Source organism: Streptomyces sp. NPDC005878 (genome assembly GCF_040629815.1).
Taxonomy (GTDB): domain Bacteria; phylum Actinomycetota; class Actinomycetes; order Streptomycetales; family Streptomycetaceae; genus Streptomyces.
Map to the genome: position 1 here is coordinate 57551 of NZ_JBEXWK010000016.1, position 53604 is coordinate 111154.

Sequence of the window (53604 nt, forward strand, 5' to 3'; positions counted from 1 at the left end):
CGTGCGAACGGGTGGGTCCTACTCCTCGAAGTAGGCGTTCAGGACTTCTTCGAGCTGCTCGGACCACTGCTCCAGGCTCGCCCGGTCCTCGGCCTGGACGTCGTTGCGGAACCAGCGCGGCCGGGGCAGGTGCACGGTGATCGTGAACCGGCGGGTCCAGCGGGAGGTCGCGTACTCGACGGCGCTCAGCTCGTCCCATCCGAACGCGGCCTCTTCACCGTCCAGGCACAGCCGGATCCCCGCACGGTCGGCGGTGATGCTGCCCCGCCGGTCGGAGACGGAGAAGACGGGCCCGTCATCGGCCGCTTCGGAGGCGGGGAGTTCGGCGGCGGGAGCGTCGGTCCCGGCGTCCGGCCCCGCTGCGGGGACGGCTCCGACGGCCGCGTCCTCGGCGGCGTCATCCGTCACCGTGTCATCCGTCGCCGCATCGTCCGTCACCCTCCCTTCGGTCACCGTGCCTTCGGGCTCCGCCCCCGGCCCGGTCCCGTCCTGCGGGTCCGCCTGAGCCTCGGACGTTGGGGCGGGCGCGGGCATCAGCCCGGGGACGTGCGCCGGGTTCAGCGCGGCCGCGTTGAGGGCGGCGGTCAGGGCGGTGTGCTGGTCATCTGTTCGCTGGTCCACGGCGCGAAGTATGGCGAACAGAGCTGTGTGAGAGCCATAAGGGGGTCGTCATTGCTCCGGTTCGCGGTATCTGATCATGTCCGGGAGTCGCCGTTCCCGCGTGCTCGCCGAGCTGTCCGGTGGCGTACCCGGAGCAGGGCCGGGCCGGTGACGCGGCGTCACCGGTCGTGCCCCCTCGGGGGCCGCCGCCCGGGTCACACCCTCGGCGCGTAGTCGAATTGTTCGAAAGGCCAGGCCGAGGAGAGCCACGCGGCCACCGCGTCGTGGACCGGCCGGTCCAGCTCGGCGCGGTCGGCCCGTACCCAGGAACGCACCTGGGCCACTCCGCTGTCGGTGCGCGACGGATAGATGTACACGCAGCCGATCACCTCGCCCCCGTCGTCGAGGACGGAGTAGGTGAAGCCCGTGCGGCGGGCGAAGTCCTCCGCGTGCTGGTCCAGGTCGCGGAGGTTCTCCCGCAAGCTCATCCCGGCGGGCGGCGGCCAGTCGCGGTCCTGGAAGCCGGGGGTGGCCCGGATGTGCTCGATGCTCGTCGTCCAGGCCGCGTGATCGGCCTCGTTGTGCCGCCCGTTCAGGGGCTCCAGACGGAACCCCGTACCCGACAGGCTCTCGGGAACGACGAAGTCGGGCGGGACGAAAGGGCTGGTCGACATGGTGCGAGCCTATCGGGCGGCCGTTGACGGGCAGATGGCGGTTCCATCCCGCCGGGGGCCACGCCCCCAGGGGCGAACCCGCCACCGCCCGGCGCGCGCCACCACCGATGAGTTTCCGCGCTCCCGGCCGTCTTCATGGAGCAGACCGCGACGGCGGCCCTTCTGGAAGGAACATCATGAGGAAGATCACGGCTGGCCTCTTCATCTCGCTCGACGGGGTCGTCGAGGCGCCCGACCAGTGGCACTTCCCTTACTTCGACGACGAGATGGGGGCGGCGGTCGGCGCGATGCTGGGCACGGCCGACACCGTCCTGTTCGGCCGCAGGACCTACGACAGCTTCGCCGGGGCGTGGCCGGAGCGGGAGGCGGCCGGCGGCGAGGACGCGGGCTTCGCGAAGACGCTCGGCGACGCCCGCAAGATCGTCGTCTCACGCGGCGAGCTGGACTTCACCTGGCGCAACTCCGAGCAGCTCCGGGGCGACCTCGTCGAGGCCGTCACCGCCCTGAAGAACGGACCCGGTGGTGACATCGCCCTCAGCGGATCGATCTCGGTCGTCCGCCAGCTCCTGGCGTCCGGCCTCCTGGACGAGCTGCACCTGCTGGTGCACCCCCTGGCCGTACGCAAGGGCATGCGCCTGTTCGACGAGGGCGAGCCCACGATCCCGCTGAGGCTGCTCTCGTCCGAGGCGTTCGGGACGGGTGTGCTGCACCTGGTGTACGCACCCGCCGGGTCCACGGGCGAGGGAACGTACGACGAGGCAAGGACGCATCTGCCCCGGAGCGAGCAGGAGTGAGAGGAGTGAGAGGTGACTTCAGCTCTCCGGCCGGGCGCCCGGGCGCGGGACGCTGACGGCCAGGACCGCGGTGTCGTCGTCCACTCCCGTGCCGAGCGTGGTGAGCAGGTCGCGGACGGCGGCCACGGTCCCCGGGGCCGTCGTCGGGCCCAGGGCCTCCGCGAAGGCGAGGAGCGCCTCGTCGCCGTAGCGGTCCCCGCGGCGGTCGGCGGCTCCCGTGCGGGCCTCGGTGAGGCCGTCCGTGTGGAGCAGCAGGGTGTCGCCGGGGGCCAGGTCGACGGTCGTGGTGGCGATGTGGGGGTGGGGCAGGACACCGATGAGCTGCCCGCCCGGCGTGTGTACGTACTCGGCGCCGCCCTCCGCGCCGATCAGCAGCGCCGGAGGGTGGCCGCCACTGGCCAGCGTGAGACGGAACCCGTCGCCCTCCGAGGAGGTGAGCAGCCCGAAGACGACCGTGCAGAACCGGGGGTCGGTGCCGTGGTACTCGTGGTTGAGGACCGTGTTGAGGTTGGTGAGCACGGCGGCCGGGTCGGGGTCGTAGACGGCGGCCGCGCGCAGGGTGTAGCGGGCCAATGAGGTGATGACCGCCGCGTTGGCGCCTTTGCCGCAGACATCGCCCAGGAACAGCCCCCACGTACCCGCGGCGAGGGGGAACAGGTCGTAGAAGTCGCCGCCGACCCGGTCCTCGGACGCGATGTGGTAGTGCGCGGCCACCTCCAGGCCGGGCACCCGCGCCAGGGCGGACGGCAGCAGGGTCTGCTGGAGGGTGGTGTTGAGGCGCTTGAGCTCCTCGCGCTCGCGCTCCGCCTCCCGGCGGGCGCGCAGCAGCTCCTCCTCGTACGCGCGGCGGTCGCGGGCGTCGAAGACGGTGGTGCGGATGAGCAGCGGCTGCCCGTCGCCGCCCGTCTTGACCGTGGAGGTCACCAGCACCGGCAGCCGGCTGCCGTCGGCCGCCCTGAGCTCCAGGGCGATCCCGCTGATCTCACCCTGCATCCGCAGCAGGGGAGCGAAATGCGTCTCGTGGTAGAGCCTGCCGCCGACCGTGAGCAGGTCGGAGAACGACCGTCGGCCCACCAGCTCGCCCCGCCGGTATCCCAGCCACTCCAGCAGCGTGGTGTTGACCTTCGCGATGGTGCCGTCCAGCAGAGTGGACAGGTACCCGCACGGCGCGTGCTCGTACAGGTCCTCCGCGCTGTCCTCCAGCAGGGCCGCGAACGCCGCTTGGCCGTCGGCGGGCCGCTCCCGGCGGGCCGGCTCCTCGCCGTCGCCGACCGCGCACATCAATGGTCCGCCCCGGCGAACGCGGCGATCGCTGCGGCCGTCTCCTCGGGTGCGGCCAGCTGGGGGCAGTGCCCGGTCGCGTTCAGGGTGATCAGCCGGCTGCCGGGGATCCGCGCCTGGACGAAGGCACCCACCTCGGGAGGCGCGATGGCGTCGCTGGAGCACTGGGCGACCAGGGTCGGCACGGTGACCTTGGCGAGGTCCTCGCGGTTGTCGGAGAGGAACGTCACCCGGGCGAAGACACGGGCGATGTCCGGATCGGTGCGGCAGAAGCTGTTGGTCAGCTCCTCGCCCAGCTCCGGACGCTCGGGATTCCCCATGATCACCGGAGCCATCGCACCCGACCAGCCCAGGTAGTTCGCGTCCAGCGACTCCAGCAGCTCGTGGATGTCCTCGGCGCTGAAGCCGCCCCGGTAGCCCTGCTCGGGATCGTCGATGAAGGACGGCGACGGGGCGAGCAGGACCAGACGGGCGAAGGCCTCCGGCTCCCGGGCCGCGGCCAGCACGCCCATCATCGCGCTCACCGAGTGCCCCACGAACGTCACCGGCCCGAGGTCCAGCTCGTGGCAGATCTCGACGATGTCCCGGGCGTAGCCGTCGAGGGAGGAGTACCGCTCCCGGCTCCAGGCCGACAGGTCGGACCGCCCCGCCCCCACGTGGTCGAAGAGCACCACGGTGAAACGTTCCTCCAGTAGGGGGACGACCAGCCGCCACATGTTCTGGTCACATCCGAAGCCGTGCGCCAGCATCACCACCGGCCCCCCGGCCCGGCCGGTCACCGTCACATGATTCCTGCCCAGTGCCGTCATACGGACCATCCTCGCAGATCACCCCACACCTGCCCGGAGTGGATGGTTCCGACGGGGTGCCGCGAGGTCGGAGTTCAGTTGTTGACGAAGGTGAGGCTGGTCGCGTCGTAGCGGGTGCCGGCGACCTGCTCCGGCGGGGCCGCCGCCTCGATGGCCGCGAGGTCCTGCGGGGACAGCTCGACGGCCAGGGCCGCGAGGTTCTCCTCCAGGTACGTCCGGCGCCGGGTGCCGGGGATCGGCACCACGTCCTGGCCCCGGTGCTGGACCCAGGCGAGGGCGAGCTGCCCGGCGGTGATCCCCTTCGCCCCGGCCAGCTCGTTCAGCTTCGCCACGATCGCCAGGTTGCGCTCCAGGTTGCCGTCGGCGAAGCGCGGCTGGGTGCGCCGCACGTCGGAGGCCTCCAGCCCGTTCACCGAGCTGAACCGGCCGGTGAGGAAGCCGCGGCCGAGGGGTGAGAAGGGGACGATGCCGATGCCGAGCTCGCGGCAGACCGGGGCGATCTCCGCCTCCAGGTCGCGGGTCCACAGCGACCACTCGCTCTGGAGCGCCGCGATCGGGTGCACCGCGTGCGCCCGCCGGATGGTGTGCGCGCCCGCCTCGGAGAGCCCGAGGTGGCGCACCTTGCCCTCCCGTACCAGCTCGGCCATGGCGCCGACGGTCTCCTCGATCGGTACGGCCGGGTCGACCCGGTGCTGGTAGTAGAGGTCGATGTGGTCGACCCCGAGCCGGCGCAGCGATGCCTCGCAGGCCTGCCGTACGTAGGCGGCGTCGCCGCGGATGCGGGTGGGCTCGCCCAGAGGGTTGGCGAAACCGAACTTCGTGGCCAGCACCACCTCGTCCCGGGGCCGCCCGGCGATCGCCCGCCCGATCAGCTCCTCGTTGTGCCCGAAGCCGTAGAAGTCGGAGGTGTCCAGCAGGGTCACCCCGAGATCGAGGGCGTGGTGCAGGGTCGCGATGGACTGGGTGTCGTCCGCGGCGCCGTAGCCGTGGCTCATGCCCATGCACCCCAGGCCCTGTGCGGCGACGGCCAGGCTGCCCAGGTGCCGGGTGGGGAGAGCGGGGACGGTGGTCATGGTGCTGCCTCCTGAACTCGGAAACGATCTGTTCAGGACGCTAGGTGCTGGAGTGCGCTCGAAGTCAACCGCCGATCCCGCGCGCCCCTCCCGGGGCCTCGTCCCGTGGAGCGAGTTCGCACACCGTCCGACGATCCGACCTAGCCCGCTCCTCGTGTCGCGCGGCGGCGGGCGTCGTTGTCCGGGTGGGCGAGGCAATCCCGCCTCGCCGTTTGTCGTGCACCGTGTTCACCAGGGGATCCATCATGCGTCTCATCCGTCCGCTCACCGTCTCGCTCGTCGGGCTTGGCATGGCCCTCACCCTCTCCGCGGGGACGGCGGTCGCCTCCAAGGGCCCGTTCACCTTCCAGAGCGGGGGCCAGGTGTTCTTCGTGCAGGACGTGCCGGACGGCAAGTGCTTCACCATGTCCCGCGGATCCTTCGCACCGCACAACGGGACGCGTTCCCCGGCCACGGTGTTCTCCGGCAAGGAGTGCAAGGGCAAGGCGACCCTGGTCGCTCCCGGCCGGCAGGCTCCGAAGGGTCTGCGCTTCTCCAGCGTCCGGTTCGGCCGCTAGCGACGGGGTGTGAGCGGCGTGGACGGGCTCAGCGGCACAGCGCCGTCTCCCGCCGCATGTGCGACAGCTTCGCCGGGTTGCGTACCGAGTAGAGCCCGCTGATGAGGCCGTCGTCGATGCGCACGGCGACGACCGTGTCGACCTCGCCGCCCGGCCGCCGGACGAGCGCCGGGTAGCCGTTGACGTGTGCCGGGCGCAGTGACGGCGCGGAGAACCTGCCGAGCCGGGCCAGCAGACCGGCCACGTCGCGGGCCCCGGTGACGGGGTGCGCGATCGCCTGCCGGACTCCGCCGCCGTCGCCCATGAAGACGACGTCCGGCGCGAGGATGTCGAGCAGGCCCCGCAGATCGCCCGTGGCGGCGGCCCGCTGGAACGCGTGGAGCGCGTCGCGCGTCTCGGCCGGGGAGACCGGCCCGCGGGGCCGGCGGGCCGCGACGTGGGCGCGGGCCCGGCGGGTGATCTGACGGACCGCGGCGGGGCTCTTGTCGACGGCTTCGGCGATCTCCTCGTACGGGAGGTCGAACACCTCGCGCAGCACGAACACCGCCCGCTCGGTCGGTGCGAGCGTCTCCAGCACCAGCATCATCGCCATCGAGACGCTGTCGGCCAGTTCGACGTCCTCGGCCACGTCGGGCGCGGTGAGCAGCGGCTCGGGCAGCCAGGTGCCGACGTAGGACTCCTTGCGGCGGCCGAGCGTACGCAGCCGGATCAGCGCCTGGCGGGTGGTGATCCGTACCAGATAGGCGCGGGGGTCGCGCACCGCGGCGAGCTCGACGCCCGCCCACCGCAGCCAGGTCTCCTGGAGGACGTCCTCCGCGTCGGCGGCCGAGCCGAGCATCTCGTAGGCGACGGTGAACAGCAGGTTGCGGTGGGCGACGAACGCCTCGGTGGCGTGGTCCGCCTGCGTGCCCGGGGCGGGCGCGCCCGCCGTGTCCCCGCTCAGCCCGTACTCGGTCCCCATCGGCTGCTCCCGCCCGTTCGTCCTCGCTGCCATGCGCACAAGACACCGGCCGCCGCGGTTCTGTGACAGTCCCCGGCGGTGGCCCTCGTCACACCGCCGCCGCGTCACAGGGACCGGGCCGCCGGCATCTCTTGGTCGTCAGTACGACACCACACGTGAGGACGACGTCATGGAACCCCGTTTCCACCTGTTCGAGAACGAGTTCGGCGCCAAGTTCGCCAAGCGGTTCGCCAACACCGGCATGCTGCTCCAGAAGTCGGCGCTGCCCGCCGCCACACAGGAGCTGGTGGCGCTGCGCACCAGTCAGATCAACGGCTGCGGCTGGTGCATCGACGTGCACACCAAGGAGGCGGCGGCCGCCGGTGAGAGCGCGGCCCGGCTCCACCTGGTCGCGGCCTGGCGCGAGACCACCGTGTTCACCGAGGCGGAGCGGGCCGCGCTGGCCTTCGCCGAGGAGGGTACCCGGCTCGCCGACGCCCACCGGGGCGTGTCGGACGAGACCTGGGCGCGGGTGCGCGAGCACTACGACGACGACCAGATCGCCGCGCTGGTGGCGTTGACCGCCCTGATCAACGCCGCCAACCGGCTCGCCGTGACGGTCCACCAGAAGGGCGGCTCCTACGAGGTCGGCATGCTCGCGGCCGCGTTCAGCTGACCGGGATCCGTAACCGGCCCGGCCCGGGATCGTCCGATCCGGGCCGGGCCCACGGGCGGGTGCGGGCGGCCGGTCAGGCTCCGCAGCAGGTCCGGGTCGGCCAGCGTGGTGTGGAGGGCGTCACCGGTCAGGTCCGGGCCGGGGGACGGGGCGACGGCGACCACGTACAGGCCCGCCGCGCGGGCGGAGCGCACCCCGACCGCCGAGTCCTCCACCGCCACCGCCCCGCGGGGCTCCACGCCGAGCCGGGCGCAGGCGGTGCGGTAGAGGTCCGGGGCCGGTTTGGGGTGCTCGACGTCGTCGCTGCCCAGGACGAGCGCGAACGCGTCGGCCAGACCGACGTGGTGGAGGTGCTGGAGGACGGTGTGGCGCGGCGAGTTGGAGACCACCGCCAGGGGGCGGCTGGTGGCCAGCCGCGTCACGAACGCGACCGCGCCCGGCATGGCGCCGACGCCCTCCGCCAGAGCGGCCTCCACGCGCTCGCGGACCTGGCGGGCCAGCTCCTCGTGGGCGGCCGGCCTGCCGAGCAGCCGGGCCAGCGCCCGGCCCAGCTCCGGCAGGTGCAGACCGATCAGGGCGAGCCGGTCCGTATCGTCCAGCACGACCCCGTGCCGGGCGCAGACGGCCGCGCAGGCCCGGTCCCAGTGCGCCTGGGTGTCGACGAGGGTGCCGTCGCAGTCCAGGACCACGGCGTCGGTGGGCGGTACACGGGGGGCACGGGGTGCACGGGTGCGGCGCATCGTCAGGCACCCGCTCCCATCGAGCCCGTACGGCGGCCCCGCCGGGCCATCAGACGGAACATCCAGGTCGCCGCGGTGAGCCAGCCGGCGCCGAGCAGCACCGCCCAGCCGGCCGGGAGCAGGACATCAGCGGTCCCCGCACCGGCGACGACGGAGCGGACCGCCTTGAGCGTCTGGGTGAGGGGGATCGCCTGCGCGGCCGCCCGCACCCAGTCGGGCCAGTACGAGGTCGGCACCTGGACACCGCAGACCGCCATCATCAGCAGATAGGTGGCGTTGGAGATGATGTTGCGGGCGCCGTCGGCGTTGAAGGCCACCGCCGCGACGAACAGGCCGAAGCAGTAGGTGCTCGCCGCGGTCAGGACGACCAGGGCCGTCACCGGCGCGATCTGACCCGCCTGCCAGTGCACCCCGAACGCCGGTCCCAGGGCGAAGAGCGCCGCCAGCGAGGTGGCCGTGCCGCTGACCGGCCACTGGAGGCTCCGCCCGATGAACACCCACGAGAGCGGGGCCGGGGCCGCGCTCAGCAGACTGAGCGTGCCGACCCGGCGCTCCCAGGTGGTGGAGACGATGACCATCATCGACTCGATGACGCAGGTCATCACGGCGTTGCCGACGAGGAGGTAGCGGGTCTGCTCGGCGGAGCCGATGACGTGGCCGAAGAAGGCGAAGAAGGTGACCTGGGCCAGCATCCGGCCCAGCCAGCCGAAGGTCCAGGTCTTCCATGTGTACATGGCGCGCATGTCGGCCAGCGCGTTGGCCGCGCTGTAGCGGATGATGCGCGCGGGCTCGGTGATCGATGTCGTCAGGCTCATGAGTGGGACAGCGTTCCTAGTCGGCGGACCCGGCGCAGCACGCGGTGCAGCAGCGCCGTTCCGATCAGATAGCTCGCGGCGCCCAGCGCCAGGACGGCGGCCAGCCGGGCGGCCACGTCGTGCGGCGCCGGGGCGGCCAGACTGTCGCGCAGCAGGTCGCCGCTCCAGGACAGGAAGATCGCGTGGGAGGCCGGCCGGAGCCAGAACGGCAGCATCGCCACCGGGATGAGGACGCCGCTGAGCAGGTAGAACGGGTAGGTGAGGGTGTTCTGGACCGTCCGCGCCGAGGGCATCAGGATGAACAGCGGGGAGAAGATCGTCGCGGTCGCGGCCATCGCCAGGGCGGTCACCACCAGGCACACGGCGAACACCAGCGGGTGACGCACCGTCAGCCACCGGTCGAAGACCAGCCCCGCCACCAGCCACGCCTCCGCGAACGAGAGCAGACCCAGGGTGGTCACCGCGCAGATCCGCCCGATCACCAGCGTGGACAGCCGTGCCGGTACGGCGATCAGCGCCTCCAGGGTGCCGGACCTGCGCTCGTCGCCGATCAGCTCCCCGGCGATGAACAGGGCCAGCGTCCACAGGGACATGAGCGTGGGCGACACGATGGCGAACGGGGCGAGGTCGGGGCGTCCCGCGTGCTCGGAGATCGCCATGAAGACCAGCGTGAACAGCGGCGCGGTGACACAGATCTGGAGGGTGTCGGGGGCGCGCAGGGCGACGCGGAGCTGGAACCGGAAGCCGGTGAGGAAGATCCGCATCAGCCGACCGCCATGCCCCGGTCGCCGATGAGGTGGAGGTAGGCGTCCTCCAGGTTGGGGCGCTGGGTGGCCAGTTCGGACACCCCGGCCTCCACCAGGAGCCGCAGGACGGTACGGGTCACCGACGAGTCGGCCGTCTCCACCCGCAGCCGGCCGGACGGCTCGGCCTCGACCGCGAGGACGCCCTCCAGGTCGGCGAGCGCCTGCCGCGTCCCGGCCGGAACACCGCCGGCGACCACCCGCTCGTACCGGGGCACCACGCGGCCGATCTCGGCGGGGGTCTCGGTGAGCAGGACGCGCCCCCGGTCGATCATCGTCACCAGGTCGCAGACCGCCTCGGCCTCGGCCATGTCGTGGGTGGTCATCAGCACGGTCCTGCGCTCCGCGCGCATCTCCCCGACGAGACCGCGGAAGTCGCGTGCGGCCACCGGGTCCATGCCCACGGTGGGCTCGTCCAGGAGCAGCACCTTCGGGTCGCCGACCAGCCCACGGGCCAGGTGCAGGCGCTGCTTCATACCGCGCGAGAAGGTGTCGACGCGGTCGCCCGCGCGGTCGGCGAGACCGAGGCGCTCCAGCAGCTCGTCGACGCGCAGGCGCAGCGCGAGGCCGTGCAGCCCGTACATGGCGGCCCAGAAACGCAGGTTCTGCCGGGCGCTGAGCCGGCCGTACAGCCCGCGGTCGCCGCCGAAGACGATCCCGATGTCACGGCGGACGGCCGCCGCTTCCGTCGAGACGTCGTGCCCCAGCACGGTCGCGGTGCCGGAGGTCGCCTCCAGGACGGTCGAGAGGATCTTGCACAGGGTGGTCTTGCCGGCGCCGTTGGGGCCGACCAGACCGTGCACCTCACCGACCTCGACGATCAGGTCCACCTCGGTGAGGGCGTGGGCGCGCCGGCCACCGGCCCGGCCCTCGCCGTAGTCGCGGCACAGCGCACGTGTCTCGATCGCACTCATCGGGGTCCTTCGGGCAGGTGGGGGAGGGCAGCGAGGGCCGCCTCGTAGCGGTCCGGCGCGACCAGCTCGGACTCGACGAGCAGATAGTCGCCGACCGGGGTCAGCATCAGGGTGTCGCCGCCCGCGTGGTGCTCCACGGCGCGCCGCCAGTCGGGGCGGTGGGCCCGGCGCAGTTCCATGCCGTAGCGGACCCGGGCGGGCGGCGCGGCGGTCGCCGCCAAGCGCCGCTCGCGCTCCTGCTCGGCGGCGGGCTCCAGCCGCCGGCGCAGCTCCTCGAAGGGGCCGAGAGGTGCGCACCGCCCGGCGTGGGCGAGGAGTTCCGTTACCTCCGGGGCCAGCCGGAACTCCCGGACCGTCGCCTCGGCCGCCGCGACCGACTCCGGGCCGACCCGGGACAGGACGATCACGTCGAGGGCGTCCACGGCGTGGAAGGCGCGCTGGAACCGCTCCTCCGCTATCGCCAGGAGAGCGGTGAGCACCTCGTCGGCCGGCGGCCGGGAGCGGACGGGCAGGAGCGCGCCGTCCCCGAAGTAGGCGGCGGTGCCCACGTCGACCTTGGCGTCGCGGTCGAGCAGGGGATCCAGCGGCGCCCAGGAGAGGGTGGCCATCATGTGCCGCCGTTCGCCGTCGACCACGGAGTAGTCGAGGTTGTCGACGCTCTGGTGGTCGAGCACCACCCGGACCACGGCCCAGAGTTCGCGTTCGTCCGCCACGACCAGATCGAGGTCGCCGGTCGGCCGCAGGACGCCCTCGGGGTAGTGCTGGGAGATCGCCGGGCCCTTGAGCACGTGGACGGGGTGCGCGGCGCGGATCGCGGTGTGCAGGCGCCGGTAGCCCTCCGCGCGGGCGCGGGCCCGGCGCAGTTCGTCGGCGGAGCCGGTGCCGAGGCGGTGCCCGGACCGCTCCGCGACGGAGAACACCAGCTGGACGAGGGCTTCCCGGGTGGCCCGGGCACGGCGGACCAGGACCCGCAGGTCCTCGTCGGGGGAGAGGTCGAACAGCCGGTACAGCAGCGGCAGATCGATCGAGTCGGTGCGGACGGTGGTGCTCATACGGGGGTCTCCTGGTCGGGGCGGGGGCGGCGCCAGAAGCGGTGGTCCAGGCGCCAGCCGCGCTCCTGGAGGGAGGCCACGATCCGGGCCCCGCTGTCGGGACCGGTGCTGTCGTGCACGACGTTGCCGAACAGCGGGCGGCCCCGCTCGGCGGCGAGAGCGGCACACGCGGCGACCAGCGCAGCGGTGCCGGGCCGTACGGCGTCGGCGTCGTCGACCAGCAGGTCGAAGAGGTCGGTGAACTCGGCGCCGGTGACCTCGTCCAGGGCGCCGGTCAGCACGGACGCGTGACCGATCGGGCGGCCGTCGCGGGTCAGCAGGAAGGAGACCCGGTCGGGGGCCTCCAGCACCTCCCGCGCCGCGCTGTCGATCAGTCCGGCTCGTCCGGTGTCACCGGCGGCCGGGCCGTAGCCGTCGGCGATCGCGCGGGCCAGCCAGCCCGCGACCAGAGGGTCGTGCTCCGGCCCGGCGGGCACCACGGCGAGCCCGGCGGGCTGCTGGGCGGCTTCCGGTACGGCGCCGGTGTAGCGCACGTAACTGACCGACGGGCGCCAGGGCGCGGGCAGCGTGGTGTCGCCGGGCGCCCGCAGCAGCAGGGCGTCGGCGTCCGGGTGGGCCGCGGTGAGCCGCCGCTCCAGCTCCGCCAGGGCGGCGGGCGTCGCGAGCAGCTCCGGCGCCGCGTACTCCACCAGACAGCGCCGTTCCCGGGTGACGGGGTCGGTCTGCGCCCCCGCCACGTAGGTGTGGGCGCCGATCCCGGCCCGGGTGCCCTGCTCGTGGGCCCAGGCCAGGTAGGCGGGGCTGGGGAGGGCGGGGGTGCTCATGACGCCTCCGGTCGTACGGCGACGGTCAGGCCGTCCAGCACCTCGGCCGCCGCGGCGCGGACCTGCTCGGCGTCCACGGCGTCCAAGGCGGCCAGCTCCGCCGCCAGCGACCACTCGGCGGTGCCGGCGCGGCTGCGCTGGGCGACCATCCGCAGCTGGTCCAGCGGTGACTCGCTGTCCAGGATCATCCGCATCCGGGCCTGTCGGCGGGCGGCCGCCAGGTCCTCCGGGTCGGGGCCCGCGGACGCCAGCTCGGCCAGGAGCCCGCGCACGATCCCGACGACGGTCCCGCCGTTGCCGGGCTCGACACCGACCAGCACCCGCCATGCCCCGGCCTCCTGGTAGCCGCGGTCCCAGCACGCGAACGAGTAGGCCAGCCCTGCCTCGTTGCGGAGCCTGCGGTAGAGCGGGGAGGAGGGGCTGTCGCCGAGGAGCTGGGCCAGGAGCGCGAAGCGGCGGCGCCCGGGGTCGTCGGCCGCGCCGGAGCGGGCGCCGACGCAGACCCAGCCGTACTCGTCGGGCCAGACGACGGCCGGGTCCGGGGCGAGCGGGGGCAGGGCCCGGGCGGGAGCCGGGGCGGCGGCCGGCGCCACGGTCCGGCCGAGCCCGTCGAGGCGCGGCAGCCGGGGCCCGACCATCACCAGCGTCATGGCGCTGGTGAGGAACCGGGTGCGGTGTCCCTCCCGTACGTCGGCGAGGGTGATCCGGCGGATCTGCTCGACGTCGCCGCCGACCGGCCGGCCCAGCGGGTGGCCCGGGAAGAGCTGGGCCAGGAAGGCGTCCTGCACGACGTCGCCCGGGTCGGCCTGGGCCGCGGCGAGTTCCTGGAGGACCGCGTCGCGTTCGGTGTCCAGTACCGTGTCCGTCAACTCCGGCCGCAGCACGGCCTGGTGCAGCAGCGCCGCCACCGCGTCGGCGTCGTCGGCGTGCACCTGGGCGTAGAAGAGCATGATGTCGAGGCCGGTCTCGGCGTTGGCGTTGCCGCCGAGGCGCTCCACCTGCTCGCAGAACGAGGGCCGCCCGTCCAGCGGGGCCGACATCAACGTGTGCTCCAGCAGATGGGCGAGGCCGCCGTGCTCCGCCGGGTCGTCGCGGGAGCCGTAGCGGACGGCGAGGCAGACGCTGGTCGTGCGCAGCCGCTCGTCCAGCAGCGCGATCGTCGGCAGTGCGGAGGGTACGACGACGGGGGGCGAGGGCGGCATCTCGGCCTTTCCTTGGTTTCTCGGACGGGTGCGAGGAGAGACAAAGCAGGGCGGAGCAAGTGCTCCGCCCTGCTTTTATGAGCGGCAATTACCGCTGCTTCGTCGACGTCTTGTCCAGACGCGGACGGAGCGAGACCTTGTGAGCGCGCATTTTCGTTTCCTCCCTTCTCGTTTCTCGTTCGGTCGGGGGTGCCCCAGAAACATAGGCCGATGAAAAACGCCGGGTCAACCCCGGATCGAGCGGCGGACATCGTTTTCTTCGCTTATAGATAATTCGTTGATGAGGCGTATATGCGAGGCCGTCGTGACGTAGATCAGCGGTATATGGACGCCAGCCATGCTGGGCTGCTCACCAGCAGACGAGAGGGGTTCGGCCAGCCATGACCGACCAGTTGCCGATGGCAGGCAAAAGCGCCCTGATAACCGGTGCGGGTTCCGGGATCGGCCGATCGATAGCCTGGGGTCTGGCCCGGTCGGGTGCCCGTGTGGTCCTCAACGACCGGGACTGGAGCAGCACGGCCGGTCTTCGCCGGGAAAAGGAGACCCGGGAATACCTGGACGCGCTCGGCGCCGACTACCGCCTTATCGAGGCGGACGTGTCGTCGGAAGGCGCGGTGAAGGACATGTTCCAGCTCGCACTGAGCGGAACGGGCTCCCTCGACTTTCTGGTCAACAATGCCGGTGAACAGTTGCCATCGGCGGCTCATCTCCATTCTCTGGCGGATTTCTCGCGGGTCCTCGACACCAATCTCGTCGGCGCGTTCCTGTGTGCCAGGACGGCGCTGGAGCACTTCGTGGGCGCCGGCGTCCGCGGCGCGGTCCTGAACATCACCAGCGTCCACGAGACGGTGCCCAAGCCCGGGTTCGCCAGCTACGCGGCGAGCAAGGCGGCGCTGCGGATGCTCACCGCGACCCTGGCCCTGGAGTACGCGGCGCACGGCATCCGGGTCAACGCCATCGCCCCCGGTGCCATCGACACGGAGATGAACCGGGACTGGGTGTCCGACCGGGACAGGAAGGCCCGCGCCGAGGCCCGCATCCCGCTGGGCCGGATCGGGGAGCCCGACGAGGTGGCCGGTCTCGCCCTGTTCCTGCTCTCGGACGCCGCGCGCTACATCACCGGGCAGTCCGTGCTCATCGACGGCGGGCTGAGCCTGCACACCGACTTCCAGCGGGACTGGACCTCGTGAGCGGCCACCGGCCCTCCGCGGGTCCCCACAGCCCGGTCCGGCCCCGGGTCATCGCCCTCGACGGCGCCGACAACGCGGGCAAGACCACCCAGCTCAGGCTGCTGCGCAGCGCGATCGGCGACGAGGTGTGCGTCGGCGGCGGAGTCCACCACTACCTGCCGCAGTGGCCGAAGCTGTCCGGCGACGAACTCGCCCACTGGTGGTTCACGGAGTCACGCAGCGAGGAACTGGTCGGCCTGCTCCTGAAGGGCTACGGCCGGCGGCTGGACGCGCTCACCGGCCGGCACCCCTGGGTGATCCTGGACCGGGGCCTGGCCACCGTCGAGGCGAGCTGCGTCGCCTCGGTGATGCTCAAGGACGGCCGGTCGGCGCCGGACGCGGAGGCCCTGGTCGCGGGCGTGCGCGCCGAGGTGCTGGGCGACTGGGCCCCCGAGGCGTACAGCGTGCTGCTGTCCCTGGGCCCGGTGGCCGACGGCGCCGCGCTGAGCGTCGGCCGCGAGCGCGCCGCGGACGAGCGGTACACGCGCTACCAGCACCTGCTGCACGCCGCGCTGGAAACCCGCCGCTCCCGCCACGACGCGGTCATCGCGGCGGACCGCGCCTCCATCGTCGACGTACAGAACCAGCTCCGCGTCCACCTCGCCGAAGTCGGCCTCCCCACCGAGCCGTTGCTGGCGGACGTCCGCCGGGTCATCGGTCTCGGGGGCCTGTCGGAGAGCGGCAAGAGCAGCGCCGGGGAGTACCTCCGCCGCCGGTTCGGGACCACCCGTCTGAAGCTGGGGTACCTCGTCGACCTGGCCGCCGCCCGGCACGGCCTCGCCCTTCCGTACGAGGAGGAGCCAAGGCGGCTGGCCGAGCTGGTCGTCGAGGAACTGGACCGGTACGCCCGCGCCCACTACTACCTGCGCGACTACACCATCGAGAGCCTGCACCGGCCGGGGCTCACCCGGGAGCTGAAGCGGCTGCTGGGCGAGCGGCTCAGCGTGGTGTACCTGGACGCCCCGGGGCCCGTCCGGGCCCGGCGCTCGCTCGTCGACCCCGGCTCCCTGGCCCGCAACGACGAGGTGAAGCTGTCCCGGGGAGCCGACGCGATCGCGGCGGAGTGCGACCTGCTCATCGACAACACCGGCCCCCGCCCCGGCCTGGAGCTCGCGCTGGACCGGCTGATGACCGGCGCCACCGCGTCCCCGGCCTCCACGTCCCTGCGGATGGCCGACCCCCTGGACCTGCCGGCTCCGACGGCACTGCGCCGGGCCGCGGCCACCACCCTGACGGGGCTGCGGTCCGCGCTGGGCGAGCGGCTGCTGCTGTTCGTCGTGGCGGGCAGCGTCGGGTTCGGCACCGCCGACCGCGACCTGAGCGACCTCGACGTCCTGGTGGGCGTCGAGCCGGGCACCACCGCCGACCTCGCCGGGGAACTGGCGCGGCTGCGCGCCGAGTTGGACGTCAAGCTCGGCGTCACCGTGCTCACCCGCCATGAACTGCTGCTCCGGCGCTGCGATTCGCGCACCTTCAGCACCCTGCACTCGCTCGGACAGGGCGGGATCGCCTGCCAGTACGTCAGCGACGACCTGGAGCTGCCGGACTTCGGCGCGGCCCAGCGCCACCAGCAGACCATCCAGTACCTGGCGCGGACCCTGCACGAACTCCGGCGCCCCCTGCTGGGCGTCGAGACGAGCCCGTACGCCCTGTACAAGACGGTGCTGAACGCCGCCAAGATGCTGCTGCGGCTCGCCGGGGCCGAGGAGACCGACCCCGGCGCCATCTCCGCCCTCTTCGACCGGATGTTCCCGGCCCCGGAACGGGCCAGGATCCCGAGCCGGCCGGAGTACCGGGAGATGGGACGCGAGGAGATCGCCGCGGTCGCCGCGTCCGTCCTGGACTGGTTCGAGCGGTACCTGGCCACCGCCCCCGCGCCGGTCGCCTGACCCGCCCCCGTCCGACCCCCCCGGTGACACCGCACGACCCGTAGGAGTACCGCACTGTGAAGATCGACGACGACGTTCCCGGCCCCGCCGAGGTCATCCGGCCCTACCCCCGGCTGGCGCCGGTGCGCAACATCGGCGCGGCCGCCGCCGAGGCGGTGGTTCCGGGGCGGCTCATCGCGCTGGAGGGACCCGACGGGGCGGGCAAGACCACGCAGATCGAGCTGCTGAAGGCGGCGCTGACCGAGGACGGGTGGTCCGTCCGGGTCTGCGCGTTCATCAGGAACCCGCTGATCTGGCACGCCAAGGCGCGCGGCAAGTACGACAACTGGGACCCGTACACGATGGCGCTCCTGTACGCCGCCTCGCTCACCGACCTCGTCAACCGGGAGGTGCTGCCCCACCTCGCCTCGGGCGGCGTGGTCATCATGGACCGCTACCTCTACTCCGTCATGGGCCGCTCCGAGGCCCGCGGCTGCGACCGGCGCTGGCTGAGCGGCCTGCTCGCCCCGGCCACCCTGCCGCACCGCACCCTGCATCTGCGCACCCCCGTCGCGGAGTGCTTCGACCGCAAGGCCGCCCTCGCGCCGACCTTCTCGTACTGGGAGTGCGGGGTGGACCTGCACGGCGACGACGCCCTGCGCTTCGCCGGGCCCAAGGAGGCCTACCGCGACAGCTTCCTGCTCTACCAGCAGCGCGTCCAGGACATCGTCGAGGACCTGCTGAAGGACGCCGACGCGCTGGGCCTGCCGGGAGCCGGGCGGGAGACGACGGCGGCCCGGGCGGCGGCCTGGGTCCGCGCGGGCCTGGCCGGGTCCCCGTGACCGCCCCCGCGCCCGCGCTCTCCCTCCGGGAGTCGCTCGCCGAGCGGGCCGAGGCGCGGGACTGGGCGGGCGTCGAGGCGCTCGGCGGCGTCGAGGTGCTGCCCCCGCCGCCGGGCCTCCCCGGCCCGCGCACCCCGCTCTGGCGGCACGCGCTGACGTCCCGGGGCTATCTGGTCACCGGCGTGAGCGAGCTGAAGAACTCGACCTGCGGCTTCGCCCAGCGGGACGGCCGGCCGCACTTCTTCAAGTACGTCGGGGCCCAGAACGCCATCGCCGAACTGGCCGGTTACCTGGAGTTCGGCGCCGCGGGCAACCGGGTGCCCGCCCTGTTGTCCCTGCTGCGCACCGACGCGGGGACGGTCATGGTGTACGAGTACCTGCCCTCGATGGGGGTGGGGCGCGGCACCCTGTTCGACCTGCTGTGCCGCGCGGAACGGGCCGGGACACTGCTGCCCGAGCACGAGGTCGGCCCGCTGCTCGACCGTATCCGCGCGAACTGCGCCCGGCGTACGCTGCGTTCGTCCTCACCCATCGACGCCTTCTTCGCCCACCGCGTCACCGAACGGCTGATCCCCTGGTACGTCGAGCGCCGCCGCCCGTGGCTGGACCAGCCGGTGGTGGTCGGCTCGGTGCCGCAGCCGACGACGCTACGGGAGTGCCTGGAGGGCACCGCCGCCTACTTCGACGGCCTCGGCGCGCGCGAATGCGTGCTGTCCCAGGGCGATTTCAGCGAGACCAACGTGGGCCGGGGCGCGGTCTTCGTCGACCTGAGCAACGCCGGCCACAACGACGTGCGCGGCGAGCTCGCGACCGCCTTCTGGTCGCTCTTCCTCGGCGGGGGATACCTGTTCCCCAAGTACCACCCGGCCGCCTACCGGTGGCGGGAGGCACCCTTCGACGGTGCGGCCCCGCGGTGCGCCGCACGCCTGGACCCGCGCACCGCGACGTTCCACATCGACCTCGACCACCGGCTCTCGCCCGCCCGGGCGGACCTGCTCCACCGGCTGCTCGACGTGTTCACCGAGGCGTTCGGCCCCGAGCTCCTGGACCGCCGGCTCGCCCCCTACCTGGTGATGCGGGCGGTCGGCGTCCTCGACCTCGACACCCTCGACCCCGCCGACCGGGCCGTGTGCACCGCGCTGGCCCTGCGCTGGTGGAACGAGCGCGACGATCTCGGTACCGTCCTGCGCACACTGATCGATCATGGGAGACCCCGATGAAGTCCCGGGCCGTGGCCATCGTCCGGCAGGACGACTCCGTCCTGCTCATCCACCGCCGCAAGGACGGGGTGGAGTACTACACCCTGCCGGGCGGGGGCGTCGAGGAGGGGGAGACGCCCGAGCAGGCGTGCGTACGCGAACTGGCCGAGGAGACAGGCCTTTCGGCGGCCGTGGAGTCCCCGCTGCTCACCCTCGACAACGCGGGCCGCACCGAGCACTACTTCGTGATGGGCCCGGCCACCGGAACCCCGCGCCTCGGCGGTCCGGAGAGCGAGCGGGACGGCGAGGACAACCAGTACCGGCTCGTGTGGGTGCCGCTGGCCGAGGCGGCGGACGTCGGCCTGAAACCGGCCGCCATCGCGCCCCACCTGGTCGAAATCGCCGGCAACGTAAGATGACCCTCCGTTTACCGGTTCGCGCCAGACCTCTGGAGACCAGCAGCCGGTGAGAGTTGTGCGCGTGCACGCCCGGGGGAACTGTGGAATTCTTCGTGCTCGGATCCGTGGGCATTCGGATCGAAGGGGCCGTCGTGCCCGGCGGCCCGCCCCAGCAGCAGGCCACCCTCGCCGCCCTCGCGCTCCGAACCGGCCACGTCGTCCCCCTGCACGAGCTGATGAGCGCCGTGTGGGGCGAGACGGCCCCCGGCTCCGCCGTGATGATCCTGCGGACCTACGTATGGCGGCTGCGCAAGATCCTGGAGAGCGGCGGCTGCGATCCGCAGGCGCTGGCCTCCGTCAACGACGGCTACCGCCTCGCCGTGCCGCCCGCCTCGGTCGACGCCTTCCGCGCCGAGCGGCTGGCGGCCGACGCGGCACGCGCGGGCGAGGCCGGACGGCACGACGAGGCGGCCGCCCTGCTCACCGAGGCCGTGGCGCTGTGGCGCGGAGAGCCGCTGGCGGGCGTGCCGGGGCCGTTCGCCGAGCAGCAGCGCTCCCGGCTGTCCGAGCTGCGCCGGCAACTGCTGGAGGAACGCTTCGCCCTCGACCTCCTGCTGGGCCGGCACACCCAGGTCATCCCGGAACTCACCGCGTTCATCGGCGAACAGCCGCTGCGCGAGCGCCCCTACGGCTTCCTGATGCGCGCGCTGTACGCCGCCGGGCGCCAGGGCGACGCACTCGCGGTGTTCGGGTCGGCGCGCGAGGTGCTCGCCGCCGAACTGGGCCTCGACCCCGGGCCCGAGCTGCGCGCACTGCACCAGCGGATGCTGGCCGGAGACGCCGAACTGGCCGCGCCCGCACCCGCACCCGCCGCGCCGCCGCCCGCCCGTGACGAGCCCGTGGACGCCGTGGTCCCGGCCACCCTCCCGCGCCCCGCGCAACTCCCGGCCGACATCGCCGACTTCAGCGGCCGGGACGGCACGCTCGCAGCGCTGGCCGGGGCCCTCACCGACCAGGACCGCACCGCACTGGCCGTCGCCACGGTCGGCGGCATGGGCGGCATCGGCAAGAGCGCCCTGGCCCTGCGGGTGGCCCACCGCGTCAAGGAGGCCTTCCCCGACGGCCAGCTCTACGCGGACCTGCGCGGCACCGGCGCGGACGCGGCCGACCCCGGCGCGGTCCTCGCCAGCTTCCTGTCCGCGCTCGGCGTGCCGCGCCAGGAAGTACCTGGCTCGGTGGAGGACCGCGCCCGCCTCTTCCGTACGGTCCTGGACGGCCGCCGGGTCCTGGTGCTGCTCGACGACGCCCGCGACACCGCGCAGGTCAAACCGCTGCTGCCCGGCGCGGTCCACTGCGCGGTCGTGGTGACCAGCCGCGCCCACCTCTCGGGTGTGCCCTCCGGCACCCATGTGCAGCTCACCGAGTTCAGCCCGGATGAGGCGCTGTCCCTGCTGCGGCACATCGTCGGCGCGCACCGGATCGACCAGGAGGAGGCCGCGGCGGTCGCGCTGGTCGGCGCCTGTGCCCATCTGCCGCTGGCGGTACGCATCGTGGCCGCGCGGCTGGCGGCCCGGCCGGGCTGGACGGTGGCGTACCTGCTGGCCCGGCTGGCGGACGAGCGGCGGCGGCTGAGCGAACTGCGGGCCGACGACCTGGCCGTGTCCGCCGTCTTCGAGCTCGGCTACCACCAGCTGACCGGGCCGCAGGCGAAGGTGTTCCGCTCGCTCGCCCCGGTCGCCTGGCCGAGCATCGGCCTGTCCGCCGCCGCGGCGGCGCTGGCGCTGGGGGAGCCGGAGACCGAGACCCTGCTGGAGGCGCTGGTGGACGCCGCGCTGCTGGAGTCGCCGGAGGCGGGCCGCTACCGCTACCACGACCTCGGCCGGGACTTCGCGCTGCACCTGCCCCACCCGGAGTCCGAACGGGCGACCGGAGCCGACGCGCTGGTGGAGCGCCGGCTGCTCGGCCATCTGCTGCGCATGGCGGCCGGGGCGTTCCAGCGGATGGTGCCGGGCGACCCGGTGCACGGCACGATCTCCGTGGCGGGCGGGGAGCCGGGGGAGCAGCGGCTGGCGACCCTGGGCCAGGCACGCGCCTGGGTCGTGGCCGAGTTCGACTGCGCCGTCCACGCCGTCCAGCTCCTGGTCGCGCGGGGCGAGGGCGCGGACCCGGACCTGCTGACGGTGGCGGCCGACCTCCTGGTGGCCCTCAGCTCCTTCGGCCAGGACATCCCGTACGGGCAGATGGCCCTCACCGCACGCTCCCTGGCCGAGGTCGCGGCGCTGCACGGCAACCACCACGCGGCCGGGCGCGCCCACTTCATCTGCGGCAACGCCGCGCTCCAGGCGACCCAGCTGGCGCGGGCCCGGACCGAGTCCCAGCTCGCGGCCGAGGCGTGCCGCCGGGCCGGGGACCGCGCGATCCTCCAGCAGGCGTACAACGACCTCGGCGTCATCGCCCAGTTCGAGCAGCGCTACGACGAGGCGGCCGACCACTTCGACCAGGCCCTCGCCCTCGCCCAGGAGCTCGGCAACCGCTCGGGCGGGCTGACCACCACCCTCAACGCCGCCCTGGCCCGGATCCGCGGCGGCAGGGCCGAGGAGGCGCTGCCCGCCTGCGACGAGGCGCTGAGCGCGCTGCGCGCGATGGCCGACCCGCACGGCATCGCCCACGCGCTGTGCGTACGCGGTCAGGCGCTGCACGAGCTGGGCCGTCTGCCGCAGGCGCTGGCCGACTACGCGCAGTGCCTGGAGGTCTGCGAGGCGGAGAGGATCCCGGGCCGGCGGGCGCAGGCCCTGTACCGGTACGCCGACACCCTGCGCGTGCTGGGGCGCCTCCAGGCGGCGCTGGAGGCGGCCGCCCGTGCGGTGGCCTACTTCCGGACCGTGCCCGACCGGGACCGCGACCGGGGCTACGCGCTGCTGATCCACGCCCGTGTCTGCGCCGACGCCGGTCAGCACGAGCAGGCGCTGGCGCACTCCCAAGAGGCGCTGGAGGTGTTCACCCGGGCCGGTCTGCCGGAGGCGGCCCAGGCGCGGCTGCTGGTGGACGCCACCGGAGTAGTACCGGTGTAAGCCCCGGACCGCCCGCGTCGGGGCGATGGGGCCCCGGCGCCCGCGCCGCGCCCCGTTCTCACGCCTTGGTGTTGAACTCCTCGTGGTCGTTCTTGTGACCCGGGTCGCCGGCCAGCGAGGTCCGTCCCGTGTCCGCCGAGTGCGTCGCCGACAGGGCCGGCACCGAGACGGCGAGGAGCGCGGCGAGCAGGGCGGGGACGAGGACGGTCAGGCGGCGGGCGGCGGACTTCGGGTTGTGCTGCACGGGGTTTCCCTGTCTGTCGAAGAGGCCTGCGGCTGCGACCTGGCCTGCGAGCGGTTCCGCGCCGACTCTCGCACCGGCGCATCTATGTTTCATATACGGGCGGACGTCGATGTTTCATTTACGGGCGGATGTCGACGCCGCAGGGCGGGCGCCCGCTGGGGCAAGGGGGCCGTCGCGGGTGATCCGGGTCTCACTCGGGCGGTGCCACTTGGCTATGCAACGAGTTGCATAGAAGGATCGCGGTATGGCGCTCGAACACGCGATCCTCGTCTCCCTGCTGGAGAAGCCGGGCTCAGGCTATGAGCTGGCCCGGCGGTTCGAACGGTCCATCGGCTACTTCTGGACCGCGACCCACCAGCAGATCTACCGCGTGCTCAAGCGCATGGAGAGCGACGGCCTGCTCGCCGTCCGCGAGGTCGCCCAGGAGGGCAGGCCGGACAAGAAGGAGTACTCCGTCGCGGCCCCCGGCCGCGCCGCGCTCTCCCGGTGGCTGCACGAGCCGATCGAGCCCGAGAGCCTGCGGCACGACCTCGCCGTGAAGATCCGCGGCGCGGCCTTCGACGACCCGGCCGCGGTGATCCAGGAGGTCGAGCGCCACCGCCAGGTGCACAGCGACCGGCTCGCCCACTACCTCGCGGGGGAGCTGCGCGACTTCACCGGCCCCGCCGCCCCCGTACCGCTCGACACCGGGCAGGAGCTCCAGCACGTCGTGCTGCGGGGCGGTATCGCGTACGAGCGGATGACGATCGCCTGGCTCGACGACGTCCTCGCCACCGTCCGCGGGCTCTCCGCCGGCGCCCCCGCCACCGATGACCACTGAACCCCCGACCGCGAACCCTCCCGAAAGGCGGACCTCCATGGCCGACGCCCTGCTGTTCAACCCGCGCACCTACGACCCGGCGCACTTCGACCCCGAGACCCGCCGGCTGCTGCGCGCCACCGTCGACTGGTTCGAGGCACGCGGCAAGCGGCAGCTGATCGAGGACTACCGGTCCCGCGCCTGGCTCGCCGACTTCCTGGCGTTCTCCGCCAAGGAGGGCCTGTTCGCGACCTTCCTCACCCCGGCCTCCGAGGGCTCGAACGAGAACCAGCGCTGGGACATGGCCCGGATCGCGGCCCTCAACGAGATCTTCGGGTTCTACGGCCTCGACTACTGGTACGCCTGGCAGGTCACCATCCTGGGCCTCGGCCCGGTGTGGCAGAGCGACAACGCCGACGCGCGCGCCCGCGCCGCCGAACTCCTCTCCCGGGGCGAGGTGTTCGCCTTCGGCCTGTCCGAGAAGACGCACGGCGCCGACATCTACTCCACCGACATGCTCCTGGAGCCCGACGGCGACGGCGGCTTCCGCGCCACCGGCTCCAAGTACTACATCGGCAACGGCAACGCCGCGGGGCTCGTCTCCGTCTTCGGCCGGCGCACCGACGTCGAGGGCCCGGACGGCTACGTCTTCTTCGCCGCCGACAGCCGTCACCCGGCGTACCACCTGGTGAAGAACGTCGTCGACTCCTCCAAGTACGTCAGCGAGTTCCGGCTGGAGAACTATCCCGTCACCCCGGGGGACGTCCTGCACACCGGCCGGGCCGCGTTCGACGCCGCGCTCAACACCGTCAACGTCGGCAAGTTCAACCTGTGCACCGCCTCGATCGGCATCTGCGAGCACGCGATGTACGAGGCCGTCACCCACGCCCAGAACCGGATCCTCTACGGCCGCCCCGTCACCGCGTTCCCGCACGTGCGCCGCGAGCTGACGGACGCGTACGTCCGTCTCGTCGGGATGAAGCTGTTCAGCGACCGCGCCGTGGACTACTTCCGCACCGCCGGTCCCGACGACCGCCGCTACCTCCTCTTCAACCCGATGACGAAGATGAAGGTGACCACGGAGGGCGAGAAGGTCATCGACCTGATGTGGGACGTCATCGCCGCCAAGGGCTTCGAGAAGGACAACTACTTCGCCCAGGCGGCCATCGAGATCCGCGGACTGCCCAAGCTGGAGGGCACGGTCCACGTCAACCTCGCGCTGATCCTCAAGTTCATGCGCAACCACCTGCTGGAGCCGGTGGAGTACCCGGCCGTGCCGAGCCGCCTCGACGCGGCCGACGACGACTTCCTCTTCCGGCAGGGCCCGGCCCGGGGCCTGGGTTCCGTACGCTTCCACGACTGGCGTACCGCCTACGACGCCTACGCCGAGCTGCCGAACGTCGCCCGCTTCCGCGAGCAGGCCGACGCGCTGTGCGCGTTCGTCACCACGGCCGCCCCCGACGAGGAGCAGAGCCGCGACCTCGACCTGCTGCTCGCGGTGGGCCAGCTCTTCGCGCTGGTCGTGCACGGTCAGCTGATCCTGGAGCAGGCCCGTCTGACGGACCTGGACCAGGACGTGCTGGACGAGCTGTTCGCGGTTCTCGTCCGTGACTTCTCCGCGCACGCCGTGGAGCTGCACGGCAAGGACTCGGCGACCGAGGCGCAGCAGTCCTGGGCGCTCGGCGCGGTCCGCCGCCCGGTCGTCGACGAGGCCCGTTCGGCGCGCGTCTGGGACCGGGTGGAGGCGCTGTCGGGCGCGTACGAGATGGCGCGCTGACCTCGGAGCGCGCCCGGCGGGCGCACTGAACCAGCGGTCAGGTGTCCCGGCCCACCGGCGCAGCGCGCGCCGGTGGGCCGAGCGCGTTTCCTACCCGGCGAACGGGCCGTCGGTCGTGAAACGCCGCAACTGGCGGGCGAACGCCTCGGCCTCGCCCGGCGGCCAGGAGGACAGGCTCTCGGTGATGTGCGCGGCCAGCCGCCCGCGCAGCTCCGACACCGCGGCGCGGCCCCGCCCGGTGAGGACGAGCAACTGGGCCCGCCCGTCGTCGGGGTCCGGTTCGCGGCGTACGAGCCCGGCGGCCTCCAGACGGGACGCGCGGCGGGTGACGCCCGAGCGGTCGATCCCGACATCGGGAGCGAGGTCCGCGGCGCTGCGCGGCCCCGTCCGGGCCAGGGCGCTGAGTACCGGGTAGGTGACCTCGTCCAGCCCTTCGCCCATGCCCTCGGTGAGCCGGCGGTGCAGCTGCTCGCGGGTGGTGCGCCGCAGCAGAATCCCCAGCGCGTCCGCGATCTCGTGTCCCACGTCGTTGTTCACCCCCGAAGAATAGCGTGCGCGGCGCACGCGTACCTGTTAAGGTGCAGTCAGAAGCGTGCGCGGCGCACGCATAACCCGAGAGGACCACTCATGAACCGCATCGGCATCGCCACCGCTCTCGACGACCTGCTGTTCAACCGCGCCCTGACCGTGGAGGAGGCGGCCGACCGCTACTTCGCCCCGGACTACCGCCAGCGCACGGACGGCGAGTGGGCCGACCGCGCCGGGTTCGTCGAGCACATCGCCCATCTGCGCACCGTCGTCGCCGACGGGCGGGTCACCGTGCACGACGAGCTGTACGACGGCGCCCGGTACGCCGACCGGCACACCGTCGACATCACCAAGACGGACGGCTCCACGGTCGCCATGGAGGTGTACGTGTTCGCCGAGTTCGCGCCCGACGGCCGCTTCCGCCGCATCGAGGAGACCACCTTGATGCTCTCGGGCGGCGAGGGCGACCGCGACCTCGGCAGCGCCCGCTGAAACCCGCGCGTACCGGCCGCGTGGGCGGCCCGGCGGCGGACCGGTGATCTCGACGGCACCGGGGTGGCGGGTCATCATGGCGGAACCGTCGAAAGGATGACCCAATGCCGGACCTTCCCCAGGCCAACGGATACGCCGCCGAAACCGCCAACGTCCCTCCTCCCGGCCGCCGTTCGGAGACACTCACCGGAACTATCGAGGTCGAGTTCCCCGAGTTCCTGACACCGCCGCCCGAGCCGATGGGGTTACTCGCCTCCTGGCTGGACAGCAGCGTCGCGCACGGCGTCCGGGAGCCACGCGCACTGGCCCTGGCCACCGCCGACGCCTGCGGGCGCTCCTCCTCCCGCATCGTGGCGCTCGGCTCCGTGACGAAGGACGGCCTCGTCTTCCTGAGTCACAGCGCCAGCCAGAAGGGGCGCGAACTCGCGGAGAACCCCTGGGCGTCCGGCGTCCTGTACTGGCGTGAGACCAGCCAGCAGATCACCCTTGCCGGACCGGTGGAGAAGCTGCCCGACGCCGAGTCCGACCGCCTGTGGTCCGCGCGGCCCGTCTTCACCCACGCCATGTCCACCGCCTCCCGGCAGAGCCGGACGATGAACGGCCTCGACGAGGTGGACGAGTTGCGGGCCACCGCACGGCGGTTGGCGGATCCGCCGCGCCCGCTGCCGCGCCCCGCCACCTTCACCGCCTACCGGCTCGTCCCCGAGACCGTGGAGTTCTGGGCCGACGGCACCGACCGCCTCCACGAACGGCTGCGCTACGACCGTACCGACGGCGGCTGGGACATCAGCAGGCTCCAGCCCTGACCACTCCCGCGCGCGACCGACCGGGGGCCGCCGGCCGCGGCCCCCGGACCAGCGGGGTGCGTACGCGCCTCAGCCCGCCACGACGGCCTCGACGACCGAGGCGTGCGGCGAGGGTTCCAGGACCCGCGCGACCGCGAAACCCGCCGTGGTGAGCAGCGCCTCGTACTCGGCGCGGGTACGGCCCTTTCCGTTCAGGACCGTCATCATCAGCACGTCGATGGTCTTGCCGGGGTGCGGCTCGTTGCCCGCCGGGATCATCGCGTTGATGACCAGCAGCCGCGCGTGCGCGGGCATGGCCTCGCGGCAGTTCCGCAGGATGCGGACGCACGCCTCGTCCGGCCAACTGGCCAGCACGTGCTTGAGGAGGTAGACGTCGGCGCCGGACGGCACGGAGGTGAAGAAGTCCCCGGCCCGCGCGCTCCAGCGGCCGGCCAGCTCGGGGGTGTCGAGCACATGCCCGGCCACCACGCTCTCCAGGTCGACCAGGGTGCCGCTGACGCGCGGGTTGCGCCGCAGGACGGCGCGGAGCAGACCGCCCCGCCCCCCGCCGACGTCGACCACGGTGGTGGCACCGGAGAAGTCCAGGGCGTCGACGACGTCGTTGCTGAGCGTCTCGGAGAACGCCGCCATACTGGAGTTGAAGGCCCTGCCGAGGTCCGGGTCGGCGGCGACGTGGTCGTAGAAGGGGACGCCGTACACGTTCTCGAAGGCGGTGCCGCCGGTGCGTACCGCCTCGTGGAGCTGGGCCGCCGACTGCCAGAACACGGGCTCGCCGCGCACCAGGATGTAGTCGCGCAGCGAACGCTCGACGTCCGTGCGCAGCGGCTGCGCGAGCGGGGTGAGGTGGAAGCGGCCCTCGTCGTCCTCACGGAAAACACCCTTGGTGGCGAGGAAGCGCAGCAGCCGGTAGAGGTGGGGACCGTCGACCCCCGCCGCCTTCGCGAGTTCGTCGGCACTGCGCGGGCCGTCCGCCAGATGGTCGGCGATGCCGAACCGCGCGGCGGTGTGCAGGGCCGCCGAGTAGAGGTAGCCCAGGGAGAGTTCGAGTAACTCGCCGGTCACCTCCCCCGGGGCGGCCGACGTCTGCGGAGCTCCGGTGCCTGCGGGGCGAGCGTCTGCCATCGGTGGGTCCCCTCTCTCGGCCCCCGTCACCGGCAAGGGCGCGGAGGCACTCTGCGGACAAGCGCGTGAACGGCGCTCCAGCCTACGGCCGGTGCTTCGCGTCCAGCTTGAGACCACCGCGAGTCCTGGAAGTCGCCGTCGCGGCCCATAGCGCGAGCAAGGGTCCCGTGCCGACCGTCCACCGGCTACGGCAGCCGTGCACCCAGCCGCGTCCTGAGCCACTCCAGCGCCGTCGCGCCCTGGGCGGCCTGGAAGGCGCGCACGGTCGGCAGTCCGGGCGGTGCGGCGCGCAGCGACTGGCGTACGAAATAGCCGGTCAGGGCCGCGAGCGTGGCGGTCACACCCTCGGGCTCGGCGTCCCGGCCCAGCGGGTGGGCGGTGAACACCTCGTCCGGGTCGGGGCCGCCCTGGGCGCGGACGCACGGCAGCATCAGGAGCAGGTCGAACCAGGGGGCGGCCCGTACGGCGTGCGGCCAGTCGACGAAGACGACGCGGCCGTCGGCCGTGAGCAGCATGTTGTCGGCACGCAGATCACCGTGGGCGAGGGTGTCGCCCGAGGCGGCCTCGGCCCAGGGCGCCGCGAGATCGGCGAGCGCGGGCAGGTTCCGCCGCACCCAGGGGTCCAGCCGGTCCCGGTACCCCTCGCCCTCCTCGCCCTCCGCGTCGAGGAGTCGCTCCCACCCCCGGAAGGACTCCGCCTCGCTCTCCGCGACGGCCGGGACGTCCACCGGCGCGGGCGTCAGGGCGGTCGCGAGCGCGCCCACCGCGTCCAGGACACGCGCCAACTCGCCCGCCCGCCACGGCACGTGAGGCTGGCGGCCCTCGACGTCCTCGAAGGCGAGGGCCACCCAGGTCGCGTCGTCGTGGGTGGCCAGCAGCCGGGGTGCGGGGACGGCGAACGGCAGGGACGCGGAGATGCGTGCCTCGGCGCGGTGGAGCAGCGGACTGCTCGGATTGGCCTCGGCGCTCACGGCCTTCACGAAGGCGCGCCGCCCGTCCGCCAGCCGCACCCGCGCCGCCACGCCCGGCGAGAACCCGCCGCGCTGGGTCACCGCCTCGACGACGGGCGCGCCCAGGCCGGCCTCCATCCCGCACCGCACGTGCTCGGGAACCTGTTCCCAGGCGGTGCGGACTCCGGTGGCGGGCGGGGTGTCGAGGCTCATGCGGACATGATCGGCCAAGCGCCGGAAGGGGTGCGAGCGGTTTTCGCACGGGCGCGCCCGCCCGCACCCGCCCGCGTCTGTCTTCGTGGACGGCCGCGTGCCGCGGGACCTCAGCCGCTCGTGAGGACGACGAGCTGCCGGGTCGCGCGGGTCATCGCGACGTACCGGTCGACGGCTCCCTCGATGCCGTCGCCGAACGTCTCGGGGTCGACGAGGACGACCAGGTCGAACTCCAGCCCCTTCGACAGGGCCGGAGTGAGCGACCGTACCCGCGGTTTATCGCGGAACCGGGGAGCACCGATGACGCAGGCCACCCCCTCGTCGTACGCCGCGAGCCAGCCGTCGAGGACCGCGTCCAGCTCCGTGACCGCCCCGTGGCGGACGGGGACACCGCTGCCGCGGATCGACGTCGGCACGTTGGCGTCGGGGAGCGCGGCCCGGATGACGGGCTCGGCGTGGGCCATGACCTCCGCGGGCGTACGGTAGTTGACGCCGAGGGAGGCCACCTCGATCCGGTCGAGCCCGATCCGCTCCAGCCGCTCCCGCCAGGACTCGGTGAACCCGTGCCGGGCCTGGGCGCGGTCGCCCACGATGGTGAAGCTGCGGGACGGGCAGCGCCGCACGAGCATCTGCCACTCGGCGTCCGAGAGCTCCTGGGCCTCGTCCACGATGATGTGCGCGAACGGCCCGGCGAGCGGATCGCGTTCGGCGGCGGGCAGCGCGCTCTCGTCGAGGAGGGTGTCCTGGATGTCGCGCCCGCGGAGCATCCCCAGCGCGCCCTCGCTCTCGTCGATCTCGACGTTCTCCAGCATGCTCGCCATGGCGTCGGCCCTGCGCGCGCGTTCGGTGGCGGTGGCGGCCTCGCGCCGGCTCCTGCGCGCGGACGCCTGCGCGTCACCGAGCCGCTGCCGCGCGGCGTCCAGCAGCGGCAGGTCGGACACCGTCCAGGCGTGCGCCTCCTCGCGCTGGAGCCGGCGTACGTCGTCGGCGCTCAGCCACGGGGCGCACCTGCGCAGGTACGCGGGCACCGACCACAGGTCCCCGACGAGGTCGGTGGCCTCCAGCATCGGCCACGCGCGGTTCAGGGCGCCGTTCAGCTCACGGTTGTGGAGCAGCGCCCTCCGCAGCAGCCGGGGCGCGGCCTCGTCGTCCGCCTCGCCGTCGTCCTCGTACTCGTCCGCGTGCTTGTCCATCAGGATCGTCAGCAGCTCCTCGCGGATCTGGTCGCGTGCCTCGTTGTGCGGGGTACCGGGCTCCACGGCCGCGAACGCCGTGGCCCAGTCGTCCGCGCTCAGCCGGACGTCGGACCAGGGGGTCGAGACGGTCATCCCCTCGGTGGGCGGCTCCTCGTACAGGGCGACGGCCGGCTCGATCGCCCCCACCATCCGCGCCGACGACTTCAGCCGGGCCACCTCCGCGTCGGTCTCGGGGACCGCGGAGGCGCCCTCGGCGACCAGATCCCGCACGAGGCAGGTCCGCACCCCCTCCTCGCCGAGGCTGGGCAGGACATCGGCGACGTACTCCAGATAGGGGCGGTGCGGGCCGACGAACAGCACCCCGCCCCGGCGGTGACCGAGCCGGGGGTCGGAGTAGAGCAGATGGGCCGCGCGGTGCAGGGCGACCACGGTCTTGCCCGTACCCGGACCGCCGTCGACGACCAGGGCACCGCGCGAGCCCGCGCGGATGATGGCGTCCTGGTCGGACTGGATGGTGGAGAGCACGTCCCGCATCCGGGCCGAGCGGTTGCCGCCCAGGCTGGCGATGAACGCCGACTGGTCGTCGAGGGCGGCGCGCCCCTGAAGCCCCTCGGAGGTGAACACCTCGTCCCAGTAGTCGCTGATCCGGCCCTCCGTCCACCGGTACCTGCGGCGGCTGGCCAGTCCCATCGGGGAGGCGTGGGTCGCCGCGAAGAACGGCTCGGCGGCCGGGGAGCGCCAGTCGACGAGCAGCCGGCGGCCGGTGCTGTCGGTGAGCCCGAGGCGGCCGACGTACACGGGCTCGGCGTCGTCCTCGCGCAGGAAGTGGCCGAGGCAGAGGTCCAGGCCGAAGCGGCGCAGGGTACGCAGACGGGCGGTCAGCCGGTGGATCTCCGTGTCCCGGTCCATGGCCTCCCGGCCCTTGCCGCCGGGCGCCCTGCGGGCCTCCTCCAAACGGTCGGACAGCTCCGCGATCGACTGGCCCAGGCTCTCCGCGATCGCCGCGAAGTGCCGTTCGTCGCCGCCGACGAGCGCCGGGTCGGCCTTGCGGGACAGCCGCTCGGGAAGGTCGAACGCGCTGGTGGTCAGGTGGCTCATGTCAGCGGCTCCGATCCGGGGACGCGACGGCGGGGAACGACGGCGCGCACACCCGCGCACCTGTACGGGGCGCCCAGGGCGGCCGCACGGGTCCCACCGTCGGCCCCACGTCACCGCTCGCCCCTTGAGCCGACGGCCACGGCCGGTCCACCGACAACAACGCACACACGTCGTACATCCCCCTTTTGCCTGACGTTCTGAGCTCGGTGCGCGATTGTGCCCCACCTCGGGGGCCTTGCGGCAAGGCCCCCACTGCGCTATAAGTTGAGAGTGGCAAGGAGTGGGAACACCTCCTTGCCTTTCGTGTTTCCGGGGCCTTTCGTGTCTCCGGGCGCCGAGATGCGCCCCACCCCGCTTCGGCGGAGTCTGGACACCATGCGGCGCAAGGGCGAACGGGGCGGCGCGGGCCAGGACCCGGAGGCGGTTCTCGACCTGCTCTACGGCACACCGCCCGCCGACTTCGTGGCCCGGCGCGAGGAGCTGGCCGCCGCGGCGAAGGCGGCGGGCCGTGCCGAGGACGTCCGCCGCATCCGCGCCGCCCGCCGCCCCACCCTCGCGGCCTGGGCCGCCAACCTGCTGCTGCGCTCCCGGCCCGAGGAGAGCGAGCGGTTCCTGGAGCTGGGCCGGGCGCTGCGCGAGGCCTACCAGACCCTGGACGCCGACGGGATCAAAGCGCTCAACGAGCAGCGCCGCACCGTGGTGTCCGCGCTGACCGGTCAAGCCGCGGCGCTGGCACAGGAGGCGGGCCACCGGCTGTCGGACGCGGCCCGGCAGGACGTCGACACCACCCTGCGCGCGGTCCTCGCCGACCAGGACGCGGCGGACCAGTGGGCCACGGGCCGACTGGAGTCGGCGCTCACGCCGCCGTCGGCGTTCCCGCGGACGACGGGGGCGTCGCCCAAGCCGGCCGGACGCCGGGCCGCGCCGCCCCCACCGAAGACCCCGCCCAAGGACGAACTCGCCGACCGGCGCCGCAAGCGCGAACAGGAAACCGAGCGGCGCGCCCAGGCCGAACGCGCCCAGGCGGAACTGGCCCGGGCCAGGAAGGCGGCGGAGGAGGCCCAGCGGCGGCTGCGCGACCGGCGCGCCGCCCACGCGGAGACGGACGAGCAGCGGCGGCGGGCACGCGAGCACTACGACGAGGCCCACCGGCAGGTGTCGGACCTGGAGCGAGAGCTCGAGCGGGCCCGGGACGAGCTGCGGAAGGCCGAACGCGAACACCGGACGGCCGAGGAGCGCCACCGGACGGCCGCCGATGCCCTGACGGAGGCCGAACGGGAGGCCCGCGAAGCCGCCCGCACGGTGGAGGAGCCGCGCTGAGCACGAGGACGGGCCCCAACCGGCGGTGTCCCTACGGGCGTTGGGCCCCACGCGAAGATCATCGGATCCGGCGATCGTGGCAGACGGACGGGGTGCCGCCGAGCCTGTCGGCTGCCCCCGGCCTTCTCCCGTGCCGCGCGAGGCCGTTACGGTGGACGCGTGCGCGCGAGCGGTGAGTCCTGGGATCCGGACGGGCCGGGGGTTCTGCGACTGCCTTCCGGACGGCTGGTGCGCGGCCGTGGACTGCGCCGCCCGCTCCCGGACGGCCCCACGCCCACGTACGCCGTGTATCTGCTGGGCGGGCGGCCCCCGGAGGTCCCCTGGCGGACCGAGTGGCTGCGCTGGCCGGACTTCCGCCTTCCCGGCGACCGCGCGCGGGCGGTCGTGGTGCTGCGCGAGGCCTGGGAGCGCGCGGCACGCGAACGCGTCGAGGTGGCCTGCGGCGGCGGCCGCGGGCGTACCGGCACGGCGCTGGCCTGCCTGGCCGTCCTCGACGGGGTGCCCGCCGAGGACGCGGTGGCCTACGTACGGCGCTCCTATGACCGCCGGGCCGTCGAAACACCCTGGCAGAGCCGGTACGTACGCCGCTTCGGCCGCTGACCGGCAGTCGGCGGCGTCCGCTCAGAGCGGGGCCAGGAGCATCAGGACTTCGTCGCGGTCGTCCCCCGGAGCGAGGCGGAGGGCGTCAGGCCAGCGGCCTATCTCCTTCCAGCCGAGCCGGCCGTAGAAGTCCTCGAGCCCGACACCGCCGCGCGCGGCCAGATGGAGGGCTTCCAGCCCCATCTCCTCGCGGGCCATCTCCCGCAGGCGGTTCATGAGGGCCACGCCGATGCCCCGGCCCCGCACGGTCGTGCGTGTCTGCACGTGGTGGACCGTCCCCCAGTGGGCGGTGAGCGGGTGGAGGGCGCGGCGGACGTTCAGCCATCCGACGAGGTGCCCGTCGACCGACGCGACCAGGAAGCGGCTCGTCCGCGGGTCGAGATCCGCCACGAGCGCGTCGACGGCGGGGCCGGCCTGGTCCGCGCCGATCGGGGGGAAGGGGAACCCCGCCGCGCCACCGGCGTTGGTGACCTCGATCCAGCAGTCGATCAGGGCATGCCGCAGCTCGGGGGTGACGGCGTCGGGCGTCGTGACCTGTTGGAGGTCGAGGGTTCCGCTGTTCATACGCGGATTCTGGCACCCACCACTGACAGTGCCCGCCCGCCGGAGGCCTACGCGGGATGCCCCGCGGTGATGTCGAGCGTCTGGTGCAGGGACAGCGGCGTGCCCCCGTTCACCTGGACGCTCAGGGGTGCCAGCAGGAATCCGATGTGGTCGCCCCCGTCGAACCGTTCCAGGATCTCCCCGGTGAACCAGGCCGCGGCCTCCGCCAACAGGGGCGTACCGTACGGGCCTTCGGTCCAGGCGAGACCGTCGAACTTGTTCACCTCTGCCCCGCACCGGGCGCCGAACCGCACGGCCAGATCGTGGTCCTGCGGCAGGAGGTGCACGGCCAGGACCGTCGCCTCCCGGGCCACCAGGTAGGTGTGGTTGGCGGTGGAGAGCCATACGACGAACCGCGCGGGCTCCAGGGAGCACTGGCTGGCGAAGCCCACCAGGCATCCGGCCCGCCGCCCGCCCGCCGACGCGGTCACCACGTAGACGGGAGAGTCAACCAACGTGGTGAAGTCGTCGAAACTCACCTGAAGCCTCCTCGATTCCGGGTCGTCGAACGAGGATACGCACGGGACTGCCGGCATATCGCGCTCCCGACCTGCGTCGCGGCGGCGCGCCCTGCCCCGGGCAGCCCGTCCCGGCACGCACAATGGCCATTCACCGAACGTGGAGGTTGGCATGCCGGGATTCCTCGACCGGGCCAAGGAACAGGCCCAGTCCGCCCTCACCCAGGGAAAGCAGAAGGTGGACGAGGTCCAACAGCAACGAGCCGGGAACGAGCTGCTGAAGAAGCTCGGGGCGGCGTACTACGCGGAGAAGCGGGGTTCGGGCACACCGGAGGCGACCCAGCAGGCACTGAGCGCGCTGGAAGCCCACATCGCGACGCACGGGGACGGGTTCCTGCGCGCGTAGCCGGACGATGCCGCACCGGGGACGCCGCCGCCTCGCGGCGGACGTCCCCGGCGGGGCCGCCCAGTGCCCGGTCGGCCCCGCGACAGCGGTGGCCGAGGCCCGGCTTGGAAGGCCGAGGCGGTGATGCGCTGCCCCGCCGGGCGCTGATCGCCTAGTCCTCGGCGCGCAAGGCCTGTCGTGCCGCCGCCTGGAAGGCGCTTCCCGGTGCGCGCTTCGCCTCGACCGCCCGCATATAGCGGGCGTCGAACAGGTCGAGGCGCCCCACGCCCGCTTCGCACGCCGCCTCGTGCCAGGCCGTTCCCGCCATGTCCAGGTCGTACATCGCCTGCCGCAGGGCATCGGCCGCGGCGGCGACGAACGCGGGGCCGATCACCGTCACCCCGGCCACGGCCGAGCTGAACGGCGCCCAGGCCGCATGCGCGTCGGCCGCGGGATCTCGCCACTGCTCCCGCGTGCTGCCTTCCACGCGCAGCCTCGCCGCCAGCCTCCACCAGGCCGCGGAGACGTGTTTCGTACTGGTGATACACGTGGTGTAGGCATGGCGACGGGCCTCTTCCAGCCGGTGCTCCCGGTCGAACCGCCGTTGCCGCCCCTGCTGGCGCCCCTGGCTCATCGCGGTGACCAGGCTCCCGCCGAGCCCGCCCAGCGTGCCGACCGCGGCGCCGACGACCGCTGCCACTCCTGCGTCCATGGCATGGCATTACACCGCAAGAGGCAGGGCGAGGACGTGGCCTTCCGCCAACTGGTCGCCCATGAGGGGTACTTGAGGCCGGGGTGTGGAGTGAGTCGTCGAACCGGCCGCCCGGAACGGCAGGGCGGAAAACGCGTGGACCCCGGGCGCACCGGCGCGGGAGACTCGTGTGCTCACCTTCCGGTCCGGGAGACAGGGGTGGGATGGGATCATCCGCATCGCGCGAGGGCTTACCGAGCAAGGGCTCGGTCCTCCTCGCCCTTCACTACTACGGACGTGAACTGGCCCGGCTGCGGCGGCTGAGCGTGCCCGCGATGCTGCTGCCGGCCCTCGGGAACATCGGAATCCAGTACGTGGCGCCGCTCGTCGTCGCCAAACTCGTCGCCCGCATAGCCGGGGAGGGCGACACGGCCGGCATCGGACCGATGCTGCCGTACGTCCTCGGCTTCGCCGGGGTGCTGCTGCTCGCGGAGGTGCTGTGGCGCGTCGGGCTGCACTGCCTCAACCGGCTCGACGCCCGCGGCGTGGAGCACCTGTACGTGATCGCCATGGACGAGCTGTTCGCCAAGGACGCCGCCTTCTTCCACGACAACTTCGCCGGGTCGCTCACCAAGCGCGTCCTGAGCTTCGCCAGCCGTTTCGAGGACTGCGTCGACACACTGACGTTCAACGTGGTCGGCAGCTTCGTGCCGCTGGCCTTCGCCTCGGTGGTGCTCTGGCGGTACGACCCGCTGCTCGTCATCGGGCTCCTGGCACTCATCGGGCTCACGGCGCTGTGCGCGGCGCCCCTGATCCGGCGCCGCCAGGCGCTGGTCGCCGAGCGCGAGCAGGCGATCGCCCGGGTGTCGGGTCATGTCGCCGACAGCCTGATGAACATGGACACCGTCAGGTCGTCCGCCGCCGAGGAGCGCGAGGCGGCCGAACACCGCTCCCGGGTCGCGGAGTCGCGCCGGCTCACCCTGCGGTCCTGGGACTACGGCAACCTGCGCATCGACACGCTGGTCGCCCCCCTGTCCGTACTGACCAATGTGCTGGGCCTGGTGCTCGCCGTCGGCCTCGGGGGCGGGGAGCACGGGGTCGAGGCGGTCATCGTCGCCTTCACCTACTACGCCAACGCCACCCGGATCATGTTCGAGTTCAACCAGATCTACCGCCGTCTGGAAAGCTCGATGACGGAGGCCTCGCAGTTCACCGAACTGCTCCTGGAACCCCCGACCGTCCTGGACCCGGCCTCGCCCCAGCCGCCGCCCGCCCGGGCGGGGGAGGTGCGCTTCGAAGGGGTGACGTTCGCCCACGCGGGCACGAAGCCGCTCTTCGAGGGCCTGGACCTGGCGGTCCCCACCGGGACGAAGATCGGGCTCGTCGGCCGTTCCGGCGGTGGCAAGACCACGCTGACCCGCCTCCTGCTGCGGATGACCGACGTCGACGCCGGGCGGATCCTGGTCGGCGGCCGGGACATCAGTACGCTGCGCCAGCGGGACCTGCGTGGCCTGATGGCGTACGTCCCGCAGGACCCGGCGATGTTCCACCGCACCCTGCGGGAGAACATCGCCTTCGCCAGGCCGGCCGCCACCGACGAGGAGATCCGCCGGGCGGCCGAGGCGGCCCACGTCACCGAGTTCGCCGACGCGCTTCCCGACGGCTTCGACACGATGGTGGGTGAGCGCGGGGTGAAGCTGTCCGGCGGCCAGCGCCAGCGTGTCGCCCTGGCCCGGGCGATCCTGCGCGACGCGCCGATCCTGCTGCTCGACGAGGCGACCAGCGCGCTGGACTCCGAGAGCGAGGTCCTCGTCCAGGACGCGCTGTGGCGGCTGATGGACGGGCGGACGGCGCTGGTGGTGGCGCACCGGTTGAGCACGGTCGCCACCATGGACCGGCTGGTCGTCCTCGACCGCGGCCGGATCGTCGAGCAGGGCACGCACCACCAACTGCTCGCCGCCGGCGGTGCCTACGCGAAGCTCTGGCAGCACCAGTCGGGCGGCTTCCTGGACGGCTCGCCCGCGCGGGCGGACCGGCGCTGAGGCGGGGGCGTGCCGGGTCCGTGCCCGGCACGCCCCCGCCCGTGCAGGCGGGCCCTCACACCTCCAGCATCTCCTCCACCCGGCGCAGTTGGTGCCGGGCCATCGCCAGGTTGGCGCGGCTCTTGTCGAGGGCCAGGTAGAGGAAGAGGCCGGCATGGCCGCGGCCCGTCAGCAGCCGGATGAGGTGGTACTGGCCGCCCAGGGTGATGAGGATGTCCTCGATCGCGTCCTTCAGGCCCAGCAGTTCCATGGTCCGCACCTTCGCGCGGACCACGTCGGTGTTTCCGGCGGCGGCCACCGACAGGTCCAGGTCCTTGCCGCCGCCCAGGGTGCCGAGGGCCATGCCGCTGCTGTAGTCGACGAGTGCCACGCCGATCGTGCCCTCGATGGAGGTCATCGCTTCCTTGAGCGCGGTTTCGGTGTTGCCCATGGGGTTCGCACTTCCCTTCCGGTGGGTGTTCGCTGTCGTGTTCCGGGGCCGGGTGGCCCGGGAGCCGGTGCTGGTCATGAGGTCTCCAGCCGTTCGAGTGCGCCGTCGACCAGTTCGCCGATGCGGGCTCCGGCCCGGCGGGCTTCCAGGTGCAGACGGCCGACGTTGGTGCGCGGCTGCGCGAGCAGGGTCAGGACGGCGGCGGAACCCGCCGCGTAGGTGGCCGCGTAGCCGTCCTCGCCCTGGAGGAGGAGCTCGCGGAAGGCCCCGCGGCCGGTGGTGTGGGTGAGCCGCTGGGCGACGCCGAGGGCGGCGGCGGTCAGCGCGGCGACCGACTCGGCGTCCTCCACGGCGTCCTGGGCGAGGACGAGGCCGTCGACGCTGGCGGTCAGGGCGCCGGTGACCTGCGGCAGGCGCGCCCGCAGTCGGCGCAGTTCGGCGAGGATCTCCGCCTCTGCCGTCATCAGCTGTCTCCTTTCGGCGCGTTGGCGCAGGGCGCGGATCACGGCATGGCCTCCAGGGCGTCCCGCAGTCTGCGCAGCAGGGCCTCGTCCGAGGGCCGGGTCGCCTCGGCGGACGCGCGGGCGATCCAGTGGGGCACGGTCTTTGGGGGCGCGGGCGCGAGGGGTGTCTCGACCGCGCCGAGCGCGGCGAGCCTGCGTACGTCCACGAGGGTGTGGAAGGCGGGGCGGCCCAGCAGCCGGGCGATGGAGCCCGGGGTGCGCGCGCCGTCCGCCACCGCGAGCAGGGCCCGCTGGCGGACGGTGACCGGCAGCCCGGGGCGGTCCGGTACGGGCACGACGGGCGCGGTGTCCACCTCCGGATGGGGCCAGATCCGGTCGAGCAGCTCTCTGCGGCGGGTCGCCTCCCGGGCCAGGGTCTGGGCCGGGACCGGCCGCACCGGGCCGATCCAGTGCAGGGCGCCGTAGCGGAACCGGGTGGGGCCCTTGCCGGGGGCGAGGGCGAAGAACGCGGCGTCGTGGAGCGCGCCGAGGTGGCACAGCTCCAGTTCACCCCCGCTGACCTGGCCGCTGTCGACGAGGAAGCGCCCGACCGCACCGCGCGCGCCCGCCTGGTCCACCGCCCGCCGCCAGGCCTCGGCGCCTATGCGGCCGCTCGCGGTGAGCAGGACGTCGAGGCTGGGTGCCGCGGGGCTCTCGGCGTGCACCACCTTCCCGTCCACGAGGTAGAGCGTGCCGGTGTCGCGCAGCAGGGCGCCGGTGGCCCGCTCGGCCACCAGCCGTACCAGCATGGGCGAGACGGGCACGCGGTCGCGGGCCTCGCCGGTGGGTGTCATCCCAGGACCAGCCGGTGTGCGAGATCGCGCAGGCGCAGCCGGGCCATGGCGAGGTTGCCCTGTTCGCGGTCGAGCCAGAGGTAGAGGAAGAGACTGCTGTCGAAGGTCGTCTCGACGAACCGCAGGAGGTGGTAGCCGGTGTGGGAGGTGACCAGGACGTCCTCGACCGGCAGGGGCCCGTCGGGCTCCGCCTCGTCCGCGACGAACGCGGGGTGCTCGGCCGCCGTGCGGGCGAACTCGGCGGCCTCGGCGGCCGTCGTCTCGTGGTCACCACAGGGCGAGTCACCGATGGTTCCCAGGGCCAGCCCGCTGGTCCAGTCGACCACGGCGGCCCCCCGCACACCGGGTAACCCCATGGTTTCCAGCAGGCACTCGTCGATTCCCAGCACGCGCGACTTCCTCCCCTGACGCCGCCGTGGACGGACACCGCGCCTGGTTCCCGGCGCGGCCTTGAGGTGACGAAAGGTTACGCAGCGTGTAGCCCACCAGGGGAAGTTCTGGCATTTTCCGGCGGAACATGCGCGCGGTTGGCTAAGGTGCCCGCCGCTCGCGAGACGGCGACGGTGAGGGCTGGGGGCGGCAAGGTTGCCCGGGGAACACGCCGTTGTCACCTCGCCATATCCGTGTGGTGCTCTCGCCTTTGCCTTCCGTATACCGGCCAAGGTTATCTCCCGAGGCCGCACGGAGAATTAACTGAAATGATGAACGGATTTCCCTCGTCACGGGTGTTCGTGATCCCGTGGGGAATCCTTCTCCGCCGCGTTCTCGTGGCCGATAACTCACCCGTGGAGCTGATCCAATTGGCGCTTGCCGGGGGCGTCCTGACAGAGTGCGCGGCAGAGCGACATTCCCGAAAGTCCACGAGAGAGAAGGAGGAGGGTAAGCCATGAAGGCAGCCCGCCTATTGGCTTCTATCGGCATTGCCACCCTGTCCGTGGCCGGTCTCACCCTCACCGCCGCGGCCCCGGCGAACGCGTCGTCGCATGTGACGTGCCAGATCGGAAAAGGTGATTCCTTCACCACCGTCGGTATCCAGTGCAACCGACAACTTCCTTCCGACAGGCCCACCACGATCACCCTGCGGGATCAGACCGGCCGCCAGACCTGGTGGTGTCTGAACGATCCCCCGGTGTACTTCTTCGTCAGCCCGGCCAGCACCCTCGCCCAGCAGCTGAAGGCGGAAGAGGGAAACACGTACGTCGGAACGCACTGCACGCGACTGAGCTAGCTCTCACCGACATCAGCCCCCGGTCGCGTCCGCGCGCCGCCGACCGGTGCGGGCGAACTCGGTGAGCGAGCCGGCGCCGCCCGGGCCGGAGCCGGGCCCTGGCGGAACCCGCCTCTCCCGCGCGGAACATGCCCCCCCACTCGGCGCCGCCGCCCCCGGCAACCCGCAGCGCCTGACCCCACGGGTGCCCCGTTGCCCTGCCGGTGAACGGTCAGGCGTCCACGGGCCGCCAGGCTGGGCCGGTTCCGTCCTGCCGGACGCGGCCGAACACCACGTCCGCGAAGTGGACGCCGAAGCCGATCGTGTCGGGTTCGGCCAGCTCGGCGACGAGCCGGCGGCGATGGCCTGCGGTCAGGGCCTGGTCGTGGTCGAAGCCCGAGGACCACTCGGGGTGGTCGATCTGGATCGGCGAGTGCACCGCGTCTCCGAAGGCGATCAGCCGCCGCCCGCCCCCGGTGATGACGTACTCGGCGTGCCCGACCGTGTGACCGGGGGTGATCCGCACCCGTACGCCGGGGAAGATTTCCTGCCCGTCCGCCACCGTGCGCACGCGTGGGGCGAGGGTGGCGACCTCCGCGCTCATGCCCTGTTCCGCCAGCAGGTCGCGCCCGGCCCACTCCGCCTCGGAGATGAGGTGGTCGGCGTGGGCGAACAGGAGCTCTCGCGTGCCGGGGGCGGTGTGGCAGGCCCAGCCGAGGTGGTCGGCGTGGAGGTGTGTGAAGGCCACCGCCTCGATGTCCGCCGGGGTACGGCCGAGGGCGGCCAGACTGTCCGGGAGCGCGCCTCCCCGGATGGCGCCGAGCGGGCCCTCCGGCGCCTCCAGCATCCGCGGGCCGAAGCCGGTGTCGATCAGCAGCGCGCGGTCACCGTGCTCGACCAGCAGGCCGCCCACGCTGCCCACGAGGTGGCCGGTGGCGTCCAGGTACTCCGGGTGCGCGGCCCACACCTCGTCGGTGGAGTCCTTGAGCAGGGCCAGGGGCCGCAGGCGCACCTCGCCGTCCGGGAGGTACGACACCTTCGTGTCGCCCAGCCGCAGCGAGCGGATCGCCGAAGGCCGCCGCAGTCGTATGCCCTGCTCAGCCGTCAAGTCGGCCATGAGTTCTCTCCCCTGAGTCGTCGTCGGGCCGCCGGGTGCGCCGCGGCGGCGACGCCCACCATAAGCATCAAGTTCGAATCATTCAAGCTATAATTATGTTGTCTTGATGGACTTGGTAGGGTGGGGGTATGACGACACCCCCCGATCAGCAGGCCATCGCGGAGCGACAGCTGTGCGGCCTGGTGAACGGGCTGGCCCAGCGGATCGCCGAGCATGTACGGGAGCGTGCCGCCGCGCTGGGGCTCACCGCGTCCCAGGCGACCGCCCTCCGGGAGATGAGCGGGCCGATGACCATGCGCGAGCTCGCCGAGCGGATGAGCTGCGAGCCCTCCAACACCACGTTCGTCGTCGACAAGCTGGAGAAGCAGGGCCTCATCGAGCGCCATCCGCACCCCACCGACCGGCGCGCCAAGCACCTCGTCCTCACCGACGAGGGCACCGCGCTGCGCGGGCGCCTCCTGGGCCTCCTGGCCGTGGGTTCCCCCCTGTCCGGCCTCACCGCGCAGGAGCAGGGTGTGCTGCGCGGTCTGCTGGAACAGGCCATCACCGCCCGCTGACGGCGCCGTCGCGGTGACCGGCTCTCCCGGGGCGGCGGGCCGGATCTCCGCCCGCCGGGGGGGAGTCCGCAGGACCGCGGGCGGAATGCCGCGCGGCTGCCGCCGATGCCGTGCACCGGTGACAGCCGCGTCGGTGTGTGCCCTCCCGTCCGCCCGGTGTCACGCGGGCGCAGGGGCGGGCTACTTGCTGATGGCGAAGCGCATCAGGGCGTGCTCGTCGCCCTGCTTTATCTTCCCCGTCACGTTGATGACTTCGAGCTTCCAGCCGGCGCCGACCCGTACGGCCTTGGCGACGGCGCAGCCGTTGTCCTGGGTGAGCAGGCTCGGCCAGATGTCGGCGACCTGCTGGGAGCTGCCGCCGCTCGCGTCGTAGACCTTGAAACTGATGTTGCGGGCCTTCTGGAACGAACTGCCCTTCTTGAACGCGGCGGCGACGAACACGATCGACGTGATCTGGTCGGGTACGCGCGCGAACTCGACGGTGACGGTCTCGTCGTCACCGTCCCCGCGCCCGGTCTGGTTGTCGCCGCTGTGCACCAGGGAGCCGTTGCCCATGGGGTCGAGGGAGTCGAGGCCCGCCAGGCGCACCGGGTCCGCGCCCTGCATGGCGACGGCGATCAGGTCGAGGTCCGTGCCGGACTTGCGGCGGAGCAGGCCGACCACCCCACCGCTGCTGCCGGCCGTGGGGTCCCAGGACACCCCGATGGACAGGTGGGTCACCCCGTCCAGGTCCGCCGGGCCGGAGTCCTTCGTCAGTGTGATCATGCGTGGCTCATCCTCTTCGGTAACGGACTACAACACGCAAAGTGTGCCTAACGCCCTGATGAGGGCGAGTGGGTGGGTCCCGGTGAACGTGATGGACCGCCGCCGGGCGGGCCTTGGGGGAGGGGTGGGGTGTGCCGCCGGACATGTCCGTGCCGGTCGCGGGGGAGACCCCGCGACCGGCATCAGGGTGGGGTGGCGCGGCGGGCACGGCCGCCCGGTGTCACTCGGCCGCGGCGATCCAGCTCCGCAACTGCTCGGTGGTGGTGGAGGGATCCGCGACGAGCACGGCGAGCTCGTCGTCCGGCGAGCCGAGGGTGGTGATGGCCGGGCACCGGTGGCAGGCGTCCACTCCCGTCTGGTTCCACCACTTGCAGTGCGGCCGCAGATGGCACCGCGGCACGGCCGCGGTGGCGTCGGGCGAGGGCAGGGTCTGGATGCGCTGGATCAGGCCGCAGTCGTCACCGACCCGGTTCGCGCAGCCGGACACGCAGTGCGAGGCGAACCGGAGCACCCGGTGGGGCGCGATGCCCTCGGGGACGGTGGGCAGGACCTGAGCGGCCGGCACCGGCTCCGACAGGTAGACGACCTGGCCGTTCTCCCCCGACCGGACACCCAGAACGACGGATTCCGGCCGGTGGGCCTCTCCGCTGGGGCACCAAGTGACGTGCTCTTCCCCCGGCTTGTCCACGGTGCGCTCCCGCCCGCCGCTCAGGCGCCGGCGGTGTCGGCGCCGTCGGGGCTGGTGAAGAAGACGCCCAGGATGGGCCCGCCGGTGTTGCCGCCGCTCGCCTGCTCGGCGGCGACCGCCTTGTCCAGGTGTGCGGTGAGGTGCTGGGCGTCGATGCGCTGGGCCGCGTTGGCGGTGCCCGTGGCGGCGAGGAGCCCGGTGAGGAGCGCCGCGGTGGTGGCGGCTGCCCGTACGGTGTGGTTCATGTCGTCCCTCCCTGAACGGTGTCGTCACGACTGACAGAGGCGACCGTATGCACCAACTCCCGTTCGGGGAAGCTGTTTTGGTGCGTAACTTTCCGCCACCGCGAGGAGGTCACACGGCGGCGGGGTGGCTTTTGGGGGCGGTCCGGGCGGACGGTCACCCCTCGCGGCGTGCCGCCCGCCACTCCCGTACGGCCTCGTCCACGTCGATCGGCTTGCGGCCCAACGGGGGTCCCGGCGGCGGCTGCCTGAGCATGGCCGTGATCTTGTCGTTGACCGGCTCCAGCAGTGCCCGTACGGCTCGCTCGGACGGTGCCTTCGCCACCGCGGCCAGCACGTCCTCGATCTCCTTGCGGAGCGCCAGCGCCGGCGGCAGCATCGCCGTGACGCCCTCACGGGCCATCTTCTGGCGGATCCACCACATCTCGTCGTACGGCTGCGAGGCGTCGGGCAGGGGTTTGCCGAAGCCCGGCAGTCCGGTGAACTCGCCGCGTTCCTGGGCCTCCCGGATCTGCCGGTCCACCCACGACTCGACGCTCATTCCCGCCGGCTTGCGCTCTGTCATCGGGTCACTCTCCTCTGTCGCGGGGAGCGGCGCGGCGGCCGTCCGGGGATCGGCGCGGCCGGCCGGTGCGCTCCCGCCGGGAACGGGCATCGACACCCTCAACCCTAGCCGGGCGGCACCCCGCACGTCCTTGGCGGCCCCACGCCATGATCCGGGCGCCGGGGGTGGGCCGCAGGGTTTCAGTGGGTCTTCCCGGCGGGGTGGCGCGCCGCCGGCCGGCAACGGTGCGCCATGGGCGTGATACGGGAGAATCACCGCATGGTGATCTCCGCGCGCGCCCTCAACCGTGCCACCCTCGCCCGGCAGTTGCTGCTCCGGCGCGAGCCGCTCGGCGCCGTGGAGGCGCTGCGCCGGGTGGTCGCCCTCCAGGCGCAGCAGCCCGCGTCGCCGTACATCGCGCTGTGGAACCGGCTGCGGGACTTCGACCCGGCTCAGCTCGACGAGGCGCTGGACAAACGCCGTATCGTCAAAGCGACGCTCATGCGGCTCACCCTGCACGCGGTCCTCGCCGAGGACTACCAGGGCTTTCGAGCGGCGATGGAGCCGACGCTGCGCTCCTCGCGGCTCGGCGACGCGCGTTTTCGCACCAGTGGGCTGACCGCCGAGGACGCAGACGCGTTGCTCGCGGACCTGCTCGCCCACACCCGACAGCCGCGCACGAGCGCCGAGTTGGGAGCATGGTTCGAGAAGCGGCTCGGCCGGCCGCTGGAGACCGGGGCCCAGCGCATGCTCCGGCAGTACGCCCCGCTGTGGCACGCGCCCACGGGCGGACCCTGGGCGTTCACCCACCGGCTCTCGTACGTCACGGCGGCGCGGCGGCCCGCCCTGGGGGAGCCGGCGGCGGCCGACGAGGGGCTGCGGACGCTGATCCTGCGCTACCTGGCGGGCTTCGGCCCGGCGTCGACGGCCGACATGGCGCAGTTCGCGCTGGTCCAGCGGCCCCGGGTCAGGGCGGCGGTGAAGGAACTCGGGGACGAGCTGGAGCAGCTGGAGGGCCCGGACGGCACCGTGCTCCACGACCTCCCGGGCGCGCCCAGGCCCGACGAGGACACGCCCGCCCCGCCCAGGCTGATGGCGATGTGGGACAGCGTGCTGCTGGCCCACGCCGACCGCGCTCGCGTCATTCCGCCCGCCTACCGCAAGCACGTGACCCGGGTGAACGGCGACGTGCTGCCCACCCTGCTGGTCGACGGCCGGGTCGTCGGCGTGTGGCGCGCCACCGGGGACGGCATCGAAGCCGGTGCCTTCCACCCGCTGCCCCCGCACGTCTGGCAGGAACTGGCGGCCGAGGCCCGCTCCCTGCTCGCCCTCCTCACCGCCCGCGACCCGCGTGCCTACGCCCGTTACGACCACTGGTGGGCCAAGGGGATGCCCGTGGCCGAGACCCGGCTGCTCCCGGGGGACTGAACCGGCGCCCGCGCACACCGGCGGGCGCCGAGGGTCCCATCAGGGGGTGCACGCCTCCAGCGCTCCGGGCCTCTCCTGCTCCAGCGCGTCGGCCAGTTCCGTCCGGCGCCGTATCCGCAACTTGCGGTAGACGCTGGTCAGATGGGTCTCCACGGTACGGCGTGCCAGATGCAGCAGATCGGCGATCTCGGGGTTGCTCAGACCGTCGGCGGCCAGTTCGGCGATACGGCGCTCACTGCCGGTCAGCGCCGCCGGGCCGGTGCGCATCACCGCGGGGCCACGCGCCCCGCTCTGGCGCAGGGCCTGACCGGCCTGGGTGACCATGCCCACGGCGCCCCGGCCCTCGGCGAGCTCGGCTGCCTCGCGCAGGCAGTCGCGGGCATGGCCGCGTTCGCCCGCCGCGTGGAGCTGGCGGCCCTGCGCGAGCAGCGCCCGCACCAGCTCCATGCCCGAGTCGGCGGTCGCCCCCCGCAGGGTCGCCACCGCCTCCTGGGCCAGCTCAAGGCCCCGCCGGCCCCCCGTCGCCGCACCCAGCACCCGCAGGGCGCGGCCCACCGTGCGCGGGGTGTTCCACACCCGGGCCAGCCGCAGCTCCTCCGCCGCCAGGGCCAGCGCGTCGCGGCCGCCGCCCAGCGCCAGCCGGCACTGCGCCGCCGCCGTACGCCACGGGGTGACGACCGGGCTGAGCACACCGCGCGCGGACTGGCGGCGGCCGCATTCGAGGAAGTCGTGCAGCGCGCCCGCCAGGTCGCCGGTGGTGGCCCGCAGCGCGCCCCGCGCGTAGAGGAACCGGTTGCCCTCGAAGCTCTTCGCCGGCCCGCGCAGATCGAACGCGGCGGCGAACCGCCGGCCCTCCTCGAAGCGGCCGGTGTGCACGAGCGCCAGCAGGGCGTTGGCGTCCCGGTTGGACGGGACGGGGCGGAGCTCCTTGGGACGCTCCACCACACTCGCGTCGTAGTGGGCGGCGAGCAGATGGCCGGCGTCGCCCCGGGCCGCGGCGATGTCGGCGCGGGTGTTGAGGAGCAGGTGCCGCATCGGATGCAGCAGCATGGGCTGCTGGGCGGCCAGGCCGTGGTCGACGAGCCGGTCGGCCTCGTCGAGTTCGTCGGCCCACTGCGCCACCGCCGCGGCCGTCCCCAGCAGGAAGGGTTCGGCGAGCGGGTCGGTGGGCTGGGCGAGCAGGTCCCGTATCCGGGCCATCGCCTCCTGGGCGGAGATCGCCGCGGCCGTCGCGGCATACCGCACGAGCAGGGCCTGCCCGGCGGTGCCGACCAGTTCGGGGGAGTACTGCGCCGCCTCGCACAGCCGCCGGTGGATCCGCTGCCGCGCCTCGGTGTCCCCGTCGCCCAGCAGCGCGGTCGCGGTCCGTACCGTACGCGCCAGGTCCGGGTGGGCGGAGAGCTGTCCCTCGGTGTGGAGCAGGACCTCCAGGGCGGTGGGGATCTCGCCGCGGCTCACCAGGGCGGTGCCCAGGGCGACGGCGGTACGCACCCGGTCGCGCGGCTCGGCCGTCAGATGGTGTGCCTCGGCCAGACGGGCGATGGCCGCCGGTGCGTCGGCCGAGGCGTAGTGCAGGGACCCCAGTTCGGTGAGCACGCGCCGTCGCAGGGTGTCGGGCAGCGGCTCGTCCAGGGTGCGGCGCAGATAGGCGATGGCGTCGGCGGGCCGGGCGTCGTGCACGGCGACGGTCACCGCGTCGCGCAGGACGCGCACCGCCCAGGGCAGACCGCCGGCGGGCACCCGCAGCAGGTGCCGGGCGACGGCCTCGGCCCGTGCACCGCCGCGGAGCATCGCCCGCGCCGCGGCCCGGTGCGCCGCCTGCCGGTGTGCCTCGGGCCAGCCGCTGAGCACCGCGTCGCGCAGCAGCGGGTGCGCGTAGCGGGGACGGCCGGTGGCGTCGGGGCGCAGCAGGCCGAGCCGGGTCGTCGCGGCGATCCACCCCGTGATCCTGGCGGGGTCCGCGCCGGTGGCCTCGGCCAGGAGCCGCACCGGGTCGCCCTGCCCGTCCGGGTCGTCCACGCCGGGTTCGTCCGGCGGCCACGCCTCCTCCAGCGCCGCCAGGCAGCGGGCCACGTGGGCCGTGGCGGGACCGGCACTGTGCAGCCACCAGGCAACGGCCGCCGGATAGGAGCCGGGATACAGGGCGGCGCAGGTCTCGGGCAGCGGCGGCGGCCCGTCGCCCCCCGGGGGCTCCGCGCCCAGGTCGTCGAGGAGGGCGTGCAGCAACAGCGGGCTGCCCGCCGCGGCGCGCGCACAGGCCGCCCGCCACGCCGGGTTCGCCGAGGGAAAGGCCTGCTGGACCAGGTCGGCCGCCGCGGCGTCGCCGAGCGGGGCGAGGGTGTGGGCGTGGACGAGCGAGGGCGACAGGGTCCGGGTGAGCCCGCCGGGCCCGGGGTCGATGTCGTACTGGCTGCGTTCGGTGGCCACCACCAGGACCCCGGACTGGTCACCGCGCCGGGCCAGTTCGCGCAGCCAGCGGCAGGAGGCGTCGTCGGCGAGGTGGACGTCGTCCACGGCGAGCAGGAGCGGCCCCTCGGCCGCGTACGAGCGGAGCGTCCGCCACAGCCGGGCCGCCCGGGCGTGCTCGTCCCCGCCGGGCAGCGGATCGGGTAACTCGGCTTCCGGCGCGAGGAGTTGGCGCACGGCTGCGAAGGGTAACGCCGTGTGCTCGGACGAGCAGCGCACCCGCAGCACCCGCAGACCGGCCTTCGTGGCGTACGCACCGGCGGCCTCCAGCACGGCGGTACGGCCGGTGCCCGTGGCGCCGCGCAGCACCACGAGCCCGCCGGCACCGGAGCGTGCGCGTTCGACCGCCGCGCCGATCAGCCCCCGGGCGCGGTCGCGTTCGCGGAGTGGTCCGCTCATCGGGGCCTCCTGACATCGGTGCTTCCCCCACCCGTCAGACGGGCGGAACGCGACGAAGGTGGGGGTGAGATCGATCACGCGGGGGCAGGGACATGGCCCCGAAGTCCCGTTCGCGGGGGGTCGTAAGGCCCTCTCGTGGTGGTCTCGTGGTGTGCCTCGTGGTGCTCCACGATTGCGCGCGCCGTCGCCCCCGAAGAAGGGTGAAGACAGTTGACCAGTGCCGGACGTCCTCGTACGGCACGCTCGTGAACAGGGGAGACGGTTGCTGAACTCACCCGGGACCGCCACGATGTCCGATACCGCGCAGACGCGTTCCGTCCGCCGACGGGTCCCGGTGGCCGTCACCGCACCGGACCCCATCAGCCGTGAGGGAGCCGTCAGCCAACTGCGCCGCCACCCCGAGATCGAGCTGCGCGAGGAGACCGGCCCCGGCACGGTCTCCCTGTTCGTCGAGAACACGCTCGACGAGGCCGCGCTGACCCGGCTGCGCCGGATCGTGCGCAGCGAGGGAGCGCGGGCCGTGGTGGTCGTCGACACCCTCCGCGAGGCGGAGCTGCTGGACGTCGTCGGCTGCGGCATCGGCGCCATCGTCTGGCGGCACGAGGCCACCGCCCACCGGCTCGTCCAGGCGGTCCTGGCCGCCTCGCGCGGCGACGGCGACCTGCCCGCGGACCTGCTCGGACGGCTCATCAGCCAGGTGGGCACCCTGCACCGGGGCACCGAGGGCCGCCCGGGTGCCCCCTCGATGGGCCTCGTACCGCGCGAGGTGGACGTGCTGCGGCTGCTCGCCGACGGGCTCGACACGGGCGAGATCGCCGGCAAGCTCTCGTACTCCGAACGCACCGTCAAGAACGTCATCCACGCCCTCACCACCCGTCTGCATCTGCGCAACCGCGCGCATGCCGTGGCCTATGCCCTGCGCGAGGGCTACATCTGACCGAGCGGGCCCACCACGGCCGCCCTCGATGGCCCGACGGGGCGACGGTCCGGCTGCACGGCCCGCGGGGCTCCCCGCCGCAGTCGTCCGAACGCTCCCACCGGGGCACCCCGTGGCCGCCGCCCGCGCGGCCCGCGCCGCCACACCACCCGAGGACCCCAGGTGAACGCCCCGTACGCCGAGACAGACGGCCCGCACGGCTATACCGGCCTCTGGAACCAGGCGACGTCCCAGTACCGGCCGAACTTCCGCCCGACTTCCCGGTACACCCCGACGGGCTGGAAGCCGAAGCGCAGATGGAGCCGGCGCGACGCCTCGTTGGGCAGCGCTATCCCGGCGAGCACCTGGCGTACGTCCTCGCCCTCCAGCATCTCGAGGAGCGCCGCGTACAGCAGGCTGCCGACACCGCGCCCCACCTGCTCGGGTGCCACGTAGACGCTGGTCTCCACCGAGGTCGAGTACGCCGGTTTCGGACGGAACGGGCTGCTCGTCGCGTAGCCGAGGACCTTGCCGCCCTCCTCGGCGACCAGGAGCCGGTGCGGGCCGTGGCCGGGGTGGGAGGCAAGCCACGGGCGGCGCTGCTCGACGGTGAACGGTTCGACGTCGAAGGTGATCGGGGTCTCGACGACGTAGTGGTTGTAGATACGGGTCAGTTCCTCCAGGTCGTCCTCGACGCCCGCGCGGATCCGTGTCGGGGAGGCGGCCGCCCCGTTCACCCTGCTGCTCATCCGCCGACCATAGTCAGCGCGGGTTTCACGGTTGTTTCGCTCGTCCGAGGTCATGTGTCCGTCCCGTCCCGGGGGCCTGAGGGGCGGGTCCCGTCAGCGGGCCGGCGCGAGGAGTCCGTCGACCGTGCGGCGGACCCGGGAGACGGCATCGGCCTCGCCCAGACGCAGCGCGAGGTTGGTGGCGTGGAGCACCGCGTCGATCTGAAATGCCGTCAAATCAGGTTCGCAGGGAGCGATTTCGCCGGTTTCGACGGCGTGGCGCAGCTCGCCCGCGAGGAGGGCCTGCCAGGCGCGCCGGTGGAGCGACAGGACGTCGCGGACGCTCCCGGGCCGGTCGTCGAACTCCGGCAGGTTGGCGGCCCAGAAGCAGCCGCCGGCGAAGAGGGGCGCCTCGGCGTAGACGATCCAGTGTTCCGTGAGCGCGCGCAGCCGGGCGGCACCCGGCGGGGCGCCGCGGGCGGGATCGACGACCGCCTCGGTGAACGCCTGACGGGCCGCCTCCGCGACCGCGAGTTGCAGGTTCTCCTTGGTCTTGAAGAGGGTCTGCACTCCGCTCTTGCTCAGCCCCAGGTCGGTCGCCAGCCGGCCGATGCTGAGGCCTTCGAGCCCCTCCTGGGACGCCACGTCGACGCCATGGCGGGCGATCCTGCGCCGGGTCCGGGCGCCGCGAAGGAGGCGCTGGTCCACCACCGCCTCCTCGCTCGCGCCGAGAGAAGAAGCGGGTGGTTCCTGGGAAGGCCGACGCCCCGTGTGCTCGCTCATCCGCCTCATCCTCTCACTCTCTTGCTTTAAGTGCACGACCGGTCGTACGTTTTGTTTGACCGGAGGTGACGTCTGTTCGCCCGCAGTTGAAGCCGGCTCGCCCGAGTCGGCGTTTCCCAAGGAGGCACCCGTGCAGGACCACCACAAGTCCCCGCCGGCGCACACGTCGACCGTCATGGAGAGCGGCCGCCCCCTGACCGTGGATCCACGGGTGAAGGACGTCGGGAACCTCCGCACGGCCCACCTGTTCGACATGGTCGTGGACCTCGAACCGCGTCTGCCCATCGGCGACGGCCCGTTCGGCCGCCGGGTCCTCTTCGGTTCGGCGGGCGGCACCTTCGCGGGCCCCGGGCTGCGCGGCGAGGTCCTGCCCGGGGGAGGGGACTGGGCGCTGTTCGGTCCGGACGCGACGATGCGTCTCGACGTACGCCTGACCCTGCGCACCCACGACGGCGCGCTCCTGTATCTGACCTACGGAGGCCGCTGGGCCACCCCGCCCGATCTGCGCGACGCCATGGCGGACCCCGCCGAGCGGCACCGCGTCCATCCCGCCCGCTACTACTTCCGCACCACCCCCCTCTTCGAGACGGGGTCCGAGGCCTACGCGTGGCTCAACGACACGGTCTGCGTCGGGTCGGGCTACCTGGTCGAGGGAGGCATCGCCTACAAGGTCTTCCGGGTCCTGTGAGGCGACGTCGGCGCCGCGCTCACCCCCGTCGCGGCTCGGGCCTCGTCGACGGGGCCCACCACTCGATGAGCAGCATGGTGGCGTCGTCGCGCAAGTCGTTCTCCCCGCTGTCGAGGATGGAGTGGATGAGGCGCCGCAGCGTCTCCGCGGCGAGTTCGCCCGCCGCGGTGGCGAGGATGATGGAATCGGTGAAGCGGTCGATGCCGAACTCCCCGCCCCCCGCGGTGCGCGCCTCCGTGACGCCGTCGGTGTAGAACAGCACGCGGTCGCCGGGCTCCAGGGTGATCTCGTGGACGGCTCGGGGCTCGGTGCTGAACCTGGCGGGCAGGCCCATGGGCGGCTGGGGTGTCCGTTCGAGGGCACCGTCGACGACCCGCCCGTCCCGGATGAGCAGGGGCGGCGGATGCCCGCAGTTGCACCAGCTGAACACGCCCGTGGCGAGGTCGAGCTGGGTGAGGATGCCGGTGCAGTACTTGTCGGGCAGCCACTGGCCGAGCGCCTGGTCGATGGTCTCGACGAGGTCGAGCAGCCCCGCCCCGGCCCGCCGCGCGTTGCGGCAGCCGGCCAGCGCGACCGAGGTCGTCAGCCCCGAGGCGAGGTCGTGGCCCATGGCGTCGAGGATCGCGGCGTGGAGGGTGGACTGGGTGAGGGAGTGATCGAAGGCGTCACCGCCGATCTCGTACGCCGGTTCGAGTACGGCGGTGGAGACGACATGGGTGTTGCCGATGGTGCGCGGGGCGAGGAAGGCGCGGAGCATCTCCGCGGGCAGTTGCATGCGCTCGGCCCGCGCCTTACGGACGAAGCTGTCGCTGTAGGCGCGCTTGGAGGTGATGGCCATCGCCACGACCTGGGTCAGGATCCGGCAGCGCCGCAGCCGCAGGGCGTCCACGGAACGCGTCCGTACGCCCAGGACCCCGAGCCGTTCGGAGCCGTCCACGACGGGCAGCCACAGGCACAGGACTCCGGTCTCCACGTCCTCCATCCGCAGGGACACCGTCCGGTAGCACCAGCCGGCGATGGACGTGTCGATGTCCAGCGTCGCGACCCCCTCGGTGAGCGGGACGAGCCGGCGCTGCTGAAGATCGGTCAGGTAGATGACGACCTCGCCCAGGCCATACGCCTCCGCGCACCGGTTCACCAGCGTCGGCAGGTCCATCGGCGGCGCGGCGTGCGCCTGGGCGAGCAGCTCCTCCAGCAGGCGCTCGCCGCATTCGGGGTTCTCGGCGCCATCCCTGCCCATGGGCGACCACCTCCTCTTTCCGGCAGTCTCACACCCCCTCCCGCATCCCGCCCGGCGCGATCCGCCCCGTGGGGCCACCCGGAGGAGCGGACCCGCGCAGGGAGGCGCTTCACCCGGCCGCCGCGTCGCGTGGCGACCGGCCGCCCGCGCGCGTCAGCCCGCCTCGCCGCGCGAAGGGGTGATGACGGCGAACGTGCCGCCCTGGGGGTCCCGCACGACCGCCATCCGGCCGGTGCTCATGTCGAAGGGGGGCTTGCGGACGGCGCCGCCGGCACGGACGACGGCTTCGGCGACGCGGTCGGTGCCGTCGACGGCGAAGTACGTCAGCCAGTGCGAGGGCGTGCCCTCGGGGAGCTTGTCGAGCCCCTGCATTCCGGCGACGGTCCGCTCGTCCACCTGGATGGCGGAGTATCCCGGCTCGCCC

57 protein-coding genes (1 of these 57 running past the window's edge) are annotated in these 53604 nt (G+C 73.2%); 22 read left to right on the top strand and 35 right to left on the bottom strand.

Features of this window, described 5'->3' with window-relative positions; all coding sequences use genetic code 11:
• Positions 1-18 precede the first annotated feature (18 nt).
• Entirely contained in the window at positions 19-621 is a 603-nt protein-coding gene (locus ABZ404_RS22900; RefSeq protein WP_358836137.1) for a hypothetical protein, read from the bottom strand.
• A gap of 194 nt (positions 622-815) precedes the next feature.
• Positions 816-1274 (bottom strand): N-acetyltransferase, encoded by a 459-nt coding sequence (locus tag ABZ404_RS22905; RefSeq protein ID WP_358836136.1) that lies wholly within the window; start codon positions 1272-1274, stop codon positions 816-818.
• 176 nt (positions 1275-1450) lie between these two features.
• Here ABZ404_RS22905 and ABZ404_RS22910 point away from each other — a divergent pair, with 176 nt between their 5' ends.
• Positions 1451-2068, top strand: a complete 618-nt coding sequence (locus tag ABZ404_RS22910) for a dihydrofolate reductase family protein (protein ID WP_358836135.1) — start codon at positions 1451-1453, stop codon at positions 2066-2068.
• 18 nt (positions 2069-2086) lie between these two features.
• Here the strand turns inward: ABZ404_RS22910 and ABZ404_RS22915 are convergent, their stop codons facing one another.
• From ABZ404_RS22915 to ABZ404_RS22925, 3 genes are all read right to left on the bottom strand, one after another.
• Positions 2087-3349: a SpoIIE family protein phosphatase gene (locus tag ABZ404_RS22915; protein WP_358836134.1), complete on the bottom strand. Its 1263-nt coding sequence runs from the start codon at positions 3347-3349 to the stop codon at positions 2087-2089.
• Entirely contained in the window at positions 3349-4158 is an 810-nt protein-coding gene (locus tag ABZ404_RS22920; RefSeq protein ID WP_358836133.1) for an alpha/beta hydrolase, read from the bottom strand. The genes ABZ404_RS22915 and ABZ404_RS22920 overlap by 1 nt, the downstream gene beginning before the upstream one ends.
• Positions 4159-4232: 74 nt before the next feature.
• Positions 4233-5231: an aldo/keto reductase gene (locus tag ABZ404_RS22925; protein ID WP_358836132.1), complete on the bottom strand. Its 999-nt coding sequence runs from the start codon at positions 5229-5231 to the stop codon at positions 4233-4235.
• A 245-nt stretch (positions 5232-5476) separates the two neighbouring features.
• Here ABZ404_RS22925 and ABZ404_RS22930 point away from each other — a divergent pair, with 245 nt between their 5' ends.
• A complete protein-coding gene (locus tag ABZ404_RS22930) occupies positions 5477-5788 on the top strand; it encodes a hypothetical protein (RefSeq protein ID WP_358836131.1) in 312 nt (103 codons plus the stop codon).
• A 28-nt stretch (positions 5789-5816) separates the two neighbouring features.
• Here ABZ404_RS22930 and ABZ404_RS22935 read toward each other — a convergent pair whose 3' ends face one another.
• Positions 5817-6749, bottom strand: coding sequence for an RNA polymerase sigma-70 factor (locus ABZ404_RS22935; protein ID WP_358836138.1), 933 nt, complete (start codon positions 6747-6749; stop codon positions 5817-5819).
• A gap of 169 nt (positions 6750-6918) precedes the next feature.
• On the opposite strand from ABZ404_RS22935, the gene ABZ404_RS22940 reads away from it, so the two are divergent.
• Entirely contained in the window at positions 6919-7404 is a 486-nt protein-coding gene (locus tag ABZ404_RS22940; RefSeq protein ID WP_358836130.1) for a carboxymuconolactone decarboxylase family protein, read from the top strand.
• On the opposite strand, the gene ABZ404_RS22945 is transcribed toward ABZ404_RS22940, so the two are convergent.
• The 7 genes from ABZ404_RS22945 to ABZ404_RS22975 are packed head-to-tail and all read right to left on the bottom strand — an operon-like array spanning position 7368 to position 13754.
• Positions 7368-8144: an HAD family phosphatase gene (locus ABZ404_RS22945; RefSeq protein ID WP_358836129.1), complete on the bottom strand. Its 777-nt coding sequence runs from the start codon at positions 8142-8144 to the stop codon at positions 7368-7370. The genes ABZ404_RS22940 and ABZ404_RS22945 overlap by 37 nt on opposite strands.
• A 2-nt stretch (positions 8145-8146) precedes the next feature.
• Positions 8147-8959 carry an ABC transporter permease gene (locus tag ABZ404_RS22950; protein ID WP_358836128.1) on the bottom strand — a complete coding sequence of 271 codons (813 nt, stop codon included), beginning with the start codon at positions 8957-8959 and terminating at the stop codon, positions 8147-8149.
• Positions 8956-9723, bottom strand: coding sequence for an ABC transporter permease (locus ABZ404_RS22955; protein WP_358836127.1), 768 nt, complete (start codon positions 9721-9723; stop codon positions 8956-8958). Before ABZ404_RS22955 ends, ABZ404_RS22950 begins: the two co-directional genes overlap by 4 nt.
• The gene (locus tag ABZ404_RS22960; RefSeq protein ID WP_358836126.1) at positions 9723-10676 is read right to left on the bottom strand and encodes an ABC transporter ATP-binding protein; all 954 of its coding nucleotides are present in this window, start codon (positions 10674-10676) and stop codon (positions 9723-9725) included. Before ABZ404_RS22960 ends, ABZ404_RS22955 begins: the two co-directional genes overlap by 1 nt.
• Entirely contained in the window at positions 10673-11728 is a 1056-nt protein-coding gene (locus tag ABZ404_RS22965; RefSeq protein ID WP_358990773.1) for a nucleotidyltransferase family protein, read from the bottom strand. The genes ABZ404_RS22960 and ABZ404_RS22965 overlap by 4 nt, the downstream gene beginning before the upstream one ends.
• Positions 11725-12552 (bottom strand): hypothetical protein, encoded by an 828-nt coding sequence (locus ABZ404_RS22970; protein WP_358990775.1) that lies wholly within the window; start codon positions 12550-12552, stop codon positions 11725-11727. Before ABZ404_RS22970 ends, ABZ404_RS22965 begins: the two co-directional genes overlap by 4 nt.
• On the bottom strand, positions 12549-13754 hold the full coding sequence (locus ABZ404_RS22975; RefSeq protein ID WP_358837588.1) for a pitrilysin family protein: 1206 nt from the start codon (positions 13752-13754) through the stop codon (positions 12549-12551). Before ABZ404_RS22975 ends, ABZ404_RS22970 begins: the two co-directional genes overlap by 4 nt.
• A gap of 398 nt (positions 13755-14152) precedes the next feature.
• Between ABZ404_RS22975 and ABZ404_RS22980 the strand changes: the two genes are divergently transcribed.
• From ABZ404_RS22980 to ABZ404_RS23005, 6 genes are all read left to right on the top strand, one after another.
• Entirely contained in the window at positions 14153-14944 is a 792-nt protein-coding gene (locus tag ABZ404_RS22980) for a glucose 1-dehydrogenase (RefSeq protein ID WP_358837589.1), read from the top strand.
• The gene (locus tag ABZ404_RS22985) at positions 14941-16872 is read left to right on the top strand and encodes a hypothetical protein (RefSeq protein WP_358990777.1); all 1932 of its coding nucleotides are present in this window, start codon (positions 14941-14943) and stop codon (positions 16870-16872) included. Before ABZ404_RS22980 ends, ABZ404_RS22985 begins: the two co-directional genes overlap by 4 nt.
• A gap of 56 nt (positions 16873-16928) precedes the next feature.
• Positions 16929-17693 carry a hypothetical protein gene (locus tag ABZ404_RS22990; RefSeq protein WP_358837893.1) on the top strand — a complete coding sequence of 255 codons (765 nt, stop codon included), beginning with the start codon at positions 16929-16931 and terminating at the stop codon, positions 17691-17693.
• Positions 17690-18913 carry a hypothetical protein gene (locus ABZ404_RS22995; protein WP_358990780.1) on the top strand — a complete coding sequence of 408 codons (1224 nt, stop codon included), beginning with the start codon at positions 17690-17692 and terminating at the stop codon, positions 18911-18913. The genes ABZ404_RS22990 and ABZ404_RS22995 overlap by 4 nt, the downstream gene beginning before the upstream one ends.
• Positions 18910-19311, top strand: a complete 402-nt coding sequence (locus ABZ404_RS23000; protein ID WP_358837845.1) for an NUDIX domain-containing protein — start codon at positions 18910-18912, stop codon at positions 19309-19311. The genes ABZ404_RS22995 and ABZ404_RS23000 overlap by 4 nt, the downstream gene beginning before the upstream one ends.
• A gap of 92 nt (positions 19312-19403) precedes the next feature.
• Complete coding sequence (locus ABZ404_RS23005) at positions 19404-22361, top strand: BTAD domain-containing putative transcriptional regulator (protein ID WP_358990783.1); 2958 nt, start codon at positions 19404-19406, stop codon at positions 22359-22361.
• A 58-nt stretch (positions 22362-22419) separates the two neighbouring features.
• Here the strand turns inward: ABZ404_RS23005 and ABZ404_RS23010 are convergent, their stop codons facing one another.
• Entirely contained in the window at positions 22420-22605 is a 186-nt protein-coding gene (locus ABZ404_RS23010; RefSeq protein WP_358837279.1) for a hypothetical protein, read from the bottom strand.
• 244 nt (positions 22606-22849) lie between these two features.
• On the opposite strand from ABZ404_RS23010, the gene ABZ404_RS23015 reads away from it, so the two are divergent.
• Together ABZ404_RS23015 and ABZ404_RS23020 are read left to right on the top strand one after the other, a co-directional pair.
• Positions 22850-23425, top strand: coding sequence for a PadR family transcriptional regulator (locus ABZ404_RS23015; protein WP_358837280.1), 576 nt, complete (start codon positions 22850-22852; stop codon positions 23423-23425).
• 37 nt (positions 23426-23462) lie between these two features.
• Positions 23463-25181: an acyl-CoA dehydrogenase family protein gene (locus ABZ404_RS23020; protein ID WP_358837281.1), complete on the top strand. Its 1719-nt coding sequence runs from the start codon at positions 23463-23465 to the stop codon at positions 25179-25181.
• Positions 25182-25271: 90 nt separating this feature from the next.
• Here the strand turns inward: ABZ404_RS23020 and ABZ404_RS23025 are convergent, their stop codons facing one another.
• Entirely contained in the window at positions 25272-25718 is a 447-nt protein-coding gene (locus ABZ404_RS23025; protein ID WP_358836948.1) for a MarR family winged helix-turn-helix transcriptional regulator, read from the bottom strand.
• Between the two features lie 90 nt (positions 25719-25808).
• On the opposite strand from ABZ404_RS23025, the gene ABZ404_RS23030 reads away from it, so the two are divergent.
• Positions 25809-26201: a nuclear transport factor 2 family protein gene (locus ABZ404_RS23030; RefSeq protein WP_358836947.1), complete on the top strand. Its 393-nt coding sequence runs from the start codon at positions 25809-25811 to the stop codon at positions 26199-26201.
• A 104-nt stretch (positions 26202-26305) separates the two neighbouring features.
• Positions 26306-27007 carry a phenazine biosynthesis FMN-dependent oxidase PhzG gene (phzG, locus tag ABZ404_RS23035; RefSeq protein ID WP_358836946.1) on the top strand — a complete coding sequence of 234 codons (702 nt, stop codon included), beginning with the start codon at positions 26306-26308 and terminating at the stop codon, positions 27005-27007.
• Between the two features lie 69 nt (positions 27008-27076).
• Here phzG and ABZ404_RS23040 read toward each other — a convergent pair whose 3' ends face one another.
• From ABZ404_RS23040 to helR, 3 genes are all read right to left on the bottom strand, one after another.
• Positions 27077-28129, bottom strand: coding sequence for a methyltransferase (locus tag ABZ404_RS23040; protein WP_358836945.1), 1053 nt, complete (start codon positions 28127-28129; stop codon positions 27077-27079).
• 185 nt (positions 28130-28314) lie between these two features.
• On the bottom strand, positions 28315-29292 hold the full coding sequence (locus ABZ404_RS23045; protein ID WP_358836944.1) for an aminoglycoside phosphotransferase family protein: 978 nt from the start codon (positions 29290-29292) through the stop codon (positions 28315-28317).
• A 110-nt stretch (positions 29293-29402) separates the two neighbouring features.
• Positions 29403-31586: an RNA polymerase recycling motor ATPase HelR gene (gene helR / locus ABZ404_RS23050; RefSeq protein WP_358836943.1), complete on the bottom strand. Its 2184-nt coding sequence runs from the start codon at positions 31584-31586 to the stop codon at positions 29403-29405.
• A 375-nt stretch (positions 31587-31961) separates the two neighbouring features.
• Between helR and ABZ404_RS23055 the strand changes: the two genes are divergently transcribed.
• Both ABZ404_RS23055 and ABZ404_RS23060 read left to right on the top strand, forming a co-directional pair.
• The gene (locus ABZ404_RS23055) at positions 31962-32906 is read left to right on the top strand and encodes a hypothetical protein (protein WP_358990786.1); all 945 of its coding nucleotides are present in this window, start codon (positions 31962-31964) and stop codon (positions 32904-32906) included.
• 159 nt (positions 32907-33065) lie between these two features.
• Complete coding sequence (locus ABZ404_RS23060; RefSeq protein ID WP_358990789.1) at positions 33066-33506, top strand: protein-tyrosine phosphatase family protein; 441 nt, start codon at positions 33066-33068, stop codon at positions 33504-33506.
• Between the two features lie 21 nt (positions 33507-33527).
• Here the strand turns inward: ABZ404_RS23060 and ABZ404_RS23065 are convergent, their stop codons facing one another.
• Together ABZ404_RS23065 and ABZ404_RS23070 are read right to left on the bottom strand one after the other, a co-directional pair.
• Positions 33528-34070 (bottom strand): GNAT family N-acetyltransferase, encoded by a 543-nt coding sequence (locus tag ABZ404_RS23065; protein WP_358836468.1) that lies wholly within the window; start codon positions 34068-34070, stop codon positions 33528-33530.
• 47 nt (positions 34071-34117) lie between these two features.
• Positions 34118-34588 carry a flavin reductase family protein gene (locus ABZ404_RS23070; protein WP_358836467.1) on the bottom strand — a complete coding sequence of 157 codons (471 nt, stop codon included), beginning with the start codon at positions 34586-34588 and terminating at the stop codon, positions 34118-34120.
• Positions 34589-34739: 151 nt separating this feature from the next.
• On the opposite strand from ABZ404_RS23070, the gene ABZ404_RS23075 reads away from it, so the two are divergent.
• On the top strand, positions 34740-34973 hold the full coding sequence (locus ABZ404_RS23075; RefSeq protein ID WP_358836466.1) for a hypothetical protein: 234 nt from the start codon (positions 34740-34742) through the stop codon (positions 34971-34973).
• 151 nt (positions 34974-35124) lie between these two features.
• Here the strand turns inward: ABZ404_RS23075 and ABZ404_RS23080 are convergent, their stop codons facing one another.
• On the bottom strand, positions 35125-35664 hold the full coding sequence (locus ABZ404_RS23080; protein WP_358836465.1) for a hypothetical protein: 540 nt from the start codon (positions 35662-35664) through the stop codon (positions 35125-35127).
• A gap of 203 nt (positions 35665-35867) precedes the next feature.
• On the opposite strand from ABZ404_RS23080, the gene ABZ404_RS23085 reads away from it, so the two are divergent.
• Complete coding sequence (locus ABZ404_RS23085) at positions 35868-37685, top strand: ABC transporter ATP-binding protein (protein ID WP_358836464.1); 1818 nt, start codon at positions 35868-35870, stop codon at positions 37683-37685.
• A gap of 55 nt (positions 37686-37740) precedes the next feature.
• Here ABZ404_RS23085 and ABZ404_RS23090 read toward each other — a convergent pair whose 3' ends face one another.
• The 4 genes from ABZ404_RS23090 to ABZ404_RS23105 all read right to left on the bottom strand — a co-directional run bounded on the left by ABZ404_RS23090 (position 37741) and on the right by ABZ404_RS23105 (position 39801).
• The gene (locus ABZ404_RS23090) at positions 37741-38115 is read right to left on the bottom strand and encodes a hypothetical protein (protein ID WP_358836463.1); all 375 of its coding nucleotides are present in this window, start codon (positions 38113-38115) and stop codon (positions 37741-37743) included.
• Positions 38116-38189: 74 nt separating this feature from the next.
• The gene (locus ABZ404_RS23095) at positions 38190-38579 is read right to left on the bottom strand and encodes a roadblock/LC7 domain-containing protein (protein ID WP_358836462.1); all 390 of its coding nucleotides are present in this window, start codon (positions 38577-38579) and stop codon (positions 38190-38192) included.
• Positions 38580-38617: 38 nt separating this feature from the next.
• Positions 38618-39412 carry a transcriptional regulator gene (locus tag ABZ404_RS23100; protein ID WP_358836461.1) on the bottom strand — a complete coding sequence of 265 codons (795 nt, stop codon included), beginning with the start codon at positions 39410-39412 and terminating at the stop codon, positions 38618-38620.
• Entirely contained in the window at positions 39409-39801 is a 393-nt protein-coding gene (locus tag ABZ404_RS23105) for a hypothetical protein (RefSeq protein WP_358836460.1), read from the bottom strand. The genes ABZ404_RS23100 and ABZ404_RS23105 overlap by 4 nt, the downstream gene beginning before the upstream one ends.
• A gap of 497 nt (positions 39802-40298) precedes the next feature.
• Here ABZ404_RS23105 and ABZ404_RS23110 point away from each other — a divergent pair, with 497 nt between their 5' ends.
• Positions 40299-40640, top strand: a complete 342-nt coding sequence (locus tag ABZ404_RS23110) for a hypothetical protein (protein WP_358836459.1) — start codon at positions 40299-40301, stop codon at positions 40638-40640.
• A gap of 211 nt (positions 40641-40851) precedes the next feature.
• Here ABZ404_RS23110 and ABZ404_RS23115 read toward each other — a convergent pair whose 3' ends face one another.
• The gene (locus ABZ404_RS23115; RefSeq protein WP_358836458.1) at positions 40852-41736 is read right to left on the bottom strand and encodes an MBL fold metallo-hydrolase; all 885 of its coding nucleotides are present in this window, start codon (positions 41734-41736) and stop codon (positions 40852-40854) included.
• Positions 41737-41864: 128 nt separating this feature from the next.
• Between ABZ404_RS23115 and ABZ404_RS23120 the strand changes: the two genes are divergently transcribed.
• The gene (locus tag ABZ404_RS23120; RefSeq protein ID WP_358836457.1) at positions 41865-42293 is read left to right on the top strand and encodes a MarR family transcriptional regulator; all 429 of its coding nucleotides are present in this window, start codon (positions 41865-41867) and stop codon (positions 42291-42293) included.
• A 180-nt stretch (positions 42294-42473) separates the two neighbouring features.
• Here ABZ404_RS23120 and ABZ404_RS23125 read toward each other — a convergent pair whose 3' ends face one another.
• From ABZ404_RS23125 to ABZ404_RS23140, 4 genes are all read right to left on the bottom strand, one after another.
• Positions 42474-43058, bottom strand: coding sequence for a TerD family protein (locus ABZ404_RS23125; protein ID WP_358836456.1), 585 nt, complete (start codon positions 43056-43058; stop codon positions 42474-42476).
• Between the two features lie 220 nt (positions 43059-43278).
• The gene (locus ABZ404_RS23130) at positions 43279-43746 is read right to left on the bottom strand and encodes a hypothetical protein (RefSeq protein ID WP_358837647.1); all 468 of its coding nucleotides are present in this window, start codon (positions 43744-43746) and stop codon (positions 43279-43281) included.
• Between the two features lie 20 nt (positions 43747-43766).
• Positions 43767-43991, bottom strand: coding sequence for a hypothetical protein (locus ABZ404_RS23135; RefSeq protein WP_358837648.1), 225 nt, complete (start codon positions 43989-43991; stop codon positions 43767-43769).
• A gap of 154 nt (positions 43992-44145) precedes the next feature.
• On the bottom strand, positions 44146-44553 hold the full coding sequence (locus tag ABZ404_RS23140; protein ID WP_358837649.1) for a DUF1992 domain-containing protein: 408 nt from the start codon (positions 44551-44553) through the stop codon (positions 44146-44148).
• 258 nt (positions 44554-44811) lie between these two features.
• Here ABZ404_RS23140 and ABZ404_RS23145 point away from each other — a divergent pair, with 258 nt between their 5' ends.
• Positions 44812-45960 (top strand): winged helix DNA-binding domain-containing protein, encoded by a 1149-nt coding sequence (locus ABZ404_RS23145; RefSeq protein ID WP_358837650.1) that lies wholly within the window; start codon positions 44812-44814, stop codon positions 45958-45960.
• A gap of 39 nt (positions 45961-45999) precedes the next feature.
• On the opposite strand, the gene ABZ404_RS23150 is transcribed toward ABZ404_RS23145, so the two are convergent.
• Positions 46000-48825 (bottom strand): AAA family ATPase, encoded by a 2826-nt coding sequence (locus ABZ404_RS23150; protein WP_358990792.1) that lies wholly within the window; start codon positions 48823-48825, stop codon positions 46000-46002.
• Between the two features lie 289 nt (positions 48826-49114).
• Between ABZ404_RS23150 and ABZ404_RS23155 the strand changes: the two genes are divergently transcribed.
• The gene (locus ABZ404_RS23155) at positions 49115-49762 is read left to right on the top strand and encodes a LuxR C-terminal-related transcriptional regulator (protein WP_358837330.1); all 648 of its coding nucleotides are present in this window, start codon (positions 49115-49117) and stop codon (positions 49760-49762) included.
• A 200-nt stretch (positions 49763-49962) separates the two neighbouring features.
• Here the strand turns inward: ABZ404_RS23155 and ABZ404_RS23160 are convergent, their stop codons facing one another.
• Positions 49963-50490, bottom strand: a complete 528-nt coding sequence (locus ABZ404_RS23160; RefSeq protein ID WP_358837329.1) for an N-acetyltransferase family protein — start codon at positions 50488-50490, stop codon at positions 49963-49965.
• A 93-nt stretch (positions 50491-50583) separates the two neighbouring features.
• Positions 50584-51252: a TetR/AcrR family transcriptional regulator gene (locus ABZ404_RS23165; protein WP_358837328.1), complete on the bottom strand. Its 669-nt coding sequence runs from the start codon at positions 51250-51252 to the stop codon at positions 50584-50586.
• 130 nt (positions 51253-51382) lie between these two features.
• Here ABZ404_RS23165 and ABZ404_RS23170 point away from each other — a divergent pair, with 130 nt between their 5' ends.
• The gene (locus tag ABZ404_RS23170; RefSeq protein WP_358837327.1) at positions 51383-51940 is read left to right on the top strand and encodes a DUF3237 domain-containing protein; all 558 of its coding nucleotides are present in this window, start codon (positions 51383-51385) and stop codon (positions 51938-51940) included.
• Between the two features lie 19 nt (positions 51941-51959).
• On the opposite strand, the gene ABZ404_RS23175 is transcribed toward ABZ404_RS23170, so the two are convergent.
• Positions 51960-53180, bottom strand: a complete 1221-nt coding sequence (locus ABZ404_RS23175) for a PP2C family protein-serine/threonine phosphatase (protein ID WP_358990795.1) — start codon at positions 53178-53180, stop codon at positions 51960-51962.
• A 153-nt stretch (positions 53181-53333) separates the two neighbouring features.
• Positions 53334-53604, bottom strand: partial view of a VOC family protein gene (locus tag ABZ404_RS23180; protein WP_358837202.1) — the 3' end only. Its footprint extends 518 nt past the window's final position; the window shows 271 of its 789 coding nt (coding positions 519-789); its start codon lies off the right edge, out of view; it ends in the stop codon at positions 53334-53336.

What these genes read in the sequence shown, in the direction of transcription:
- ABZ404_RS22905 (WP_358836136.1), bottom strand. Translation starts at nt 1,274, where the DNA reads ATGTCGACCAGCCCTTTCGTCCCGCCCGACTTCGTCGTTCCCGAGAGC.
- ABZ404_RS22910 (WP_358836135.1), top strand. Translation starts at nt 1,451, where the DNA reads ATGAGGAAGATCACGGCTGGCCTCTTCATCTCGCTCGACGGGGTCGTC.
- ABZ404_RS22915 (WP_358836134.1), bottom strand. Translation starts at nt 3,349, where the DNA reads ATGTGCGCGGTCGGCGACGGCGAGGAGCCGGCCCGCCGGGAGCGGCCC.
- ABZ404_RS22920 (WP_358836133.1), bottom strand. Translation starts at nt 4,158, where the DNA reads ATGACGGCACTGGGCAGGAATCATGTGACGGTGACCGGCCGGGCCGGG.
- ABZ404_RS22925 (WP_358836132.1), bottom strand. Translation starts at nt 5,231, where the DNA reads ATGACCACCGTCCCCGCTCTCCCCACCCGGCACCTGGGCAGCCTGGCC.
- ABZ404_RS22930 (WP_358836131.1), top strand. Translation starts at nt 5,477, where the DNA reads ATGCGTCTCATCCGTCCGCTCACCGTCTCGCTCGTCGGGCTTGGCATG.
- ABZ404_RS22935 (WP_358836138.1), bottom strand. Translation starts at nt 6,749, where the DNA reads ATGGGGACCGAGTACGGGCTGAGCGGGGACACGGCGGGCGCGCCCGCC.
- ABZ404_RS22940 (WP_358836130.1), top strand. Translation starts at nt 6,919, where the DNA reads ATGGAACCCCGTTTCCACCTGTTCGAGAACGAGTTCGGCGCCAAGTTC.
- ABZ404_RS22945 (WP_358836129.1), bottom strand. Translation starts at nt 8,144, where the DNA reads ATGCGCCGCACCCGTGCACCCCGTGCCCCCCGTGTACCGCCCACCGAC.
- ABZ404_RS22950 (WP_358836128.1), bottom strand. Translation starts at nt 8,959, where the DNA reads ATGAGCCTGACGACATCGATCACCGAGCCCGCGCGCATCATCCGCTAC.
- ABZ404_RS22955 (WP_358836127.1), bottom strand. Translation starts at nt 9,723, where the DNA reads ATGCGGATCTTCCTCACCGGCTTCCGGTTCCAGCTCCGCGTCGCCCTG.
- ABZ404_RS22960 (WP_358836126.1), bottom strand. Translation starts at nt 10,676, where the DNA reads ATGAGTGCGATCGAGACACGTGCGCTGTGCCGCGACTACGGCGAGGGC.
- ABZ404_RS22965 (WP_358990773.1), bottom strand. Translation starts at nt 11,728, where the DNA reads ATGAGCACCACCGTCCGCACCGACTCGATCGATCTGCCGCTGCTGTAC.
- ABZ404_RS22970 (WP_358990775.1), bottom strand. Translation starts at nt 12,552, where the DNA reads ATGAGCACCCCCGCCCTCCCCAGCCCCGCCTACCTGGCCTGGGCCCAC.
- ABZ404_RS22975 (WP_358837588.1), bottom strand. Translation starts at nt 13,754, where the DNA reads ATGCCGCCCTCGCCCCCCGTCGTCGTACCCTCCGCACTGCCGACGATC.
- ABZ404_RS22980 (WP_358837589.1), top strand. Translation starts at nt 14,153, where the DNA reads ATGGCAGGCAAAAGCGCCCTGATAACCGGTGCGGGTTCCGGGATCGGC.
- ABZ404_RS23000 (WP_358837845.1), top strand. Translation starts at nt 18,910, where the DNA reads ATGAAGTCCCGGGCCGTGGCCATCGTCCGGCAGGACGACTCCGTCCTG.
- ABZ404_RS23015 (WP_358837280.1), top strand. Translation starts at nt 22,850, where the DNA reads ATGGCGCTCGAACACGCGATCCTCGTCTCCCTGCTGGAGAAGCCGGGC.
- ABZ404_RS23020 (WP_358837281.1), top strand. Translation starts at nt 23,463, where the DNA reads ATGGCCGACGCCCTGCTGTTCAACCCGCGCACCTACGACCCGGCGCAC.
- ABZ404_RS23030 (WP_358836947.1), top strand. Translation starts at nt 25,809, where the DNA reads ATGAACCGCATCGGCATCGCCACCGCTCTCGACGACCTGCTGTTCAAC.
- phzG (WP_358836946.1), top strand. Translation starts at nt 26,306, where the DNA reads ATGCCGGACCTTCCCCAGGCCAACGGATACGCCGCCGAAACCGCCAAC.
- ABZ404_RS23040 (WP_358836945.1), bottom strand. Translation starts at nt 28,129, where the DNA reads ATGGCAGACGCTCGCCCCGCAGGCACCGGAGCTCCGCAGACGTCGGCC.
- ABZ404_RS23045 (WP_358836944.1), bottom strand. Translation starts at nt 29,292, where the DNA reads ATGAGCCTCGACACCCCGCCCGCCACCGGAGTCCGCACCGCCTGGGAA.
- helR (WP_358836943.1), bottom strand. Translation starts at nt 31,586, where the DNA reads ATGAGCCACCTGACCACCAGCGCGTTCGACCTTCCCGAGCGGCTGTCC.
- ABZ404_RS23055 (WP_358990786.1), top strand. Translation starts at nt 31,962, where the DNA reads ATGCGGCGCAAGGGCGAACGGGGCGGCGCGGGCCAGGACCCGGAGGCG.
- ABZ404_RS23065 (WP_358836468.1), bottom strand. Translation starts at nt 34,070, where the DNA reads ATGAACAGCGGAACCCTCGACCTCCAACAGGTCACGACGCCCGACGCC.
- ABZ404_RS23075 (WP_358836466.1), top strand. Translation starts at nt 34,740, where the DNA reads ATGCCGGGATTCCTCGACCGGGCCAAGGAACAGGCCCAGTCCGCCCTC.
- ABZ404_RS23080 (WP_358836465.1), bottom strand. Translation starts at nt 35,664, where the DNA reads ATGGACGCAGGAGTGGCAGCGGTCGTCGGCGCCGCGGTCGGCACGCTG.
- ABZ404_RS23085 (WP_358836464.1), top strand. Translation starts at nt 35,868, where the DNA reads ATGGGATCATCCGCATCGCGCGAGGGCTTACCGAGCAAGGGCTCGGTC.
- ABZ404_RS23090 (WP_358836463.1), bottom strand. Translation starts at nt 38,115, where the DNA reads ATGGGCAACACCGAAACCGCGCTCAAGGAAGCGATGACCTCCATCGAG.
- ABZ404_RS23095 (WP_358836462.1), bottom strand. Translation starts at nt 38,579, where the DNA reads ATGACGGCAGAGGCGGAGATCCTCGCCGAACTGCGCCGACTGCGGGCG.
- ABZ404_RS23100 (WP_358836461.1), bottom strand. Translation starts at nt 39,412, where the DNA reads ATGACACCCACCGGCGAGGCCCGCGACCGCGTGCCCGTCTCGCCCATG.
- ABZ404_RS23110 (WP_358836459.1), top strand. Translation starts at nt 40,299, where the DNA reads ATGAAGGCAGCCCGCCTATTGGCTTCTATCGGCATTGCCACCCTGTCC.
- ABZ404_RS23115 (WP_358836458.1), bottom strand. Translation starts at nt 41,736, where the DNA reads ATGGCCGACTTGACGGCTGAGCAGGGCATACGACTGCGGCGGCCTTCG.
- ABZ404_RS23120 (WP_358836457.1), top strand. Translation starts at nt 41,865, where the DNA reads ATGACGACACCCCCCGATCAGCAGGCCATCGCGGAGCGACAGCTGTGC.
- ABZ404_RS23125 (WP_358836456.1), bottom strand. Translation starts at nt 43,058, where the DNA reads ATGATCACACTGACGAAGGACTCCGGCCCGGCGGACCTGGACGGGGTG.
- ABZ404_RS23135 (WP_358837648.1), bottom strand. Translation starts at nt 43,991, where the DNA reads ATGAACCACACCGTACGGGCAGCCGCCACCACCGCGGCGCTCCTCACC.
- ABZ404_RS23140 (WP_358837649.1), bottom strand. Translation starts at nt 44,553, where the DNA reads ATGACAGAGCGCAAGCCGGCGGGAATGAGCGTCGAGTCGTGGGTGGAC.
- ABZ404_RS23145 (WP_358837650.1), top strand. Translation starts at nt 44,812, where the DNA reads ATGGTGATCTCCGCGCGCGCCCTCAACCGTGCCACCCTCGCCCGGCAG.
- ABZ404_RS23150 (WP_358990792.1), bottom strand. Translation starts at nt 48,825, where the DNA reads ATGAGCGGACCACTCCGCGAACGCGACCGCGCCCGGGGGCTGATCGGC.
- ABZ404_RS23155 (WP_358837330.1), top strand. Translation starts at nt 49,115, where the DNA reads ATGTCCGATACCGCGCAGACGCGTTCCGTCCGCCGACGGGTCCCGGTG.
- ABZ404_RS23160 (WP_358837329.1), bottom strand. Translation starts at nt 50,490, where the DNA reads ATGAGCAGCAGGGTGAACGGGGCGGCCGCCTCCCCGACACGGATCCGC.
- ABZ404_RS23165 (WP_358837328.1), bottom strand. Translation starts at nt 51,252, where the DNA reads ATGAGCGAGCACACGGGGCGTCGGCCTTCCCAGGAACCACCCGCTTCT.
- ABZ404_RS23175 (WP_358990795.1), bottom strand. Translation starts at nt 53,180, where the DNA reads ATGGGCAGGGATGGCGCCGAGAACCCCGAATGCGGCGAGCGCCTGCTG.